Annotated in this window: 53 protein-coding genes and 1 other RNA gene (1 of these 54 running past the window's edge); 21 read left to right on the forward strand and 33 right to left on the reverse strand. The window is 32.8% G+C overall.

All coding sequences use genetic code 11. The annotated features are described in order from the left end of the window. Positions 1-279: 279 nt before the first annotated feature. On the reverse strand, positions 280-2,493 hold the full coding sequence (locus Q1B37_RS22480) for an ATP-binding protein (protein WP_299600076.1): 2,214 nt from the start codon (positions 2,491-2,493) through the stop codon (positions 280-282). 197 nt (positions 2,494-2,690) lie between these two features. On the opposite strand from Q1B37_RS22480, the gene Q1B37_RS22485 reads away from it, so the two are divergent. Then, positions 2,691-3,317, forward strand: coding sequence for a hemolysin III family protein (locus Q1B37_RS22485; protein WP_299902803.1), 627 nt, complete (start codon positions 2,691-2,693; stop codon positions 3,315-3,317). A gap of 212 nt (positions 3,318-3,529) precedes the next feature. Next, a complete protein-coding gene (locus Q1B37_RS22490) occupies positions 3,530-6,760 on the forward strand; it encodes a T9SS type A sorting domain-containing protein (protein ID WP_299902806.1) in 3,231 nt (1,076 codons plus the stop codon). 77 nt (positions 6,761-6,837) lie between these two features. Here Q1B37_RS22490 and Q1B37_RS22495 read toward each other — a convergent pair whose 3' ends face one another. The 4 genes from Q1B37_RS22495 to Q1B37_RS22510 form a co-directional block, all read right to left on the reverse strand. Then, positions 6,838-7,638, reverse strand: coding sequence for a hypothetical protein (locus tag Q1B37_RS22495; RefSeq protein ID WP_299902809.1), 801 nt, complete (start codon positions 7,636-7,638; stop codon positions 6,838-6,840). 124 nt (positions 7,639-7,762) lie between these two features. Continuing rightward, entirely contained in the window at positions 7,763-8,191 is a 429-nt protein-coding gene (locus tag Q1B37_RS22500) for a DUF4268 domain-containing protein (protein WP_299902812.1), read from the reverse strand. A gap of 1 nt (position 8,192) precedes the next feature. After that, on the reverse strand, positions 8,193-8,870 hold the full coding sequence (locus Q1B37_RS22505; protein ID WP_366944342.1) for a ZIP family metal transporter: 678 nt from the start codon (positions 8,868-8,870) through the stop codon (positions 8,193-8,195). Then, the gene (locus Q1B37_RS22510; protein ID WP_299600084.1) at positions 8,870-9,601 is read right to left on the reverse strand and encodes a class I SAM-dependent methyltransferase; all 732 of its coding nucleotides are present in this window, start codon (positions 9,599-9,601) and stop codon (positions 8,870-8,872) included. The genes Q1B37_RS22505 and Q1B37_RS22510 overlap by 1 nt, the downstream gene beginning before the upstream one ends. A gap of 71 nt (positions 9,602-9,672) precedes the next feature. Here Q1B37_RS22510 and Q1B37_RS22515 point away from each other — a divergent pair, with 71 nt between their 5' ends. Further along, positions 9,673-10,812: a class I SAM-dependent RNA methyltransferase gene (locus Q1B37_RS22515; RefSeq protein WP_299902942.1), complete on the forward strand. Its 1,140-nt coding sequence runs from the start codon at positions 9,673-9,675 to the stop codon at positions 10,810-10,812. Between the two features lie 12 nt (positions 10,813-10,824). On the opposite strand, the gene Q1B37_RS22520 is transcribed toward Q1B37_RS22515, so the two are convergent. Genes Q1B37_RS22520 through rlmD form a run of 3 tightly spaced genes read right to left on the reverse strand, consistent with a single transcriptional unit; the run spans position 10,825 to position 13,440 of the window. Then, entirely contained in the window at positions 10,825-11,541 is a 717-nt protein-coding gene (locus Q1B37_RS22520) for a DUF6048 family protein (protein ID WP_299902815.1), read from the reverse strand. Beyond that, positions 11,516-12,028, reverse strand: coding sequence for a DUF6452 family protein (locus tag Q1B37_RS22525; RefSeq protein WP_299902816.1), 513 nt, complete (start codon positions 12,026-12,028; stop codon positions 11,516-11,518). Before Q1B37_RS22525 ends, Q1B37_RS22520 begins: the two co-directional genes overlap by 26 nt. A 2-nt stretch (positions 12,029-12,030) precedes the next feature. Next, positions 12,031-13,440 carry a 23S rRNA (uracil(1939)-C(5))-methyltransferase RlmD gene (gene rlmD, locus Q1B37_RS22530; protein WP_299902817.1) on the reverse strand — a complete coding sequence of 470 codons (1,410 nt, stop codon included), beginning with the start codon at positions 13,438-13,440 and terminating at the stop codon, positions 12,031-12,033. Positions 13,441-13,555: 115 nt separating this feature from the next. Between rlmD and Q1B37_RS22535 the strand changes: the two genes are divergently transcribed. The 3 genes from Q1B37_RS22535 (at position 13,556) to rocD (ending at position 16,011) form a co-directional block, all read left to right on the forward strand. Further along, entirely contained in the window at positions 13,556-14,119 is a 564-nt protein-coding gene (locus tag Q1B37_RS22535) for an RNA polymerase sigma factor (RefSeq protein ID WP_299902818.1), read from the forward strand. After that, positions 14,109-14,489, forward strand: a complete 381-nt coding sequence (locus tag Q1B37_RS22540) for a DUF6768 family protein (protein WP_299902819.1) — start codon at positions 14,109-14,111, stop codon at positions 14,487-14,489. The genes Q1B37_RS22535 and Q1B37_RS22540 overlap by 11 nt, the downstream gene beginning before the upstream one ends. Before the next feature lie 244 nt (positions 14,490-14,733). Beyond that, entirely contained in the window at positions 14,734-16,011 is a 1,278-nt protein-coding gene (gene rocD, locus Q1B37_RS22545; RefSeq protein WP_299902823.1) for an ornithine--oxo-acid transaminase, read from the forward strand. Positions 16,012-16,071: 60 nt separating this feature from the next. Here rocD and Q1B37_RS22550 read toward each other — a convergent pair whose 3' ends face one another. Continuing rightward, positions 16,072-16,458, reverse strand: coding sequence for a DUF2752 domain-containing protein (locus tag Q1B37_RS22550; protein WP_299902826.1), 387 nt, complete (start codon positions 16,456-16,458; stop codon positions 16,072-16,074). Positions 16,459-16,489: 31 nt separating this feature from the next. After that, positions 16,490-16,765 carry a CD225/dispanin family protein gene (locus tag Q1B37_RS22555; RefSeq protein ID WP_299600099.1) on the reverse strand — a complete coding sequence of 92 codons (276 nt, stop codon included), beginning with the start codon at positions 16,763-16,765 and terminating at the stop codon, positions 16,490-16,492. A 150-nt stretch (positions 16,766-16,915) separates the two neighbouring features. Between Q1B37_RS22555 and Q1B37_RS22560 the strand changes: the two genes are divergently transcribed. Next, positions 16,916-17,137, forward strand: coding sequence for a hypothetical protein (locus Q1B37_RS22560; RefSeq protein WP_299902829.1), 222 nt, complete (start codon positions 16,916-16,918; stop codon positions 17,135-17,137). A 6-nt stretch (positions 17,138-17,143) separates the two neighbouring features. After that, positions 17,144-17,695, forward strand: coding sequence for a DNA mismatch repair protein MutS (locus Q1B37_RS22565; protein WP_299902832.1), 552 nt, complete (start codon positions 17,144-17,146; stop codon positions 17,693-17,695). A 3-nt stretch (positions 17,696-17,698) separates the two neighbouring features. On the opposite strand, the gene Q1B37_RS22570 is transcribed toward Q1B37_RS22565, so the two are convergent. Continuing rightward, the gene (locus tag Q1B37_RS22570) at positions 17,699-18,247 is read right to left on the reverse strand and encodes a hypothetical protein (RefSeq protein ID WP_299902834.1); all 549 of its coding nucleotides are present in this window, start codon (positions 18,245-18,247) and stop codon (positions 17,699-17,701) included. A 4-nt stretch (positions 18,248-18,251) separates the two neighbouring features. Continuing rightward, positions 18,252-19,403, reverse strand: a complete 1,152-nt coding sequence (locus tag Q1B37_RS22575) for a hypothetical protein (protein ID WP_299902835.1) — start codon at positions 19,401-19,403, stop codon at positions 18,252-18,254. A gap of 284 nt (positions 19,404-19,687) precedes the next feature. Between Q1B37_RS22575 and Q1B37_RS22580 the strand changes: the two genes are divergently transcribed. After that, positions 19,688-20,836 carry a cysteine desulfurase family protein gene (locus tag Q1B37_RS22580; RefSeq protein WP_299902836.1) on the forward strand — a complete coding sequence of 383 codons (1,149 nt, stop codon included), beginning with the start codon at positions 19,688-19,690 and terminating at the stop codon, positions 20,834-20,836. Here Q1B37_RS22580 and Q1B37_RS22585 read toward each other — a convergent pair. Beyond that, positions 20,833-23,295, reverse strand: coding sequence for a carboxypeptidase-like regulatory domain-containing protein (locus Q1B37_RS22585; protein WP_299902839.1), 2,463 nt, complete (start codon positions 23,293-23,295; stop codon positions 20,833-20,835). The two genes, Q1B37_RS22580 and Q1B37_RS22585, sit on opposite strands and share 4 nt — an antisense overlap. Before the next feature lie 13 nt (positions 23,296-23,308). After that, positions 23,309-24,997 carry a M23 family metallopeptidase gene (locus Q1B37_RS22590; RefSeq protein ID WP_299902842.1) on the reverse strand — a complete coding sequence of 563 codons (1,689 nt, stop codon included), beginning with the start codon at positions 24,995-24,997 and terminating at the stop codon, positions 23,309-23,311. Positions 24,998-25,177: 180 nt separating this feature from the next. On the opposite strand from Q1B37_RS22590, the gene Q1B37_RS22595 reads away from it, so the two are divergent. The 4 genes from Q1B37_RS22595 to rny all read left to right on the forward strand — a co-directional run bounded on the left by Q1B37_RS22595 (position 25,178) and on the right by rny (position 27,566). Next, entirely contained in the window at positions 25,178-25,468 is a 291-nt protein-coding gene (locus tag Q1B37_RS22595) for a hypothetical protein (protein ID WP_299600116.1), read from the forward strand. A gap of 10 nt (positions 25,469-25,478) precedes the next feature. Continuing rightward, complete coding sequence (locus tag Q1B37_RS22600; protein ID WP_299600118.1) at positions 25,479-25,769, forward strand: cell division protein ZapA; 291 nt, start codon at positions 25,479-25,481, stop codon at positions 25,767-25,769. Positions 25,770-25,824: 55 nt separating this feature from the next. Beyond that, positions 25,825-25,945: non-coding RNA, 6S RNA (gene ssrS / locus Q1B37_RS22605), on the forward strand. 55 nt (positions 25,946-26,000) lie between these two features. Further along, complete coding sequence (rny, locus tag Q1B37_RS22610) at positions 26,001-27,566, forward strand: ribonuclease Y (RefSeq protein WP_299600120.1); 1,566 nt, start codon at positions 26,001-26,003, stop codon at positions 27,564-27,566. Positions 27,567-27,595: 29 nt separating this feature from the next. Here rny and Q1B37_RS22615 read toward each other — a convergent pair whose 3' ends face one another. The 5 genes from Q1B37_RS22615 to Q1B37_RS22635 all read right to left on the reverse strand — a co-directional run bounded on the left by Q1B37_RS22615 (position 27,596) and on the right by Q1B37_RS22635 (position 32,243). After that, the gene (locus tag Q1B37_RS22615; protein ID WP_299600122.1) at positions 27,596-28,015 is read right to left on the reverse strand and encodes a hypothetical protein; all 420 of its coding nucleotides are present in this window, start codon (positions 28,013-28,015) and stop codon (positions 27,596-27,598) included. Between the two features lie 50 nt (positions 28,016-28,065). Next, positions 28,066-28,437: an STAS/SEC14 domain-containing protein gene (locus tag Q1B37_RS22620; RefSeq protein ID WP_299600124.1), complete on the reverse strand. Its 372-nt coding sequence runs from the start codon at positions 28,435-28,437 to the stop codon at positions 28,066-28,068. A gap of 110 nt (positions 28,438-28,547) precedes the next feature. After that, a complete protein-coding gene (locus tag Q1B37_RS22625) occupies positions 28,548-28,934 on the reverse strand; it encodes a hypothetical protein (RefSeq protein WP_299902850.1) in 387 nt (128 codons plus the stop codon). Between the two features lie 132 nt (positions 28,935-29,066). Next, the gene (locus tag Q1B37_RS22630; protein WP_299902853.1) at positions 29,067-29,441 is read right to left on the reverse strand and encodes a hypothetical protein; all 375 of its coding nucleotides are present in this window, start codon (positions 29,439-29,441) and stop codon (positions 29,067-29,069) included. A 243-nt stretch (positions 29,442-29,684) separates the two neighbouring features. Further along, positions 29,685-32,243 carry an ATP-dependent Clp protease ATP-binding subunit gene (locus Q1B37_RS22635; RefSeq protein WP_299600130.1) on the reverse strand — a complete coding sequence of 853 codons (2,559 nt, stop codon included), beginning with the start codon at positions 32,241-32,243 and terminating at the stop codon, positions 29,685-29,687. A 383-nt stretch (positions 32,244-32,626) separates the two neighbouring features. On the opposite strand from Q1B37_RS22635, the gene gyrA reads away from it, so the two are divergent. Both gyrA and Q1B37_RS22645 read left to right on the forward strand, forming a co-directional pair. Further along, a complete protein-coding gene (gene gyrA / locus Q1B37_RS22640; RefSeq protein ID WP_299600132.1) occupies positions 32,627-35,173 on the forward strand; it encodes a DNA gyrase subunit A in 2,547 nt (848 codons plus the stop codon). A 26-nt stretch (positions 35,174-35,199) separates the two neighbouring features. After that, entirely contained in the window at positions 35,200-36,474 is a 1,275-nt protein-coding gene (locus Q1B37_RS22645; RefSeq protein WP_299902856.1) for a tetratricopeptide repeat protein, read from the forward strand. 62 nt (positions 36,475-36,536) lie between these two features. On the opposite strand, the gene Q1B37_RS22650 is transcribed toward Q1B37_RS22645, so the two are convergent. The 3 genes from Q1B37_RS22650 to Q1B37_RS22660 all read right to left on the reverse strand — a co-directional run bounded on the left by Q1B37_RS22650 (position 36,537) and on the right by Q1B37_RS22660 (position 40,971). Next, positions 36,537-36,947, reverse strand: coding sequence for a glyoxalase (locus Q1B37_RS22650; RefSeq protein WP_299600138.1), 411 nt, complete (start codon positions 36,945-36,947; stop codon positions 36,537-36,539). A 143-nt stretch (positions 36,948-37,090) separates the two neighbouring features. After that, positions 37,091-40,159: a hypothetical protein gene (locus Q1B37_RS22655; RefSeq protein WP_299902859.1), complete on the reverse strand. Its 3,069-nt coding sequence runs from the start codon at positions 40,157-40,159 to the stop codon at positions 37,091-37,093. Positions 40,160-40,233: 74 nt separating this feature from the next. Further along, entirely contained in the window at positions 40,234-40,971 is a 738-nt protein-coding gene (locus Q1B37_RS22660; RefSeq protein ID WP_299600144.1) for an outer membrane lipoprotein-sorting protein, read from the reverse strand. Between the two features lie 90 nt (positions 40,972-41,061). On the opposite strand from Q1B37_RS22660, the gene Q1B37_RS22665 reads away from it, so the two are divergent. The 6 genes from Q1B37_RS22665 to Q1B37_RS22690 all read left to right on the forward strand — a co-directional run bounded on the left by Q1B37_RS22665 (position 41,062) and on the right by Q1B37_RS22690 (position 48,328). Further along, positions 41,062-41,952 (forward strand): DUF72 domain-containing protein, encoded by an 891-nt coding sequence (locus Q1B37_RS22665; RefSeq protein WP_299902862.1) that lies wholly within the window; start codon positions 41,062-41,064, stop codon positions 41,950-41,952. Positions 41,953-42,155: 203 nt separating this feature from the next. After that, entirely contained in the window at positions 42,156-42,551 is a 396-nt protein-coding gene (locus Q1B37_RS22670) for a hypothetical protein (protein WP_299902865.1), read from the forward strand. Between the two features lie 82 nt (positions 42,552-42,633). Further along, the gene (locus Q1B37_RS22675; protein WP_299902868.1) at positions 42,634-43,743 is read left to right on the forward strand and encodes a DEAD/DEAH box helicase; all 1,110 of its coding nucleotides are present in this window, start codon (positions 42,634-42,636) and stop codon (positions 43,741-43,743) included. A gap of 222 nt (positions 43,744-43,965) precedes the next feature. Further along, positions 43,966-46,443, forward strand: coding sequence for an ATP-dependent Clp protease ATP-binding subunit (locus tag Q1B37_RS22680; protein ID WP_299902870.1), 2,478 nt, complete (start codon positions 43,966-43,968; stop codon positions 46,441-46,443). A gap of 61 nt (positions 46,444-46,504) precedes the next feature. Next, complete coding sequence (locus tag Q1B37_RS22685) at positions 46,505-46,954, forward strand: hypothetical protein (RefSeq protein WP_299600158.1); 450 nt, start codon at positions 46,505-46,507, stop codon at positions 46,952-46,954. 21 nt (positions 46,955-46,975) lie between these two features. Next, positions 46,976-48,328, forward strand: a complete 1,353-nt coding sequence (locus Q1B37_RS22690; protein ID WP_299600160.1) for a DUF5458 family protein — start codon at positions 46,976-46,978, stop codon at positions 48,326-48,328. Between the two features lie 47 nt (positions 48,329-48,375). Here the strand turns inward: Q1B37_RS22690 and Q1B37_RS22695 are convergent, their stop codons facing one another. The 11 genes from Q1B37_RS22695 to Q1B37_RS22745 form a co-directional block, all read right to left on the reverse strand. Beyond that, positions 48,376-48,768: a response regulator gene (locus tag Q1B37_RS22695; protein WP_299600163.1), complete on the reverse strand. Its 393-nt coding sequence runs from the start codon at positions 48,766-48,768 to the stop codon at positions 48,376-48,378. Then, positions 48,765-50,969: an ATP-binding protein gene (locus Q1B37_RS22700; protein WP_299902872.1), complete on the reverse strand. Its 2,205-nt coding sequence runs from the start codon at positions 50,967-50,969 to the stop codon at positions 48,765-48,767. The genes Q1B37_RS22695 and Q1B37_RS22700 overlap by 4 nt, the downstream gene beginning before the upstream one ends. A gap of 232 nt (positions 50,970-51,201) precedes the next feature. Next, entirely contained in the window at positions 51,202-51,600 is a 399-nt protein-coding gene (locus tag Q1B37_RS22705; RefSeq protein WP_299902875.1) for a DUF3592 domain-containing protein, read from the reverse strand. Positions 51,601-51,725: 125 nt separating this feature from the next. Then, on the reverse strand, positions 51,726-52,175 hold the full coding sequence (locus Q1B37_RS22710) for a hypothetical protein (RefSeq protein ID WP_299902877.1): 450 nt from the start codon (positions 52,173-52,175) through the stop codon (positions 51,726-51,728). A 17-nt stretch (positions 52,176-52,192) separates the two neighbouring features. Next, positions 52,193-52,354, reverse strand: a complete 162-nt coding sequence (locus tag Q1B37_RS22715) for an RHS repeat-associated core domain-containing protein (protein ID WP_299902879.1) — start codon at positions 52,352-52,354, stop codon at positions 52,193-52,195. Between the two features lie 58 nt (positions 52,355-52,412). After that, positions 52,413-52,826 (reverse strand): RHS repeat domain-containing protein, encoded by a 414-nt coding sequence (locus Q1B37_RS22720; RefSeq protein ID WP_299902881.1) that lies wholly within the window; start codon positions 52,824-52,826, stop codon positions 52,413-52,415. A 193-nt stretch (positions 52,827-53,019) separates the two neighbouring features. Next, entirely contained in the window at positions 53,020-53,358 is a 339-nt protein-coding gene (locus tag Q1B37_RS22725) for a hypothetical protein (protein ID WP_299902883.1), read from the reverse strand. A 14-nt stretch (positions 53,359-53,372) separates the two neighbouring features. Then, positions 53,373-53,939 (reverse strand): RHS repeat-associated core domain-containing protein, encoded by a 567-nt coding sequence (locus tag Q1B37_RS22730; RefSeq protein WP_299902885.1) that lies wholly within the window; start codon positions 53,937-53,939, stop codon positions 53,373-53,375. Positions 53,940-54,018: 79 nt separating this feature from the next. Beyond that, positions 54,019-54,165 (reverse strand): RHS domain-containing protein, encoded by a 147-nt coding sequence (locus Q1B37_RS22735; RefSeq protein ID WP_299902887.1) that lies wholly within the window; start codon positions 54,163-54,165, stop codon positions 54,019-54,021. A 221-nt stretch (positions 54,166-54,386) separates the two neighbouring features. Continuing rightward, the gene (locus tag Q1B37_RS22740; RefSeq protein ID WP_299902890.1) at positions 54,387-54,746 is read right to left on the reverse strand and encodes an Imm10 family immunity protein; all 360 of its coding nucleotides are present in this window, start codon (positions 54,744-54,746) and stop codon (positions 54,387-54,389) included. Further along, positions 54,747-57,671, reverse strand: the 3' portion of a protein-coding gene (locus Q1B37_RS22745) for an RHS repeat-associated core domain-containing protein (RefSeq protein WP_299902892.1). It continues 1,257 nt past the right edge of the window; the window shows 2,925 of its 4,182 coding nt (coding positions 1,258-4,182); its start codon lies beyond the right edge, outside the window — the gene reads right to left on this strand; the stop codon is at positions 54,747-54,749. It abuts the gene before it with no gap.

Raw genomic sequence — 57,671 nt, forward strand, 5'->3', positions numbered from 1 at the left:
CCAGGAAGAATGGGTCTACATTGAGAAGCAACACTACAACTATGACCAGTAGCACCACTTCCATTGGATGGACAACTCGATGGATAACCACCTTTTATATAGGATCGCTCTTCTTTGTGTAATTGATTAATACTTTCGATGATTGTTGATTGGTATGAGGTAGGTGTTATAAATTGCTATATCTCAAAAATAAAAGCCCAAATTAAAAATGAAATTTGGACTTTTAAAAGAGAATATTAACCAGTAGCTAATATCTTTAATGCGGTAAGTAATATAAATCTAGGAGGCCTTAGAAATTTCTCCATTTAGATTTGTTTCAATTTTGTTAAAGAATTCTTCGTTCTTATAGGGTTTTCTTAAGAAATCATTGAAACCTGAGTTCGGGTCTAAAATTGCTTGTACAGTGTCTTGTGTGTCAGATGCTGTTAATGCTATGATAGGAACTGTGGGGTTAAATGTTCTAATTATTTTAGTTGCTTCCATACCTCCCATATTTGGCATATTCAGATCCATAAGAATTAGATCGTAATGATTTTCCTTAACCATTTGCGTAGCTATTAGACCATCATCAGCGATTTCTGAAGGATAACCTTTGGTTTTTAGAACATTTTTAGTTACAATTTGATTTATTTTATTGTCTTCAACAATAAGTATTTTATAGTCTTCTTTATTTAAAAGAGGAATACATTCTTTTTGTTTGTTAATAGGACTACTATTTTCTTTAGTTGTATCAATCTCAAAATCTACCGTAAAATAGAATGTTGTTCCTTTACCTGGGGTACTGTTGATTTTTATATCGCCTCCATGAAGATTTACTAAATTTTTTACAATATGTAAACCTAAACCTGTTCCTGTGGTGTGATCTTTGGCATCCGCTTGAGAGAATTTTTCAAATATTATTTCTTGTTTGTCTAATGGAATACCTCTTCCATCATCTTTTATTTCAAATGTGATTTCTACTTTGTTGTTTTTTACAATTGGATTAATAAAATTCAGCCATATGTTTCCATTTTTGGTAAATTTATTCGCGTTACTAATAAGATTAATAAAAATTTGAGATAATCTTACTTGGTCTCCAATCAAGTGATGTGGAATTTTTTCATCAAAATTTAAGTGTAATGTATTTCCATTTTTGTCTGCTTGATATTCGAATGAGTTTTTGATATCATCTGCCAATCCTTTTATATTGTAACTAGTTTTATCTAATGTAATCTCGTAAGATTCCATTTTTGTTACTTGTAATACATCATTAATAAGGTTTAGTAGATGATCCGCAGAGAATTTCATTAGTTTTATAAATTTATGATTTTCTTCATCTTTAATTCTTTCCATAAGGATAGAAGATAAACCAACTACTCCATATAACGGAGTTCTAAGCTCATGACTTACAGTAGAAATGAACTTTGTTTTAACAGCAGCTAATCTGTCGGACTTTTCTTTGGAAATTTTAAGTTCTTTATTCCTAATGGCTAAAGATTCACCTAGAATTTTTGTTTTTCTATGATTATAAATAAAGAAACAAAACAGAATCAAACATAATACTAATAAGGATAATGTGAAAATTGAAATTTTTTGTGACTGTTTTGCTTTTTCTGTTTGTATAGTATTATTCTTATTACTAACAACTAGTTTTTCTTTAAACTCGTTATTTTCTAATTTTTCTATTTCTAGTGCAGTTTCATGATGTGTTGTGTATTTTTTTAAAATGGCATAGGCTCTATCTTGCCTTCCTAGTTTAACAAGCAAATCTTCATACTTTTTGTAAACAGTCATAGCTTGTCTGAACATTTTGTTTTTTTCTGCAATTGAGGCAGCCATTTCGAAATACCGAATAGCATTGCTATAGTTTTTGTGAATCACAAAGTATTCTCCAAACCTAGTATAAGTGTTTAATAGATTAACTGGGTATTGTGAATTGTTTCTGAAATATTTTTGACATTTCTCTAATAAAGAATATGCTTTTCTATAATTTCTTGTTTTTAAATAAATGTTTGCCAAATTAAGTTCCACTACATGCAAGGAATGCATGTCTAAATCTTCAGAATATTTGTAGATTTCTTTAATTCTTTTTAAAGCTCTTCCAGGTTTATTAAAGCCTTCTAGATATACTAATGCAAGATTGTTGTTTACATCTATGGTAAGTTCAGAATTATCCTTTAGTTCTTTTATAAATAATTCAGCAACTTTATATTCTTTTAGGGCTTTTTTGTATTCTTTGTTTGAATAATAGATATTACCTAGTAAATTGTATGCATACCCCTTAATATAATATTCCTGTTGACTATTGAATTTAGAAGAAACATCAATAATCCTTTCAATTATCATAACACCATTAGCTCTTCCAATGGAGTTTAAATGTTCTTCGGTATCTGTAATTGTACAGGTAAGTTCCGAAAATGACATTTCTTCATATTGATTTGCGTATATGGTAGAATGAAATAGATTAATACATACGAAACATATAAAATACTGGGCTATTTTAGTACTTTTCATTGTTTATGACAGATTTTAGGGCAATCAAATATAGTTAAAAAAAACAAAATAACGGTTTAAATACTTATTAAATACGGTTAAAGTGTAATTTTTTACGTTTCATGATAATTAAAATAAGTTTATTCTTACATTGTTAATTGATATTTACAAGTAATATATTTGAGTAAGTACAAATCACTTTTTTATTTTTGTGTTTAATGAAACAACAATCTGATTTAGAAGAAAAGTGGAATTGGTTAAGTCATGGTTTAGGATTTATCATGTCAATATTAGGTCTATTTGTATTGATATTTTATGATAATGGCAAAACACCTTTCAGCAAATTTTCAATTTGCATATATGGAGTATCTTTAATTGTTTTATATTTTTCTTCTGCACTATATCATTATATAAGAGATCTTAATTTAAAGAATAAATTAAGAATCATGGATCATGTAGGGATATATATATTAATTGCAGGAACTTATACTCCTGTAACCCTAATAGCTTTAGTACATAGTAAGGGATGGTTGCTTTTTATTTTAGTTTGGTCGTTAGCACTCTTGGGTTCTATTTTGAAGTTGTTTTTCACTGGTAAATACGAAGTTGTTTCGGTTCTTCTTTATTTATTAATGGGATGGTTAATCGTGATAGATTTTTCACAACTTACAGAAATAGTTGGTAAAAATGCAATCATGTATTTGATTTATGGAGGTTTAGCTTATACTGTTGGGATTATTTTTTATGCGGTTAAAAAACTAAATTTTAATCATGTGATTTGGCATTTTTTTGTTCTGGCAGGAAGTGTTTTTCACTTCATATTTATCTGGAAATTTGTCATATGAAAATAAAGTAACCAGACCAAAATCATAGATTAATGATAGCTATAGTTATAGATCTTATTATACTAACTAATATTAAAATAGGAGAATTTAACAAGATTTGATCGATGTCATTTTTTATCACATCAAAAAAATAAATAAATGGAGGTAACATTTTTACTTTTTATGATACTTAGTATATACGTTGTTTTTATTTTTAAAATTACTAACAGAATATGAAATTAAATTACTCAGTCTTATTTATAATTTTATCAGTAGGCTTTTCTTTTGGTCAGACGCCGTCAAATGATGATATTCAAAATGCTACAATAATAGATGGTTTACCTTTTGTGGACCAATTTGTACGTACAGATTTAGCAACAACTAGCTCTGGTGGTGGAATGAATAATTGTGACTTCAGTAATGTGTTGACTAGAGTGTATTATAAATATTTACCAGCTTCCAATGAATCTATTATGATTGGAATAACAGATAATGGTATAAACTCCATCGTTTTAGCATATGAGTCAGATACCACGGATGCAACTTCTGATTCTGATTTAACTTTGGTAACTGGTTTAGATTGTGCCGCAGGAAATTCTATAGAGTTGGAATTGATTGCTGGCAAAACTTATTACTTTGTGATATCCAATCCTAATTCTGCTACTCATATTATTGCGATTTCTAACACAGAAAATGATATTATAAATATCCCAGATTCAAATTTAAAAAGTGCTTTGATTAATGGAGATATAATAGAACTTGATCAAGATCCAAATAGTTCTCATTTTATTGGTGGAATCGATGAGATTATAGATGCGGATCTTAATAATGATGGTGAAATTCAAGAAAGTGAAGCTTTATTCGTTACTTATTTAGACGTTTCAAGTGAATTTTCAGCCCCAGAGAACGAAAAAATAAGTGATCTTACTGGAATTGAGTATTTTACAAATTTGGAATATTTAGATGTAAGTAATAATAATATAAGCAATTTGGGGATATTAGATGGTTCTAGTTTGAGAACATTGATTTGCTATTCTAATGTACTAACAAATATTAATGTATCTGGGTTTTCTAATCTAGAAAACTTTCTTTGTGGAGGAAATCAGCTTACTACCATAGATGTTTCTCAAAATCTTATGTTGAGAGAATTAGAAGTAGGAAGCAATCAATTACTTGATATTGATGTTACTCAGAATACTCTTCTTACGAGTTTACGTTTTGGCGATGATAATATAGCTCAAATTGATGTAACACAAAATCCCGAACTACTATTTTTAGAATGTGTTAGTAGTAAATTAACTCATATTGATGTAACACAAAATACTAAGTTAAATCACCTTTGGCTTTCTAGGAATCAAATATCAGATATCGATATTTCGAAAAATACAGCTTTAGAAATACTTTGGATATCGAGGAATGATTTAAACCATATAGATTTATCAAATAATTTGGAACTAAAACAATTATCAATTTGGGAAAATAATTTGACAGAGATAGATATAAGTAATAATATTCTTTTAGAAAGATTATTTATTAGTTCCAATGACTTATCTAATATTAGTGTTTCCAATAACACCAAACTAAGAGAGTTCGATTGTGCTAATATGCAACTATCAGAATTAGATGTTACCCAAAATGCCGACTTGGAATCTTTAAATTGTAGTAACAATCAATTAACTTTATTAGATGTATCTCAAAATCTAAAGTTGAATGATTTTGTCTGTCATACAAATCAGTTAACATCGTTAGATGTTACTCAGAATTTAGATTTACAAACTTTAAGATTAGGTACTAATCCTATTCAAGAAATCGATGTTTCTCAAAACCAGTTGTTGTCTAATTTTAATTCTTTCGGAACCTCAATTATTAACTTGGATCTATCTAATAATCCTAATTTATCTATAGTTAGTGTAGGTAATAATTACAATTTACAAAGTGTAAATCTGAAAAATGGGAATAATCAAAATATTACTTCTGAAAATTTTTATGCTCTGGATTCTCCCAACTTACAGACTATATGCGTAGATGACTTGGATTATGCAGTGAATAACTTTACCAATAAGGAACCATTAACCTTTTTTGTAGATAACTGTTCACAAAATAGTATTAACTATAATGTAATCGAAGGTGATATAGTTTTCGATGAGTTTCTTGATGGGTGTGATCCTACTGATCTTTTTACACCTAATATTAAGGTTACAACCTCTGATGGAACAAATGAGTTTTCCACGTTTACGAATAATAAAGGTTTCTATAGATTATTTTTAGGTGATAATACCTACGATACTTCAGTATCTATGCTCCCAGATTTTGTTGAGGCCTCTCCCATAACCAAGAATACGATCTTCTCGGGATTTGGAAATACAGAGGTAATAGACTTTTGTCTTGTATCTAACACTAGTAATATCAGTGATGTGGAGATCCTAGTATTTCCAATTGCAGAAGCCAGACCCGGTTTTGATGCTGAATACCAAGTTGTGTATCAAAATAAAGGAATTACTACTTTGGACGGAACTATAACTTTTCAATTTGACGCTGGTAAGCAATCTTTTATAAGTTCTATTCCTACTGAAACTGATGTGTTTTCTAATTCTATTACTTTTGATTACGCAAATCTAAAACCATTTGAAATTAGAACTGTTGATATTAAGATGTCTACGTTTGCTCCTCCTTCGGTTAATGATGGAGATGTTTTGACTTTTACTTCCTCAATTACCACTAATCAGGTAGATCAAATACCAGACGATAATTTTTATACCATAGAACAAACAGTGGTTAATTCTTATGATCCTAATGATAAACTAGTATTGCAGGGTGCTGAGATTTTTGTAGAGCAAGCATCTGATTATTTGGATTATGTAATTCGTTTTCAAAATACAGGTACTGCCAGTGCAATTAATGTTAGAATTACGGATAGATTAAATGAAAATCTTGATTGGAGTACGATTCAGCCATTATCTGCGAGCCATAATTATAGAACACAGATTACTAATGGCGATTTTGTAGAGTTTATTTTTGATGATATTAATCTCCCTGCCGAACAAGATGATTTAAATGGGAGCAATGGTTTCGTGGCGTTTAGAATAAAACCTAAAGATGGTATTGCCGTTGGAGATATTATAACTGGAAACGCTAATATTTATTTCGATTTTAATGTGCCTATTATTACTAATGTTGTAAGCACAGAAGTAATTGAGCTTTTAGATATCGAAGAATTTACAGAAGAGACTTCATTCTTTACTATACACCCTAACCCTGTGGTAGATTATATTCATATCGAAAGTAAAAGTTTGATTACATCGGTTGTAGTTTTTGATATTAATGGTAGAATACTAAAAAATATTAAATCAAATAACCAAAGTGCTAAATTACAACTCAATATTAATGATCTGGACAAAGGTGTTTATTTTTTCCAAATTGAATCTTCTTCAAAAAAGAAAGTATTTAAGATTAGTAAAAACTAGCTATTGAATTAGTATAATATAAAAGGAGTACTTCAAAGAGTACTCCTTTTTTTATTCTACATTTAAAGAGATCGGATTTATCCTCTACACCCTCGTATTACACCAAATACATAATCATCGGCTGCTTCATTAAACTCATCACCACAATTACGATCACTGCTTCCGCCACTTGCATTATTCACATTACTACATTGATCATGATCCATACAATCTTTTGTCCAGGCACTAGGAATCCACCATCTTCCGCAATCAGCACCACATCTTCCCATACAACCATAATTCCTTTTTGGTTTACTTCCAACTTTTACACGATCTCTATGATTACCGCTAGAATCATCATATTCTGCTGTTACGTATGTGTTTTTTCGTATACATGTAATTCCTTCATTTCTACTTTTTAGATTCATAGAATTTGATGGTGATTGAATACTCCTTTTTGCATAGATGTACCCAACAGGTGATTTACCCCAATATTCCATTAATGTTAGCAAAGTATATTCTGCCATTGAGATTTCTCCCTTTTTAGAATCTAGTAGGTAGTCTGAGATGATTTTTCCTGTATTAAGTAATGCTTCTTTTTGAGGTTCAGAAAAATTATTGTCATGTCCATCAATGCTCATTTTTTCTTTACTAAAATCAATGAGAGCATCAATGTTCCGTTTATCAATAGATATTGATACTTTAAATTCGAGCTCAGATATTGCTTTTACAGAATACTCGATAGTACTATTATTAGTGTCTAATTTACCAGATAGCATATCTTCATTTTGTATTTCTATACCGATTTCTTGAGCTTCTGGAGAGCTATTTTCTTTAGTACATTGAAGACATAAAAATGCACATAGCATAATTGCTATGGAGTTAACATAGTTTTTCATAATTATTGAGTTTGTGTTTTAGTTACTCCTAAGATAAGAAAAACTACTAAAAATGAGAATTTATTAAAATTTTAGCACTAAAATTAAAAAATTGTTATAAAAAATATTTAAAAATATCATAATGTTAATCTTGGATAATTTCCTTGTATTCTAAAAAGAAGTTTTCAAGTTTGTTCATGTAGGTATTTAGAAACTTCATTGTTGTTTCCCATGTTTTTTTGTTATGAATACTTACACCTGGTAACTCGATATATATTTTAGAAATTACTTTACCGTTTTCTAGAATATATTGTTCATCAAAGATAATGTTGCTTATATATTCTTCTTTAAGAATATTCTTCAGGCTTAAAAATTTATCATAATAATATGCTCGAATAAGATCATCATGTGGTTCAATATCAATAGATACTTGAGCAATTTTGGTAGTAAATGTAAACTTAAGTGTTACATCTTTAATTTTGGTGTTATACAACAACCATTTTCTTGGATACTCAATCCCAAAATTGGTCCAAAATTCCTGTCTTATTTTTTTCGATTCCTCTTTGCTAAACATACTATATAATATAAGCACATGCTGTGGCCGCTAGAATAACCATCAATTTAGTAATATTAAATTTATGGCCTTCGTTGCTTTCAAATAATATGGTTGTAGATACATGCAAAAAAATACCAATTACAAGAGCTGTGATTTCCTTATAATATTTTTGTACCGCTTCAAAATGTTCTGAAATCAATGTTCCCAAAGGAGTCATTAAAGCAAAAATGAAAAGTAAACCAAGTATGGTAGTTCTTTTTATTTGAGTATTAATTAAAAATGTTGTTAGAATCATAGCAATAGGAATTTTATGAACTATAATTCCCACAAGTATTCCTTCTGTATGATGAATAGGAAAACCTTCTAAAAGCGCATGAATACCTAAACTTATAAATAACAATTTAGGGATTCTTGTTGTCTTTTTCTGAAGGTGAATATGTCCGTGTTCTGCACCTTTCGAAAAATACTCTAATATCTTTTGCAGAAGAATTCCAATCATAATCCAAACACCTGTTTGTTTGGCGTGCTGATGATCTTCGAAAACTTCGGGTAATAAATTGAATATAGTAATTGCTAATAAAAAAGCACCACTAAATGCTAAAAGTAATTTTAGGTTTTTCTGATTGCTAGGCTTAAATATATATACAATTAAAGATCCTACAAAAACTGCTAATATGGAAAAAATGTGGTGATACACTATTTAAAAATAAGAATGAGTCTAGAAGAATTGGTTTTGTGAAATTTTTGGAGTTGGTAATTTCCAAAAATGTCAATTAAATCTGCTTTAGCTTCGTTAAAGTATGCTTTAAAATCTTCTAATGTTATTGCTTTTACTTTCTCTGTAAAGAAATAGTCTTCATTATTGTCTTCGAATCTAATTTCTTTATGGATGTATCCTTCTTTTACATATCTTTTTATGTGAAAGGTAATTCCTGATACTTCCTTAGTTTCTTCTGGTACAAGATGATCAATAACATAATCTACATTCATAAAATCAATTACTCCAAATCCAGTTTCGTTTAAATTTGATTTTATAGCTTTAATTGTGCTTAGGTTGCATTCTTCTTTTTCAAAATATCCAAAACTCGTAAATAGATTAAAAACTCCAGAAAACTTTTCATGATAAGGTTTAGACATATCATGTACTCTAAATCTCAGTGTTTCGTTTTCAAATTGAGAAGCATATTTTATGCTATTTTTCGATAAATCCACTCCTGTAACATCAAAACCCAATTGATTAAGATAGATACTATGTCTTCCTTTTCCACAAGCAAGATCAAGTAATTTTTCTCCAGGTTCTAGATTTAAATAATTACTTAAGTTGTCCATGAATTGCTGCGCTTCTTCATGACCTCTATCTTTATATAATATATGATAATATGGTGTATCAAACCAAGATGCATACCACATTGTAGAATCTTTTAGCATAGGGCGCAAAATTAATGTATTTTTGCCGTTTAATAATAGCGAATTAGAAGATAGTGAGCAATTCATTTAAAATGGTGGCCAAAACCTTCTTTGGTTTTGAAGAAATATTAGCACAAGAGCTTAGGGATTTAGGTGCCCTAAAAGTGCAAGTAGGGAATAGGATGGTTAGTTTTTATGGAGATAAAGGATTTATGTATAAGGCTAACCTTTGTACGAGAACTGCATTAAAGATTTTAAAACCAATTGGCACGAAAAAAATTCGGAACGAGAGAGATTTGTATAATTTTATACAATCTATTCGTTGGGAAGAGTATTTGAATGAAAATGAAAGCTTTGCAATTTATACTACAGTGAATTCAACGATTTTTCGGCATTCGCAATTTGTTTCCCTAAAGTCGAAAGATGCAATTGTAGATAAATTTAGAAAGGAAAAAGGCAAACGACCTAATGTAAATACAGATTATCCAGATTTAACTATCAATATACACATACAGCAGGATTTATGTACTGTGTCATTGGACAGTTCTGGAGGGTCATTACACCATAGAGGATATAGAACGGCAACAAATATAGCGCCTATTAATGAGGTTTTGGCAGCAGGTTTGTTATTGCTATCTGGATGGGATGGAAGATCTGATTTTCTAGATCCTATGTGTGGTAGTGGGACACTCGCTATAGAAGCTGCTATGATAGCCTGTAATATTCCTGCTAATCTAAATCGTAAAGAGTTTGCTTTCGAAAAGTGGTTGGATTGGGATATGGATTTGTTTGAAAAAATAGAAGCTGCTTGCTTGAATAAGACTAGAGAATTTCAATATAAAATTGTTGGTTTTGATAAAGCACCTTCTGCAATAAGAAAAGCGAAAAAAAATGTAGAAAATGCTAATCTTTCCGATTTTGTTACTATCGAACATCAAAACTTTTTTGAAAGTTCTAAAGAAGTAGAAGGTAAATTACATATGGTGTTTAATCCACCTTATGGCGAGCGTTTAGAACTTAATGAAGAAGAATTTTATGGTAAAATAGGAGATACATTAAAACAAGAATATCCAAATACCAACGCTTGGTTTATTACTTCTAATCTCGAAGCTCTAAAATATGTGGGGCTTCGACCTTCTAGAAAAATAAAGGTATTTAATGGTAAACTAGAATCTCGATTGGTGAAATACGAAATGTACTCAGGAAGTAAAAAAGCAAAATTCCAAAAATAGATTTAAACTAGATTATCTTTTCTTTTTATAAAAAGGGATTAAGTAACTAATTGTATAGGTGTATCCAACATTAAATTCACTGAAATCATTAGTTCTTCCAAATCCAGGGATGAATAAATTTTCAAATCCTGTAGGATCTTGTTCATTAACAATTCTTCTTAAAGATACATTCGCACCTAAATAGATATTTTTAAATAATTCAACCTTAAGCCCTAAAACTAATTCTATCCAGCTTGCTGTTAAGCCCGTTGATTCTCTTCCTTCATTTCTGAAGTTTTCTAGATTATCAGGAGTATCAAAAAAATCCGTACCAGTAAATATATTATAGTCATTTAAAGTTTGGTCAAATGTAGAAAACCCATATCTAAGTCCAGCATAAATACTATTCTGCATTCCATACCAATTCTTATAAGTATTATAGTCAATTCCTAATCTCACATAGCTTCCGGATCCTTCCACATTTATATTAGTTTCGTCTCTCAGTAGAGATTCATTACCTATTTCTGCAGCTATATAATAGTTTTTATATACTCTATAATCGGCATTGATTTCAAATCCTGAATAATCATCGTTTACAGCGGTTCTTATAAATCGTGCAATATCTACACCAACTCTTAAACCATATTTTTCTGATGGAGGTAAAGTATCTCTTGCAGTAAGATTAGGCTCTTCTTGACAGTGGATAATACCTGAAATTAGGATGCTAGTGAAAAATAAGTATATGCGCATTTGTTTCATCGATAACATCGGGTTCTTCTATTATTATATCTTTAATCCAATTCTGATCACCTTCTTGTGTTAAGGTTTCTCCAAGTCCGTTATATACTACTCTAAAACCACAAGCACTACTTACGTACTCTTCAACTGGTGTATATTGAAAACTAACTACATCCGTATTTGGATCATCTCCACCATCTTCAGTATCAGAATTAATAGTAAATTCAAAGTTGGTTAGAAGAGTGCTTGTACGTAATGGTATCAATATAGAGTCTTGATTCGTTTCATAGAATTCAGTTCTATCAAAACCCTCTGCTTTTACCTGAAGTTCATCTGGGCGCTTAATATCGGTTGGAGTATCAAAATCCATAAACTTGATTATCAAGAATGGAGTAGTAGGAGTGTCCTCTGCGCAGATATCATCACGTTCGCAACTAGAACAGAGATACATAGCGCTAAGACAGCAAGTGATTATAGTAAGAGTTTTATATAATTTCATTTCTATCTTTTTTCTAATAAAACCACATTTTCCACATGATGTGTTTGTGGAAACATATCTACAGGTTGTACTTTGGTGACCTTATACATGCTATCTAATAACGACAAATCTCTTGCCTGTGTTGCACTATTGCAGCTTACATATACAATTTTGTTTGGTGATATATTGAGTAATTGTCCTACGACATCCTTGTGCATCCCATCTCTAGGAGGATCAGTGATCACAACTTCCGGTTGTCCATGTGCTGCAATAAACTGAGCTGTAAATACCTTTTTCATATCCCCTACATAAAACTCTACATTGTCTATTCCATTATGTTTTGCATTTGCTTTAGCATCTTCGATTGCTTCAGGCACCGCTTCTACACCAATAACTTTTTTCGCTTTTTTCGCAACAAACTGAGCTATAGTTCCTGTACCTGTATATAAATCGTAAACTAATTCTTCTCCGCTCAGACCTGCGAAATCTCGGGTGATTTTATAGAGTTCATAGGCTTGTTTGGAATTCGTTTGATAAAATGATTTCGCATTTATTTTAAAACGAAGTCCTTCCATCTCTTCTTCAATATGATCTTTTCCATGATAACAAATCACTTCCTGATCATAAATTGTATCATTACCTTTAGAATTGATTACATATTGTAGGGATGTGATTTCTGGAAATTCTGAAATAATGTAATCTAATAATAAAGTTCTCTTTTCAACATCCTCATAAAAAAATTGAATCAATACCATTATTTCACCAGTTGAAACAATACGCATCATTAAAGTTCTCAAAAAACCTTTCTGATTTCTGGCATTATAAAATGCAAGGTCATTTTGCGTAGCAAAATCTTTAATCTTATTTCTTATAGCGTTACTAGGGTCTTCTTGTAGGTGACATTTATCTATGTCTAAGATTTTGTCCCACATTCCAGGAATATGAAACCCTAATGCGTTCCTATTTTCAATTTCTGTATCACTTTGTATTTCTTCTAGTGTTAACCATCTGCTGTCACTAAAGGAGAATTCCATTTTATTTCTATAAAAAAATTGATCTTCAGACCCTAAAATAGGCGTAACCTCAGGTAGTTGAATTTTTCCTAATCTTGTTAGGTTGTTAACCACTTCCTGTTCTTTATAGGCTAATTGATGTTCGTATGCCATGAATTGCCATTTACATCCACCGCAAGTTCCAAAATGTTTACAATCAGGAGTAACCCTTTTTTCAGATTTTTTATGAAAAACTGTAGCAGATCCTTCATAATAAGCTTTTCGTTTTTTAATAGTCTGAATATCGACTATATCTCCAGGAACTGCATTGTTTAAAAATATAATCTTCCCGTCTGGAGCTTTGGCGATGCTTTTTCCTTTAGCACCAGCATCGATCACTTCTATGTTTTCAAAAACCTTCTTTCTATTCTTTCTGGCCATAGCGCAAAAATAAGAATAGAAACCATATACTTATTAAATATTCAACATATCTTATAAAAAGATTGAAAAAAATGAACCTAAAATTTATTTCTACGTCTATAGTATAAAGGTTACCATGAAAGATGCTGATAAAATATTTGATTCCTTATTGGTTTTGAGATGCCAATCGGGAGATAAGAAGGCGGCTACAATTCTTGTAAAAAGGTGGCATAAAAAGTTGTGTAAGCAAGCAAATTGGTATGTAAAAGATATGCATATTTCTAAAGACATTACCCAAGATTGTTGGAATACGATTTTTTTAAAAATATCAGATCTTAAGAATACCAATAGTTTTGGTAGCTGGGCATTGTCTATAGTAAATAGGAAATCTATTGATTGGCTTCGTAAAAATAAGAAAGAGAAAGAAGTATTAGATTCCTATTTGAAAGAAATAAATCCTCCAATTTTAGAATATGAGATAATTGATGAATCTGAAAATAGGAAGCAATTATTGAAAAAGGCAATTAGAAAATTATCTATCGAGCAACAGATGATTTTAAATCTTTTTTACAAAGAAGAGTATAGTATAAAGGAGATAAGTACGATTGTAGGGGTCTCTTTAGGAACTGTAAAATCCCGCTTGTTCACTGCAAGAGAAAAATTAAAATCAATTTTAAAAACCAAAAATAATGAATACTGATATGGAAGATATTGATAAATTAATAAAAGAAACACTAACTGAAGAAGAAGCTAAATTCTATGATGATTTAGACGAACAAACTATTTTTGAAATGATAGGGGGATTATATAAGACCAAAAATAGGTGGATCATAGTCATTATGAATATCGTTAACTTAATTGCATTTGGTCTATTTATTTATTGTATTGTAAAGTTTTTAGAAACAGAAAATACTAACGAGCTTATAAAATGGAGTGTAGCTGGTTTGTTGAGTATTATGGTTGCATCAATGCTTAAAATATATTCTTGGTTACAAATAGACAAGAATGCCTTGATTAGAGAAATTAAAAGATTAGAACTACAGATTTCTTCTTTAGCTAGTAAGAAATGAATAGTCTTTCTGAAAAAGATGATGTTAAAGAATAATCATGGAAATCGTCTATTATTTTGAATAATTAAAAATTGTATGCTGTAGAGACATGAAAATTAAATAATCCATAAAGATTTAGTAATTTGCGCTTTTCTTAGGGATGATTTCTCTCCCACGCTGAATTTTCGTTCCGATAACTATCGGAATTTGCGAAAGGATAAAGGTACAGAAGGAATGGTTATTTTATCAATTTAAATTATTAAAAATGGCTGTTTTAGAAAAATTAACTTCTCAACAAGCAATCGATTTAGAAAACAAGTATGGAGCTCATAATTACCATCCTTTACCAGTGGTATTAAGTAAAGGTGAAGGGGTATATGTATGGGATGTTGAAGGAAAGAAATATTATGATTTTTTAAGTGCGTATTCTGCAGTAAATCAAGGACATTGTCACCCAAAAATTGTGGGTGCAATGATGGAACAAGCACAAACACTTACACTTACATCAAGAGCATTTTATAATGATAAATTAGGTGCATATGAAAAATTTGCATCAGAGTTTTTTGGTTTTGACAAGCTGTTACCTATGAATACAGGTGCTGAAGCTGTCGAAACTGCTCTAAAGATATGTAGGAAGTGGGCTTATGAGAAAAAAGGTATTCATGAGAATGAAGCACAAATAATAGTTTGTGAGAATAATTTTCACGGTAGAACTACTACCATCATATCATTTTCTAATGATCCGGTAGCAAGAAAAAATTTCGGACCTTATACATCAGGTTTTATAAAGATAGCGTATGATAATCTGAAGCAATTAGAAGAAGCTTTGGAGGCTAATAAAAATGTAGCTGGTTTTTTAGTAGAACCTATACAAGGAGAAGCAGGAGTTTACGTACCGTCAGAAGATTATTTAGCTAAAGCTAAAGCGTTATGTGAAAAACACAATGTTTTGTTTATAGCAGATGAAGTACAGACGGGTATCGCAAGAACAGGAAGGTTATTGGCAACGTGCGGTAATTGTTCTTGTAGTGATAAAAATTGTTCAGGTACTCCAAATGTAAAACCAGATATTTTGATTTTAGGGAAAGCTCTTAGTGGTGGAGCGTATCCTGTTTCAGGTGTACTGGCTAACGATGCTATTATGGAGGTTATACGACCAGGTAATCACGGTAGTACGTTTGGTGGTAATCCTGTGGCTGCAGCAGTAGCTATAGCGGCTTTAGAAGTGGTTAGAGATGAGAAACTCGCGGAGAATGCGTTTGAATTAGGGGAATTATTCAGGGCTGAAATGAACGAGTATATCAAAACGTCAAATATAGTTACCCTAGTTAGAGGTAAAGGATTGTTAAATGCGATCGTAATTAACGATCATGAGGAAAGTGAGACAGCATGGAATATTTGTGTGGCCCTTAAAGAAAATGGTTTATTGGCAAAACCAACTCATGGTAATATTATTCGTTTTGCACCACCATTAGTAATGAATAAAGAGCAATTGCTGGAGTGTGTAGGTATCATTAAAAATACACTTAAAGAGTTTGAATAGAAATACCTTTTTTACTAGAATGTAAATTATAAAAGAGTGGGGCGATTGTTCCGCTCTTTTTTATGGAGCCAAATAACAAAACGGAGGAGTAGCTATGTTTCTTAAGATCCAATAAAAGATAATGATTAAAAATATGGCAATTGTAAAATACTTATTGTAAGTCCAATCTGTGACCGTTTTATTAAAAAACGTTTTAGCAATATACTTATATCCCTTAATGCCCAATACAACTGTTAAGATTACAAAAAGAAGGTTGTGTTGTAATGCTTGTAAAATGCGACCATGCAATAAATCGTGTACTGCACGTTGACTTCCACAGCCAGGACAATGATACCCTGTAAGAGAGTGAAAAATACAACTAGGAAAAAAACCATCACCAGTTTGAGATTCTGGATCATGTAAGTAGTAGTACTGAACTAAAAAAAATATAGGTACTAGTGCTAACAAGTACCCATATTTTAGAATTTTATTTGGTAATTTAAAATGCACTTTGACTCATTCCAGAAAAGATTGCTATTCCAAAAAAGATAAAGTATAGCACCCAGCCAATAAGACTTACTCCGATACCTATCAGACCCCATAGTTTTGCATTTTTTGAGGCAGTGACGGCTCCTTCGTAGTCTCCAGCATCATATTTTGTATTTACTTGAGTTGAATAAATAATACTTACAATACCTGTGATCATGCAACATAAAATTGTAGAAATGATTGCCAACGCTAGGTGATTGTTAGGTCTTGGTTGATTAGCTTCCATATATATAAACTTAATTAATAATTAGTATTTATTGAAACGACAAACGTTAGAATATAGGGGTGTTAATTATTTCAGACCTACAATATACACAATTTGAGTATTCTATAAATTAATGTGTATAAAAAATCTAATATTTGATACTTTTGCGATATGGATAAAACAAAACTCAAGAGAATTTTTAGTATTGTGTTGATTCTTGCAGGAGCTATTCTTTTAATTTTAGAATTAGCCTCTCCTGCAAAGAACTATTATTTGCAAGCTATAGGGATTGTATGTTTAATGACTGGTTTGTTTATTGTGAACACTTCTGTTTCTAGCAAGTCTCAAGAAATAGATCCTGCATTATCCAAAGTATCGGAGGAAGAAGAATAAAATACTATGATAAAAGTTGGTGATTTTGTATCAGTTTTAGATGAGCCTATTAGTGGTAAGGTTATTTCAATTAATGGAGATGAGATTACTATAGCTTCTAATGATGGGTTTAATATGCATTTTATGAAAAATGAGCTGGTAAGGGAGGAATCTGGTAATTCTTTAGTACCGTCTTATGAGGAGGTTCAAAAAAATCTTCAACATAAAGAAGTTTATAGAAAAAAGCCTAAAAGACCAATGGCAAAACCTAAAGAAAAAAATGTTCCAGCAATGGAAGTCGATTTGCATATTCATAAATTGGTGAAATCAACTAAGGGAATGTCTAATCATGATATGGTTACCTTGCAATTAGATACAGCGAAACGACAATTGGATTTTGCCATTAGCAAACGTATCCCAAATGTAATATTTATTCATGGAGTAGGACAAGGAGTATTAAAAGAAGAGCTACGTTATTTGTTTGGGCGATATGATAATCTTAGAATTTCCGACGCAGATTATAAAAAATATGGTTTAGGTGCGATGGAAGTTTATATTGTTCAAAATCCTAAAAAATAGTGTTTAGTTGGTCACAGTTACAGTGTCAGTTCCTAATACTAAAAGTTCTCTGCGAATTCCAATGCCATTGCCTTCTAAAGTAACGTCGTTTAAAGTAACTGTTCTTTCGTATGTGGTTTCTGTAGCAGTTGTGTTTTGAAGAACATAGCTAATATCTACAGTCCCATTAGAACTAACTAATTCTTGAGTAACATTAACATTACTTATTGGTACACTATTGCAAAAATAATCATCACCATTAATTGAAGTGTCGAACTCTCTATATAATAGTTGATTTGTAGTTGTGTTTAAAGTTATAACTACGGGCTCATCTACAGAAACATCTGCAACGGTTGCAGGTTCGATTTCGAAACTAGAATCTGTGAAATTTACAGATAGAGATCTGTTTGTGTCCTGATCTATTACGAAAAAAACAAATGTATTATCATTTTCATTTGAGCAATTTTGGAGCTCGTCATCACTAAAAATGTCTAAAGGAATTTCAAGAATGTCTCCTTCACTACAACTTGCAAAAAAAAGTACTAAAATAATTATATAAATTTTTTTAATCATGGTGCTAGTCATTTTTTGGAGTAGTAATCGATACTGTTTCATCTCTGAAACCAAAAGAAAAATTATCATCAGTAAATTGATCATTTTCCTCATTAAGAATCAAATTGGTAATGGTAACAGTAGTTCTAAAAACTGTGATTACCGTATTGTCTAATACAGGTAGATTCTCATCGTTTACGTTTACCTGACCAATAACTGGATCACTAGTATTATCATCCAGATAATCAGGAAAACCATCGCCATCTGTATCTTGGGCGTTAACAGGGTTGCCATCATTATCAGGATTGGCATTTTCATCAATAGTATTTATTCCATCTCCATCATCATCTTCATCCAAGTAATTCGGTAATCCATCACCATCCGTATCATCGTTCCTCGGATCTCCGTCTCCATTTACGTCTTCGTTTATCGTGTAAATTCCATCTCCATCATCATCAATATCTTTAAAATTAGGGACTCCATCTCCATCGCTATCTTCAAATAATTCAGTACTATTAGGGTCTGTATTACGAAATTCTACACTGGTTAGTACATTATCATTGTCATCATCTTGATCTCTAAAGTCTGGAATTTGATCTTCATCAGAATTATAACCTGCTTCAATACCCAATGAATCTGCAGTAGCATCTTCATTCCCAATTGCCGGGTCGCTCATGTCATCATCTAAGTAATTTGGTACTCCATCTCCATCAGGATCCGCTTCTGGATCAATTTCATTAGGACTTTCTAGAGTTGATTCTACTCCATCATTATCATCTTCGCTAACAATAACATTAGTTATAACAGCTTGTCCACCGATTCCGATAAGTTCATCGGTAACGCCAATACTACTATCAGGGATATTGCTACAATAGTAATCTGCAGTAATGGCAGAGTTAAATTGTCTGTAAATAAGATTATTATCTGGATCAGTGTTTAGGTCGATGATAATATCGTTTTCCGTTTCTGATGTTTGAGAATAAGTATCGTTTATAAACCGGTAAGCAATCGCCTCATTAACAGAAGTGTTTATTTTAAAAAAAACGAATTCATCAGTTATTGAACCTTCACAAAGTTGTAGATCAACATCGTCAAATTCAAAACTAGTGACAATGATATCACCATCATCACAGGAAAGTATGATTAAAAAGATAAAAGTGGACAGAATTTTTTTCACTTAAAATATTTTGATTAATAACCCTATAAAACGTCCTTAATACCAAATGTAATTATAGAACCTGCTTTAAAGACGATTAAAATAGTCAGATGTTCACAATTTTGGTAATTTTTTACAAATCTGAACAAAAATAAAGGAATTGAAAGATTATAACGTGCAGTGTGGAAAATAATTTTATTTGAATTAGATTTGCGCTACTAAAAATAAGAATATGATAATATGTTTTTCTTATTTCTGTGGTTATCATATTTTTCTAAGAGTCATTAACTAAATTTTTGAATTTAATGCAAAAGGTTTATTTCGATAGTGCTGCTACGACACAATTACGCCCCGAAGTAATTGAGAAAATGACTACTGTGCTAAGAGAAGATTATGGAAATCCTTCTTCGACACATGGATTTGGTAGATCTGCAAAGAATCATATTGAGCAAGCTAGAAAAAATATTGCTAAATATCTTGGTGTAAAAGCTTCTGAAATTATTTTTACCTCTGGAGGTACAGAAGCTGATAATCTAGCATTAAATAGTGCAGTTAGAGATTTAGGTGTTCGAAGGATTATCACTTCTAAGATAGAACATCATGCAGTCCTGCATACGGTGCAAGAAATTCAATTGCATACAGATATTGATGTTTGTTATGTAGATATAGAATCAAATGGAGTTGTTGATTATAAACATTTAGAGAAACTTTTGGAAGATTCTAGCGCTAAAACCTTGGTGAGTTTAATGCATGTAAATAACGAGGTGGGGACTATTTTGGATATTGAAAGGGTAGGTGCATTGTGTAAATCTCACGAAGCGCTTTTTCATAGTGATATGGTGCAATCTATTGGTCATTTAGATGTAAACCTAAATCAATTAGAAGTAGATTTTACTGCAGTAAGTGCTCATAAATTTCACGGTCCTAAAGGCGTAGGTTTTGCATACATAAAAAAGAACTCAGGACTTAAACCATTGATCTATGGAGGGGAGCAGGAGCGAGGATATAGAGGAGGAACAGAAGGTGTTCACAATATTGTTGGAATGGATGAAGCATTAAGGTTAGCTTATGAGCATATGGATGAAGAGAAGCTGTATGTTTCGAATCTAAAACAATACTTTGTTGATCAATTGAAGACGCAAATAGCTGGTGTAAAGTTTAATGCGAATTGCTGCGATTTGGAACATAGTACATATACCTTGATTAACGTCTGCCTACCAATTTCACAGGAAAAAGCTGGAATTTTATTGTTTCAGTTGGATATTAAAGGAATCGCTTGTTCTAAAGGAAGCGCTTGTCAAAGTGGAAGTGGTAAAGGATCTCATGTTTTGGCAGAGATTTTATCTGACGAAGACATGCAAAAGCCTTCTGTTAGGTTTTCTTTTTCCAAGTATAATACAAAAGAAGAAGTCGATTACGTAATTGAGGTCTTAAAAGAGTTTGTAGAAAACTAAAATCTCATTCCTAAACGCACATTAAAAACTCGTTGTGTTAAAAAGTTTGGAATCGAAAATTGTCTCTGAGAAGCTGCATCCCTAACAAATGTATTTGTTATTGAATTTAGGTTGTCAAAAAGGTTGAAAATTTCGAATCCAATACTCAAATCTTTAAAGTTGTTGAAAAAGCTACCTTCTTTTCTTCTAATTTTATTATCCACTACAATATAAGAAATACCTAAATCCGCTCTTCTATAATCTCTTAAACGTGTTTGGAAATCATAAGGATCTGCGTTGGTGGGAGAACCACCTGGCACTCCAGTTTGATAAACAAGGTTAAGATACATTTTCAGATTTGGAATGGTTGGGACATAATCCTGAAATAATGCTCCAATCTTAATCCTTTGATCTGTTGGTCTAGCTATATAACCTCTATTGTCTAAGTTTTCCTCAGTTTTTAATAAACCTAGGCTAAACCAACTTTCTGTTCCAGGAACAAATTCTCCGTTTAGTCTTAGATCAAAACCAGCTGCATAAGCTTCAGCATTATTATTTGCTCTATATCTAATACGAACGTTTTCTATAGTATAAGAATTAACGTCGGTTAATTTCTTATAGTAGAGTTCTGTTGTAAGCTTAAAAGGTCGTTTCCATAAATTAAAACTGTAATCATTTCCTGCAACTATATGAATCGATTGCTGAGCCTTTACATCAGGTTGTACAGTTCCTTGCAGATCTCTTAATTCTCTATAAAACGGAGGTTGATGATACCATCCTCCAGAAAGACGAAATACCATGTCTGATTTCCAATCAGGTTTGATAGCAACTTGTGCTCGAGGACTAAAAACTGTTTGAGAAGAATTACTTATTCCTTCTCCTGATACATTCCAATTATGAGCTCTAACTCCTACATTTGCCCAAACTTCGTGATCCTTAATATTTGTACGTAAACTATATTGAGCATATCCAGAAAAACGATCAATGTTTACCATATTAGTTGCTCGTACACTGTTAAAAGGTACAATTGGACTTGCATTTGGATTATAAGGTTGATCATTTACAAAAGTTCCTGGTGGACGGATTGAAAACCCTGCGGAATCTATCACTTCAAATTCTTGAATTCTATCTCGAATATCTTCAGAGGTATATTTTACACCCCAATCAAATTGATGCTCATCAGCTATGTAAGTACCTTTGTGTTCTATATTAAAGATAAGCGCATCCAGATCATTTCTAGCATGCGTTAGCTGTGATCCAACACCTTGATTAAATTCGGCTTCTCCCAGATCTTCACCTCCAATATCAGTATTTACTGTGCCAAGAAAATAAGCAGCAAATATGTCGAAATACTCTTGTTCTTGTGTATGGTATGCTGATCCTATTAATTTAAGGGTCAAATTCTCATTCGCTTGGTAGGTTCCTTTTAAAGCTCCAAAATATGTTTGATAACGATCTCTTTCTTGTCCGTCATAAAAAACAGTTAATGCAATTGGATCGGTGATAGGCCCAAAGTTGGTTCTCCTGGTAAGTGGTTCGTAGTCATATCTATTGATAGCGATGTTTCCAAGGAATCCAAGTTCAAATTTCTTCGAAAAGTTATAAGAAAGATACGTTTGTACATCTGCAAATCTAGGTCTGAAATTGGTTTCGGTTTGCCTAGCATCAACAAGCAAACTATTATCTCTATACCTAACACCAACTACACCAGCAAATTTCTTGTCTTTTGTAATACCTCCAGCAGATATACTTCCTCCAAGTAGGCTCAAATCAGCAGATAAATCAAAGCGTGTAGGTCTTCTATAAGTAATATCTAATACTGATGATAATTTATCACCATATTTTGATTGGAAGCCACCAGCAGAAAAATCTACATTTCTTACTAGATCGGTATTTACAAAGCTTAGCCCTTCTTGTTGTCCAGATCTAATTAGAAACGGTCTATATACTTCAATTTCATTAACGTACACTAGGTTTTCGTCAAAATTACCTCCTCGTACGGCATATTGCGTACTTAATTCATTATTGGAGCTTACTCCGGGTAAAGTTTTAAGTAATCCTTCCACACCCGCATTGGCCGAAGGGGTAATCCGAATGGTTTCGGGATCCAAAGTTGTGATTCCTTCAACGGCTTTTCGTTCTCTTCCGGTAATAATTACTTCACTTATCTGTTCAAATTCCGTCTTTAATACTGGATTTAATTCGTATTCCTGATTTTCTTGTAAGTTAATTGTAAAGGTGATGTCCTTTAGTCCAACATGGCTAATTTTAATGGTAATGTCTTTATTGGCAGGGATGCTTAATACATAAACACCATTTTCATCCGTTTTAGTGCCAGAGGTTTCATAAGATACATTTGCGTTAGCAACAGGCCTGTTGGATTCGTCTAGAACCACACCTTTTACAACTGCTTCTTGAGCAATAATCGAGTGACTTAAAATAACAAGAAGAAAAACAAAAAGAACGGGTAGATTTTTCAAAGAGTATGTGTATTTACGGTTTTCTAAAGAATGTTGTTTCAAAAGTAGTACTATTTCCTACTTTATCTAACACGATAAGTTTGAATTTATTTTCTGTTTCTGAAATTATTTTATCATTAAAATCATAAACAAGCATTCCAGTTTTATAGTCATACTCCATTAATACGAATTTTCCATTGATCGTAGCACGATAACTTTTAATTCCAGAATCTGTATCGTCAATTTTAATTTTTAAGAAATTGGCTTTTGACATCCATTTCTTACTAGAAACGTTAATAGGTACGATAGTTGGTTTTTCGTTATCTGTGAATAAAGAATAACTTCCTAAAGTTCTTGTTCTGGTAGAAAAACGATTCCCTTTCTTATTCGTTTTTACGTGATAATGTTTATCGTTATAACCAAGTCGTCCTATGTATAATTTTTTCTTATCTGTTTCGCTATAATTAGCTACATCAAAAACAACGGTCATGTTTTTATGCAACGGAATTTCGTCTTCATGAATTTTAATGGTATCACCATTTGTAGCAATATCTAGGTAAGCATTTTCATAAAGACTTCCTTTAGGTATGTATAAATCAAATATTCCTGAATTATAAGTAAAGTTTTCTGAAGGTTGTATGAAATAGGGTGTTTTGACAATTTCTTTTTTAGTGATTTTTTCAATGTTTTTTCCTTGAATAGGAATACTTATTTCTGTAGTATTATTATTAAAATCTTTTACAAAAACTTTTGCAGTATAAGATAAGCTATCTTCGATGTTGAAAATACCTTTGTCAACTGTATTTTTATAGATGCTGAGAGGATTATTTTTTTCAATAAACAACTTGGTAATTCTACTCCGGTTTTTCTTGTAATGAGCATAATCGATCAATCTATTTATATAACGTGTTTCGGAAAATGAAAATCGTTTCATCTCCATAGAAAAATTTTCCTGACCATTGATTTCGGTAGTGATTTTGTAAACACCATTTTTATTAGCAGCAAGATTTTGTTGGTCGATAGTAGATACTCCAATGCCAATTTTCCCGATAGCGGTAACACCTTCAGCTTTGAAATTTCCGTTGTCTAATGGAATCAATCTAAGTTTCGAAGGATTTTGGTTTCCGTTAATATGTGATTTTTCTTCTAAACTGTACAGCCATACGCTGTTAATTATAGGTTTTTTGGTATCCTTTACTTGGATACCAAAAGTAAGGGGGTTCATTGGTCTTGCCTTGGCATCCCTTATTTCAAAATGAAGATGCGGACCGCCACTTCCTCCCGTATTTCCGCTATACGCAATTATTTTTCCTTTGGTTACCGACAAGGCGCCAGCTTTAGGAAAAAGCTCAATTTCATAGGATTCTTTTGCGTATTGTCGTTTCTTTATGTATGCTTCTATTTCTGGTGCGAATTTCTGAAGATGGGCATATACCGTTGTGTATCCATTCGGATGCGAAATATAGATAGCCTTTCCATATCCAAAATGAGAGATTTTTATTCTGCTTACATTACCGCTAGCAGCTGCATATACAGGTAAACCTTCTTCTCCGTTAGTTTTTAAATCTAAACCAGAATGAAAATGATTAGATCTTAATTCTCCGTATGTTCCAGATACTGCCAGAGGGATATCCAAAGGATTTGAAAAATAATCAGTAGGAACGTTCTTTTGACCATACCCAATAATAGTAAAACTGAGTAATAATAATGTAAAAACTCGCATAGAAGGTAAATGTAAATATTTAGAGGTTAAAATTAAAGTGATGGTCGATGAAAAACTAAAAGTCTATAAATTAATTACTTGATTGGTTAGATCTTTTAGCTTTAAAATTAGTTTAAAAACTATTGGGTTTTTTCAATTGGTATGTTAACTTTGTGTAACGAAGTATTGCGTAAAATTATAATGAGTAATTTGATTGAAATTGTTGATTCTCTTGAGAATAGGATTAGTAAACTGCTCCATAAATATGATTTGATGAAGCAGCAAAATGCCGATCTTAAGGAAAAAATAAAGAATTTAGAATCTAATTCTGAAATTCAAAACGATCAATTAAAGCAATGGGAAGAAAAATTCAGTGCACTCAAAAATGCAAACGCAATGCTCGGCAGTGACGAATATAAAAGGGAAACCAAGCTCAAAATAAATGCCTTAATAAGAGAGATAGATGTCTGTATAGCACAGCTGTCGGAGTGATAAAAAAAACATGGCAGACAAATTAAAAATCAAATTATCAGTTGCGGATAGAGTATATCCATTAACGATCAAGCCAGATCAAGAAGAAGGCTTGCGTAAGGCTGCTAAGAAGATTGAAGCCATGATTAAGCAATTTGAGCAAAGTTATGCTGTTAGAGATAAGCAAGATGTATTGGCAATGTGTGCTTTACAGTTTGCTGCACAAGTAGAACAAAAGGTTATAGATAAAGATAGTGATGAAATAAATGTAACAGGAAGGCTTAATGCCTTAAATGATTTGTTGCAAGATCATCTATCATAAACGTTCATTAAAATAAATAAGGTTACTGCCTGCACTAGTTGTTATTTTTTGATAAACTCAACAAGAATTATTTTAAAAAGGGTGAGTTTAAGTTGTAAAAGCAAGCCGTGCTGATTTTTTCAGTTTCACGGATCCTTGACCAGCTTGTTAGCCCTAAACCTGTTTTTACAGAGTTTATACAAAACCCAAGCTAGTGCAGGCTTTTTTTATATATAAACACTAACTAGAATTATGGATAACATTATATTTTTGATTATTGCTGCGGTTGCAGGTTTAGTGATAGGTTTTATTATCGCTAAAGTATTGGAGCGCAACAAAGCCTCAGAAATTGTCAAAAACGCAAAAAAGACTTCGCAGAGTATTATAAGAGATGCTAAAAGCGAAGGAGAAACAATTAAGAAAGATAAAATTCTTCAGGCAAAGGAGAAGTTTATAGAGCTTAAATCGGAGCATGAAAAAGTAATTTTATCTCGAGATAAGAAGATGGCAGAAGCCGAAAAAAGGACAAGAGATAAAGAATCACAGGTTTCTAATGAACTTTCAAAAGGCAAGAAGTTAAACGCAGAATTAGAGCAGAAGATTAAAGATTATAATCATAGGAATGACTATCTTGAGAAGAAGCAAGGAGAATTAAAAAAGCTTCATAAGAGTCAGGTACAGCAATTAGAAGTAATATCAGGGCTGTCTGCTGATGAAGCAAAAGATCAGCTTATAGAATCGTTAAAAGAACAAGCCAAAACAGATTCTATGGCATTAATTCAAGATACGATAGAAGAGGCTAAGCTTACTGCACAACAAGAAGCTAAGAAAGTTATTATTAATACGATCCAAAGAATCGGTACAGAAGAAGCTATTGAAAATTGTGTATCTGTATTTAATATTGAAAGTGATGATGTAAAAGGACGTATTATTGGACGTGAAGGTCGAAATATTAGAGCTATTGAGGCAGCTACGGGTGTAGAAATTATTGTAGACGATACACCGGAAGCGATTATTTTATCATGTTTTGATTCTGTGCGAAGAGAAGTTGCTAGACTTTCTTTACATAAATTAGTTACGGATGGTAGAATACATCCTGCTAGAATTGAAGAAATAGTAAAAAAGACAAGAAAGCAGATCGATGAAGAAATTATCGAAGTAGGTAAGAGAACCGTTATCGATCTTGGTATTCATGGATTGCATCCTGAGCTTATAAAAACTGTGGGGAGAATGAAATACCGCTCCTCGTATGGCCAGAATTTACTGCAACACTCTAGAGAAGTGGCTAAGCTTTGTGGTGTGATGGCTGCGGAGTTAGGGCTTAATCCTAAATTAGCAAAGCGAGCTGGTTTGTTGCATGACATAGGTAAAGTGCCAGATACAGAAACAGAAGTACCTCATGCTATCTTAGGAATGCAATGGGCAGAGAAGTATGGGGAAAAACCTGATGTATGCAATGCGATAGGTGCTCACCATGATGAAATCGAAATGACAGCATTGATATCACCAATTGTTCAGGTGTGTGATGCTATTAGTGGTGCTAGGCCAGGTGCACGTAGACAGGTGTTAGATTCCTATATCCAACGATTAAAAGATCTGGAAGACATCGCATTTGGATTTAGTGGAGTTAAGAAAGCTTATGCGATACAAGCTGGTCGAGAATTGCGTGTAATTGTTGAAAGCGAAAAAGTAAATGACGAAAGGGCTGCTAGTCTGTCATTTGAAATTTCTCAGAAAATACAAACGGATATGACCTATCCAGGACAAGTTAAAATTACAGTGATAAGAGAAACCAGGGCTGTAAATATAGCAAAGTAAAAAAACACAAAACTTTTATAAAAAGGGCGTCATTTGATGCTCTTTTTTTGTTTTTCCTTTGGAGTTATTGTTTTATAAGGATGTTTTTTTATCAATTGATCTTTCCAAGTTAAAGCTGATTCCAAATCATCAAATCTCTTAAATTCTTTTTTAAAGAACTTCTTTTCGTATTTGGTTAGGGTTTTTTGAATTGGATCATTTGATACCACTGCAAACCCTAAAAGAGAAGGAATTTTTGCGGTTTTGATATATACAATTGGATCTACCGAATACGAATTGATTCTATTTGTTATATAGACAAAAGGGGTGTTTTTAAAATGCTTCTCAGCTATTCTTATTAGGATAGCGTTATTTTCGACCGAAACCACAATCCCTTCGTGCATTGTGGCTAATACATAATCATCATGTATTTCTAAGTCGCAAAAATCTAATTCGTAAGATCTAATCATGTGGGGAGTTTTCTCAATGTTGTATAAAATAAATGAATTATTTTATTAATTCATAAACTATTTAATATTTTGTTTTTCCATTTTAAAGCTTCTTTTAGGTTATTGAAGTATGCTATTTCTTTATTAAAAAATTTACTTTCCAGCTCTGTCAGTTTTTTTTGCCTATGGTTTTTTGACACGATTGCAATACCTTTTAAGGTGTCAATTTTTGTAGTTTCATGATAGACAGTAGGGTCTACTGCATAATTGTTTATCCTGTTGGAAATGTAAATAAATGGTTTGTTGTTAAAATATTTTATAACAAATTCTAATAGTAGATTGTTGTGTTCAGGCATGACCAAAAAGCCTTCTGAAATTGTATTTTTAAGATAATCTTGGTGTATTTCTACTTTAGCGAAACCTAAATCATAGTATTTTGTCATATTTCATTTCAAAACTATTATTTAAGTATGGTTAATTTAGTATAATTTACAACAAAACTATTACTTATGAAAATTTGAAATTTTCTTTGTTTTGAAATTTTGGGGAATTTTCAAACTAATGAATTGGAGTAATCTTGTAGTAATTCATCCTTCCATATTAAAGCTGATTCCATATCATCAAACCTTTTTAATTCTTTACTAAAAAAAGCTTGCTCAAGTTTGATTTGTTTTTCTTGTAAAGGATCTTTAGATACCACAGCAAATCCCAATAAGTTGCAGATCTTTGTAGTTTCTAAATATATGGTAGGATCTACAGCATAAGAATTAATACGATGAGTAATATATAAAAATGGTTTGTTTTTAAAATGCTTTTCTACCATTTCTAGTAAAACATTGTTGTGTTTTGGGGTTATGGTTATTCCTTCATTTATAATAGATTTGATATAATCATCATAAATTTCGATAAGCCCAAAATTTAGTTGATAAGTGTTAATCATTAGGGGTATTTTAGGTGGAGCAAATATATAGTTTAGGATTTAAAAACTATAGTTTTTTAAATAAAATTTTGGGATTTTTCCCTTGTTTGTATTCTTTGTTTATGAGTCACTTTTACGGTAGTTTCAAATGCTTTAATCTTGTTTTTTAAGAAGTTCCTCTTTCCAGATTAATGCAGATTCCATATCATGAAAGTGTTTAAGTTCTTTATTAAAGAATGTTTTTTCTATTTGTGTTTGGTTTATTTGAAGCGGGCTATCGGAAACTACTGCAAGGCCAACTAGTGTTTTGATTTTTGCTGTTTCAAAATATACGGTCGGATTGATAGCGTAGGAGTGTATTCTATGAGAAATATATACAAAAGGTTTGTTTTGGAAATGATTTTCGACCATTTCTAAAAGTGTATTATTGTCTTCAGGGGATACTGTGATTCCTTCGTTGATGACTACTCTCATGTAGTTATCATATATCTCTGCCAGACCAAAATCTGTTTTATAAAAGGTAATCATTAGTTTTTGTTTGTTTCAAGTAAAGATATGTTTTTAAAGTATGAAAAAGTAAGTTTTTTCCGTAATTCGAAAAGTGTTCCTAAATTTTAAGAAGTGTTTAGGTTGCTAGAAATGCTAGCCTGAAGTGAATTGTAAGTTTTGGCGATGATCAACCAAGAAAAAAGACCTCTTGATTAAAAGAGGTCTTTTTATAGTATAATTTATAATATTTCAGTTCTTTCCTTTTTCTAGATAGAAATGGTTTTAAGATTCGGTAGATTCTTCGGTTTTATCGATTCTTATGGTTAATTCATTAGAATCATCGTCTAAATCCATAAAGATACTGTCTCCTTCCTGTAGTTGTGCATTGATAATTTCTTCAGCCAATGCATCTTCAATGTATTTTTGGATAGCTCTTTTTAATGGTCTCGCACCATATTGCTTATCAAAACCTTTTTCGGTGATATAATCCTTAGCTTTTTCGCTTAGAGATAAATCATATCCTAATCCTTTAATTCTTCCATATAGTTTCTGTAATTCTATATCGATGATTTTATGGATATCTTCTCTTTCAAGAGCATTGAATACGATTACATCGTCAACTCTATTTAAGAATTCTGGTGCAAAAGCTTTTTTCAAAGCATTTTCAATAACTCCTTTAGCATAACTATCAGATTGCGTTTTCTTAGCTGTAGTTCCAAAACCAACACCTTGTCCAAAATCTTTAAGTTTACGAGCTCCGATATTTGAGGTCATGATAATGATCGCATTTCTAAAATCAATTTTGCGTCCAAGACTATCAGTTAAATATCCATCATCAAGAACTTGCAACATCATATTGAAAACATCAGGATGCGCTTTCTCGATTTCATCAAGTAATACAACTGCATAAGGTTTTCTTCTCACTTTTTCTGTAAGTTGTCCACCTTCTTCGTATCCTACATATCCTGGAGGAGCACCAATAAGCCTGGAAACTGCGAATTTCTCCATGTATTCACTCATGTCTATTCTGATTAGTGTGTCTTCACTATCAAAAAGCTCTTTGGCTAATACTTTTGCTAATTGTGTTTTTCCTACTCCTGTTTGACCTAAGAAAATAAATGAACCTATTGGTTTGTTAGGGTCTTTTAAGCCAGCACGATTACGCTGGATAGCTTTTACAACTTTAGAAACTGCTTCGTCTTGACCAATTACTTTACCTTTTATTAGATTTGGTAATTCAGCAAGTTTGTTGCTTTCGGTTTGCGCTATTCTATTTACAGGAATTCCGGTCATCATGGAAACTACATCTGCTACATTTTCTTCATCTACAGTTTCTTTATGAAGTTTGGAGTCTTTTTCCCATTGCTCCTGCGCTTGTGCTAATTCTTTTTCGAGATTTTTTTCATCATCCCTTAGCTTAGCAGCTTCTTCATATTTTTGTTTTTTGACAACGCTATTCTTAAGCTCTCTAACCTCTTCCAGCTTTTTTTCTAGATCTAAAATCTTTTTAGGAACATCGATATTAGTAATATGAACTCGAGAACCAGCCTCATCTAAAGCATCAATTGCTTTGTCTGGTAGGAAGCGATCAGTCATATATCTATTCGTAAGTTTTACGCAAGCTTCAATAGCACTGTCCGTATAACTTACATTATGATGCTCTTCATATTTTTCCTTAATGTTATTAAGTATTTCTATGGTTTCCTCAATGTTAGTAGGTTCAACTATAACTTTTTGGAAACGTCTTTCTAAGGCACCATCTTTTTCGATGTATTGTCTATACTCATCTAAGGTTGTTGCACCAATACATTGTATTTCTCCTCTTGCTAGAGCAGGTTTGAACATATTGGACGCGTCAAGGCTTCCAGTAGCGCCTCCTGCACCAACGATCGTATGAATTTCATCTATGAAAAGAATAATATCATCATTCTTCTCTAATTCATTCATAACAGCTTTCATACGTTCTTCAAACTGTCCTCTATACTTGGTGCCAGCAACTAAACTGGCTAAATCTAGAGTAACAACACGCTTATCGAAAAGGATTCGAGAAACTTTTCTCTTAACTATTCGTAGCGCCAGTCCCTCAGCTATAGCTGATTTTCCAACACCAGGTTCTCCAATAAGAAGAGGGTTGTTTTTCTTTCTTCTACTGAGTATTTGAGAAACTCTTTCAATTTCCTTCGTTCTACCAACAACAGGATCTAATTTTCCTTCTTCTGCCATAGCAGTAAGGTCTCTTCCAAAATTATCTAATACAGGTGTCTTAGATTTTTTATTGGTTTTAGCACCACCAGTTGGTGAATTAAAAGGATTTTCTTTTGAAGCATCTCCCGCCATATCATCATCATCATCAGAAAATGATTCAGCTTTTGGACCTTCTGTGTATTCGTCTTCGTTAGCAATCATAAATTTAAATTGATCTTTAACATTATCATAATCTACTTTAAGTTTGTTAAGTAACTTAGTAGTAGGGTCGTTTTCGTTTCTTAATATACATAATAACAAGTGAGCGGTATTAATCGATGAGCTTTGGAATAACTTTGCTTCCAAAAAAGTTGTTTTTAAAGCTCTTTCGGCTTGTCTTGTTAAATGTAAGTTCTTTTTTTCGTTAGTAGCAATTGCTACATTGGGGTTTGCGGGGCTTAGAATTTCAACTTTTCTTCTCAAATTCGTTAAATCTATATCTAACGCATCAAGTATACTAATTGCTTTTCCACTTCCATCTCGCAACAGTCCTAACATAAGATGTTCCGTGCCAATAAAGTCATGCCCTAATCTTAAGGCTTCTTCTTTACTGTAAGCGATAACATCTTTTACTCTTGGTGAAAAATTATCATCCATATAATTAGCTTCTTTCTTTTTCTCTGTGTTCTTTATTACTAAATATAGTAATTTTTAAAATTACTTTGTCAAAAACTATTCCTTTTAACCATACTTTACAAATAAGCTGACATAATATCCAACTTGTGTCATACTTTTTTCAAAAAAAGATATTTAAATATGTCAAGTTTTAGAAAATGACAAAAAACTTTTTTGTTTTCCGAGTAAATAGACGAAAAAAGGATTAATAATCAAAATGTATATATATTGACTTATTAACCATTTGGGTCGTTTAAGTTGTTAATAAATTACGTATATTACAAAGACTATATGCTGTTAAAACCGTCTTAATTTACTTAAATTAGCGCGTTTAATAAAATCAATTTTAGAATAAAATAATTTTTATGGCAGAAGGAGAAAAGCTAATACCTATCAACATAGAAGATGAGATGAAGTCTGCTTACATTGATTATTCAATGTCTGTGATCGTATCACGAGCACTTCCGGATGTTAGAGATGGACTCAAGCCTGTACACAGGAGAGTTCTCTACGGTATGTATGAGTTAGGTGTAAGAGCAAATAGTGCTCATAAAAAGTCAGCCAGAATAGTAGGGGAAGTACTAGGTAAATATCACCCACATGGTGATACTTCGGTATATGACACAATGGTTCGTATGGCTCAGGAATGGAGTTTACGATACATGTTAGTAGATGGTCAAGGTAACTTTGGATCCGTCGATGGAGATAGCCCAGCAGCAATGCGATATACAGAGGCTAGAATGCGAAAGATTTCTGAAGATATGCTTGCAGATATCGAAAAGGAAACAGTAGATCATACGTTCAACTTCGATGATACTTTGCAAGAACCAACTGTATTACCAAGTAGAGTTCCTGGATTATTAATTAACGGGGCTTCGGGTATTGCAGTAGGTATGGCAACTAATATGCCTCCTCATAACCTAAGCGAGGTTGTAGACGGAACAATCGCTTATATCGATAATAACGATATTGAGATTGATGAACTCATACAACATATAAAAGCACCAGATTTTCCTACCGGTGGAATTATATATGGTTATGATGGAGTAAGAGAGGCTTTTAAAACTGGTAGAGGTAGAATCGTAATGCGAGCCAAAGCAAGTTTTGAAGAGGTAAATGGAAGAGAATGTATTATTGTGTCTGAAATACCTTATCAGGTAAATAAGGCAGACATGATTAAGAAAACAGCAGACCTTATCAACGATAAGAAAATTGATGGAATTTCCTCTATTAGAGATGAATCTGATAGAAAAGGGATGCGAATTGTATACATCCTTAAAAGAGATGCGATTCCTAATATTGTATTGAATCTTCTATATAAGTATACTGCCTTACAATCTTCATTTAGTGTAAATAATATTGCACTAGTTCAGGGAAGACCTCAGTTGTTGAATGTAAAAGATATGATTCATTATTTCGTAGAACACAGACACGATGTGGTTGTGCGAAGAACAAAATATGAATTAAGAAAGGCAGAAGAGAGAGCTCATATACTAGAAGGATTAATAATTGCTTCAGATAATATCGATGAGGTAATTAAATTAATTAGGGCATCTTCAAATGCAGACGAAGCGAGAGAGAAGTTGATTAAACGATTCAAGCTTACTGAAATTCAGGCGAAAGCGATTGTTGAAATGCGTTTACGTCAACTGACAGGATTAGAGCAAGACAAGCTGCGCGCGGAGTATGAGGAATTAATGAAGACTATCGAAGATCTTAAAGATATTCTTGATAAGAAAGAACGTCGAATGGATATCATCAAAGAAGAACTTCTCGAAGTGAAAGAAAAGTATGGTGATGATCGTCGTTCTCAAATAGAATACGCTGGAGGAGATCTTAGTATTGAAGATATGATTCCTAATGAGAAAGTGGTAATTACAATTTCTCATGCAGGATATATAAAAAGAACGTCTCTTACTGAATATAAGAAACAAAATAGAGGAGGAGTAGGTCAAAAAGGTAGTACTACGCGTAATGAAGATTTCTTAGAGCATCTTTTTGTGGGTACGAATCACCAATATATGTTATTCTTTACCCAAAAAGGAAAATGTTTTTGGATGCGTGTTTACGAAATACCAGAAGGAAGTAAAACTTCTAAAGGTAGAGCCATACAAAATCTTATCAATATTGAAAATGATGATAAGGTTAAAGCCTTTATTTGTACTCAGGATCTTAAAGATGAGGAGTATATCAATTCCCATTATGTCATCATGGCTACTAAAAAAGGTCAAGTTAAAAAGACCTTGTTAGAGCAATATTCTAGGCCAAGAACTAATGGTATTAATGCGATTACGATTAAGGACGATGACGAATTACTTGAAGCGAAATTAACAAATGGTAAAAGCCAGGTAATGCTTGCTGTAAAATCTGGTAAAGCTATACGTTTCGAAGAAGAGAAAACTAGACCTATGGGTAGAGGTGCTTCTGGAGTTAGAGGAATTCGCTTGGCGGATGATAATGACGAAGTAATTGGTATGGTAGCTGTAAATGATATGGAAAGTAATATTCTTGTTGTTTCTGAAAACGGTTACGGAAAGCGTTCTAGTTTAGAAGATTATAGAATTACGAATAGAGGAGGAAAAGGGGTTAAAACAATATCCGTTACTGATAAAACTGGAAAACTAGTTGCTATTAAAAATGTAACAGACGCTGACGACCTCATGATTATCAATAAATCAGGAATTGCTATAAGACTTTCTGTAGAAGATCTGAGAGTTATGGGAAGAGCTACTCAAGGGGTTCGATTAATAAATCTGAAGGGGAAAGATTCTATTGCTGCAGTAGCAAAAGTTATGCAAGAAGAAGAGGATGTTGATAATATAGATGAGAATATTGAAGAAATTGATATATCTTTGCAAAATGGAAATGATGCCAATGATGGCACAGCAATTGATGAAACAAAAGAAGAATAACAAAGAATCCCATAAAAAAACGAGTAATGAGAACTAAATTTATCTTGGCACTTTTTTTAACAGTTAGTGCACTAGGATTTTCACAAAAGAAAGCTTTAAATGCTGCAAAGAAGGCACTAAAGTCTGGTGACTTAGAAGTTGCCAATGAGGCACTTAAAGCAGCAGAAGGGCAAATAGAAACTGCAGAAGATAAGCTTAAAGCGCAATATTATTTATTAAAAGGACAAGCTACTGCAGCTTCTCCAGATAAGTCTCTAACTAAATTTGAAGAAGCAGCTAATGCTTATACTAAAGTGGTAGAGATTGAAGAAGCTTCAGGAGGAAAGAAATTTTCAGCTCAAGCGAATACTGCATTGCAAACCTTACGCCAATCTCTAGTAGAGCAGGCAGTAGCAGACCAGAATGCAGGAGATAATTTAGCCGCTGCAGAAAAGCTATACTTAGGGTATAAGACTCAGAAAAAAGATACAGCATATCTTTACTTTGCGGCTTCTAATGCTGTAAATGGAAAGGATTATGACAATGCTTTAAAATACTATAACGAGTTGATTGAGGTTGGTTATAAAGGTATTGAGAACAAATACACAGCAGTGAATAAAGAAACTGGTGAGGTAGATCCTTTTGAATCTAAAGAGTTAAGAGATTTTTCTGTAAAAGCTGGTACACATATTAAGCCAGAAGTAACAAAGACGAAGTCGAGACAAGCAGAGATTACTAAAAACATTGCACTTATCTACATTACACAAGGTAAAGATGAGGAAGCAATAAAAGCTATGGAAGCTGCAAAAGCTCAGAATCCTAATGATCCTGCTTTAATGCAAGAAGAAGCGAACATGTTCTATAAGTTAGGTAATTTAGAAAAGTATCAGGAGTTAATGCAAGCAATTGTTGCTAATGATCCTGAAAATCCAAACCTTTTATATAACTTAGGAGTTAGTGCTTCTCGTTTAGGAGATAATGAGCAAGCAATTAAGTACTACGAAAAGGCATTGGAGATTAAGCCTGATTATAGTTCTGCGCAAATTAATATTGCCGCGATTATATTAAGTGGAGAAACTGCATTAAATGAAGAAATGAATAGTCTTGGTGGTTCTGCAGCAGATTATAAAAGATTTGATGTTCTTAAGAAACAAAAACAAGATTTATATAGAAAAGCTGTTCCTTATTTAGAAGGAGCTCTACAATCTAAGCCTGATAATGTAGAAGCGGTTAGAACGCTAATGCAAATCTTCTACCAATTAGATGATCCTAAGGCAGAGGATATGAAAAATAAGTTAAAAGCTTTAGAGGGAGGCAACTAAATTCTTCTAGTTATTATAGATAAAAAAAAGAGCGAATCAATTAGATTCGCTCTTTTTTTTTATTAATGTACCGCTAGAGGTTTTTCTAGTAACTGAAGATTACTTTGCAATCTTTCTCTAACAATATTCATCATTCTTTTATTCAATGCGGATGAATTTTTAATGTAAATCAAATATTCATCGACAGTAAATTGACCAATGATCATTCCTTTAAGGCTATTTCTGAATTTCATATCTTTTTGAACTGCATTTTCAATGTAAAGCAGTCTTTTTTCAACAGATAATTCATAAAAAGTGTTTTTTCTTTTTTTGATATAATTTCTAAACACTTCAATTAATAATTCATTTTGTAATTTAATAATGGGCCGAATAGTCTTGTTCTGAAATTGTTCGTCTTCTGACATATTTTCAGTCACTCTGGCATTTAAAATTTGAGGCCTAATCGCCAGTAAATTTGATTCCCTGTTTTCCATAATAAAGAGCGTTTACTAAAAATACTGAATAGTTTTATCCAAAATTAAGAAGTATATGTAGAGTTTTAAACCATTTATGAACATTTATAAATAAGAAAGAGCTCCATAATGGAGCTCTCTTATAATTCGATAGATAAATGATGTTATTTGCTAATGAATTCTTTTTTAGTTTTCATTTCAACTGGCTTAATACTATTTTTTTCTAAATACTTATTGAATTTAGCCAATTGTTTGCTTTCTATTTTTTGATAGGTTGCTTTAGCATCATTTAATTTTTTTTCTAATACACCTTTATTCTCAATTTGAGATGAAGAAGGCTTTTCATACAAATTTGCAACTTCACTATATAATAGTGCGAGCTTTTCTCTTAATTGAGGTTCAGCTTCAGCAACGTAATTATCACCAGTTGTTACTACCAGAGATTCTTTAAGAGTAGTTAACTCTTTGATTAAAGCATCGGAAACTTTAGTTGATTTAGGATCATCTTTTTTAACCTTTTCAGCTTTGTTGATTGTCTGATTAATCTGATATACTAAGTATGCAAGTTCTTCCATATCATTGTAAAGTTCCTTTGTAGTTTTAGCCTGAGCAGCACGATCGGTATCACTTACTTCAGAATTTGGATCATTTTTAACTGTTATAGAACTTTCATAGGAGTTTTTACCTTTTTTAAGTACTATCTTGTAAGTTCCTGCAGAAGCTCTTGGGGCAGTAAATCCCCCAGCAGTATAAGATTTACCCGCTGCTACCTTCGGAGCTTTAGTTCTGTAGTTCCAATTTACAATGTTAATTCCTTTAGATTTACCAGGCACAAGGGAAACGATTTCATTCCCTTGATTATCCTGGATAGACAAGGTCATTTTTCCAAACGTGTGTCTTTTCTTTAAATAATATATAATCTGTCCAGCTGAAGATGGATTGCTTCCCACAAATTGTAGTTCTGTACTTCCACCACCAAAACCACCTTCTTCTTTTATAATACCTGGTTTTGTAGTAAAGAAATGTACATCTTTTTTAAGAACCTCCTGATTAATCTGCCTTAATGGTGAGATGTCATCAATAATAATAACACCTCTTCCATGAGTCCCTAATACTAGATCATTTGTTTTTTTCTGTAAATCTATAAAATGAACTGCAGTTGCAGGCATATTATTAGTAAATCGAGACCAATTCTTTCCCCCATCTATTGTTATAAATAATCCAAATTCGGTACCTAAATAAAGAAGATCTTCATTTTCATAGTCTTCTTGTATATTTCTTGCAAAGCCTATAATGTCATCAGTAACTAATGATTTCCAAGTCTTGCCAAAATCTGATGTTTTGTAAACATAAGGTTTCATATCGTTTTGAGCGTGACCATCAAAAACAGCATAAGCAGTTCCTTTAGCATGACTACTAGCTTCTATATGGTATACCCAAGTATTCTTTGGTACTCCTTGCAGGTTAGGAGTTGTATTGGTCCAAGTCTTTCCGCCATCTTGTGTAACTTGCACATTACCATCATCGGTTCCTACCCAGATAATTTTTTCATCCAACGGAGATTCTGCGATGGTAAATATTGTCGTATGAGTTTCTGCACCAGATTTATCGGTAGAAATACCACCTGATTCTTTATCTTGTTTAGTCGGGTCGTTAGTAGTAAGATCAGGAGAAATGATTTTCCAATTATCTCCCATATCCTCACTTATATGTAAAAATTGACTACCTATGTATAATCTATCCGGTTGGTGATCACTAATCGCGATAGGAGCATTCCAATTAAATCGCAAGTCAGCTTTTCCTTTCACTTCTAGTGGTTTTACATTTTTAGTGCTGTTTTTATCGATATCATATCTCCAAACGTTCTGAGCGCCTTGCATTTCTGAATAGATGATTTTTTTAGTTGGATGTCTTAAAACTCTAAAACCGTCTCCAACTCCAACACGTTTCCAATCACGAGCTTCTATACCACCAGGAGAAGATGAAGGCCCATACCAGGAACCATTATCTTGTAATCCTCCATAAATATTATAGGGTTCTTCATTATCAACACTGATTTGATAAAATTGTGATAGCGGTAAGTTGTCTACTATATCTAAAGTAGCGCCACCATCCCAACTTCTATAAACACCCCCATCAGTTCCTACATACATTCGATCTGAATTGTTGATATCAAAAGTAATATCATGAATATCAGAATGCATATTACCAAGATTTTTAAAGGTTTTTCCTCCATCTCTGGATATAGAACCTGATAATCCACCTTTAACTACAATATCTGGATTCTTCGGGTCAACCACAATTCTAGCGAAGTAAAAAGGTCTTACTACTAGTCCAAAATCTCCATTAAGCAGCTTCCAACTAGCTCCAGCATCATCAGAACGATATAAACCCTTATCTTCTTTACTTTCTACTACAGCGTATACAATTTTTGGATTAGACGGAGCTACTGCAATAGCAAATCTTCCTAAATCTCCTTTAGGGAAACCATTATGGATTTTATTCCAAGTTTTCCCTGCGTCAGTAGATTTATAAAGAGCACTATTAGGCCCACCAGAATTAAAATTCCAGGCAGTTCTTCTAAATTCCCACATAGATGCATATAATGTATTTGGATCTTTTGGATCCATAATTACTTCATTGGCACCAGTTCTTTCATTAACATAAAGGATTTTATTCCATGTTTTTCCTCCATCGGTTGTTTTATAAACACCTCGGTCTTCACTATCTCCCCATAACGCACCAATAACACCCACATATATTTCATTAGAGTTTTTTGGATTGATTTGAATACTACTAATTCTTTCAGAATTTTCAAGTCCCATTTTTTTCCAATTGGCACCTCCATCAGTTGTTTTGTAGATACCGTCTCCAATTGAAACACTGTTTCTCGTCCATATTTCTCCTGTTCCTACCCAAACGGTATTATCAGGATCATTGGGATCTATCGATACAACACCTATAGATTGTGCATAATCATCGAACATAGGTGCAAAACTGGCACCTCCATTAGATGATTTCCAAACTCCACCACCAGCAGTACCCGCATAGATGATTCTATCATTGGTAGGGTGGTTTTCTAAATCAATGATTCTACCACTCATAAGCGCAGGACCAATATGGCGCGCTTCTAACTTACCAAAAAGTTCTTTGCCTTTTAGAACTATATCTTGAGCTTGAATTCCAAAAGAAAATAGAATACTAAGCCCAGTAATTATAAATTTTTTATTCATAATTTTCTTGATTGATTTGTGTTTAAATGAAAAAAATCCCCAAACAAATGGGGATTGTATTCTTTTTGTATGAATTACTTTTTCTCAGGAAAAGCAAATTTAGCAGTATCAATTTCAGGATTTAACTTGATCTCCTTGAAACTCATTGTAGTAAAGTCACTTCCAACAGTGAACGGAAAGTACATTCCGTTTACTTCCTGGTAGTCACTAATAGATGTTTTAACTGTTTGACCTTTCATAGGACCCGCATTAACCTGTGTTTCCATGATAATAGGAACAAAATTTTCAGTATCAAAATAATAGTGAACAATATTTGGAGTAGATTGTCCATCTACAACGATTGGATCTTTAGTCATCTTGATTTTAAAAGTTTCTGTACCATCAATAGTCTCTTTTCCAACTAATTCAACGGTATATCCTTTTTCTTTATAGTTTACAAATGGATCGGGAAAATCTTTTGTTTGTTTTTTCATATTCTCCGTTGCTTCATTATCACTTTTTTCAGCTTCCATCGTCATTTGATTTCTTTGCCACGAAGTAGTTCCGTCAAAAGCAGACCATATCATACGATTACCTTGTAATTCAATGGTTACCAATTGTTTTCCATCTTTTGTAGAAACTTGCTCAAATGGGATTTCCATACCTTGCATTTTCATAACGCCAACCATTTCCACTCCTTCTAATTTTTCCCAATTTTCTTTTCCACCCGTATTTTCAAGATAATTTGAAACAATTTCCTCAGCAGTTTGCGCATTTGCTGGAGCAATAATTGCAATAATTAAAGCTACGATTAGTGATTTTAAAGTATTCATTGTTAAATTTTTATTATTGTTACTGTAAAGTTAGACATTCGAAACCTATTTTTGTTACACTTATTTACAAGATATTTTAAAAAAATAATTATGAAGTTTGGTAAAGTAGAGCATCCTGAGCAAATCAATTTTATGTTACCCAAAGATCACAAGGATACCAAAACAGTTTTGGAAAAAGGAATATCCAAAGAAATTTCTATTTATGTGGGATGTGCCAAATGGAATAAACAAGATTTAAAAGGCTTCTACCCGAGAGGAACCAAAGATGAATTACAGTATTATTCTAGACAATTTAATTCCATTGAGTTGAATGCTACTTTCTATAGAATTTTTCCTGAAGATCAGTTTAAAAAATGGTATGATAAAACACCGGAGAATTTTAAATTCTTTCCTAAATTAGTTCAAAATATATCTCATCTTAAAAGGCTAAACGATGATGTACAACCTTATGTAGATCAATATTTGGCGAGTGCAATTCATTTAAAAGAAAAGTTAGGAACTATTTTTCTACAAATGCATAGTAATTTTGCACCTAAATATTTCGATAGAGTAGTGAGTTTTGTAGAGCGATGGCCGAAAGAATTACGTTTGGCTATCGAATTTAGGCATACCGATTGGTTTAATGATGATTCGGTAGTAAATGAATTATATCAACTTTTAGAAGATAATAACATAGCAAACATCATTACCGATTCTGCAGGTAGAAGAGATTTACTACATATGAGACTTACAAATAAAGAGGCTTTCATTCGCTATGTAGGAGCTAATCATGAGACAGACTACGGAAGATTAGATGTTTGGGTAGAAAGACTAAAATCCTGGAAGGAACAAGGTATAGAAGATATTCATTTTTTTGTGCATCAAAATGTGGAAAAAGAATCTCCATTACTCTCTAAGTACTTTATTGAACTTTTAAATAAAGAATTGGGAAGCCAACTGACCTTGCCGAATCACTCCTCTGAGGGAGCTACTTTATTCTAGTTCTTATTAAAATTACGGTTTTCACTTTCTTGTGTTGATAAAAAGTTGTAGAAAATAGTGTTAAAGTTTTAAGAATTTTTGCACTTAATCTTGTTTTTGTGTATTTTGCCGATGTTTTTAAGGATTGTTGTTAAGATTTTCCGACAAAATACTAAGGTAATGCTTTAATTTGAACTTGTATTAACGAACCAAAATCTCCCCCTATGACTAAACTATTACGCTTCACTTTATTATTTGTTTTTGTATTTACAACTAATCATATCTTTTCTCAAGAAGATCTTTTAAAAGAAAGAAATAGTACTTTTACAACTCATTCGACTGATTTAAATGAATTCGTTTTAGTGCCATTTACTAATTTTTCACAGAAAGAAGTTTTTTCCTACAAAGAGTGTGGTGGAGTACACAGTCATGGACACCATGAACATCATGAAGGTGATTTACATTTAAATAGTTTCACATTAATAGATATTATTTCTTCAGATGAAGGAGCGGACTTTAACTGTTCTGGTGGTTTCTGTATGGACGAGTCACATTTCCATAAAAGAGGACTTACGCTTAAGAAACAATTATTCGATTACTTTATGAGTATTTCTTGTTAGTATACTTTTCTTACTAAAAGGTATTTTCTCAATTTTATTGGGCAATGAATATATTCATCTATTTTTGTAGTCAAAAAGTAGCATGAAGTTTTCCGAGTTAGGTGTTCCTAAAAATTTGAATAAAGGTCTAAAAGAGATGGGAATTATTATTCCCACTAAAATTCAGGAACAAGCGATACCTGTATTGATTAACGAAGATGTTGATTTTATCGGTAAGGCTCAAACAGGAACTGGAAAAACAGCGGCCTTTGGTATCCCATTATTGGCAGCAATTAATCCTAACAAAAAAGAAGTTCAAGCTCTTATTCTAGCTCCTACCAGAGAATTAGGCCAGCAAATAGCTAAGCAGTTATTTAAATTCACTAAGTATACAGAAAAAATCTATACCGAATCTGTGTATGGGGGAGAACGTATAGAAATACAGATATCCAGATTAAAAAGACCCACTCATATTATTGTAGCTACTCCTGGTAGATTAATAGATCTTATGGAGCGTAAAGCGGTTGATATTTCTAAAATTAAGACAGTCATTTTAGACGAGGCAGACGAAATGCTTAGTATGGGCTTTAAAAAAGATCTTACAACAATTCTAAGTAAAACCAAAGGACGAAGAAATGTTTGGCTTTTTTCTGCAACTATGCCCGCCGCACTTAACGAAATTATCAATTCGTATGTAAGCAGAGATGCTATTAGAGTTTCGGTGGATAAACAGGATGCAGTAAATAAAGGTATCGATCATCACTTTGTTGTAGGAGAAGAAATAAATAAACTGGACACTTTAACGTATTTTTTGAAGTCTCATAAAAAACAACGAGGTATTATTTTTACCAAAACAAAAGCCGCAGCACGTAAGCTATCAAAACAATTAATCGCAAAGAACTATGAAGTTGGTTTGTTAGAAGGTGACATGACACAAAAAGAGCGAGATAAGGTAATGAGAGCTTTTAAAAAAGGTACTATAGAATTATTAGTATCTACTGATGTGGCTGCAAGAGGAATTGATGTGGCAAATCTAGCTTTTGTAGTGCATTATCAATTGCCAGATCAAATAGAGTATTATACACACCGAAGTGGAAGAACTGCCAGAGCTGGTAAAACTGGCTTATCATTAGCATTAATAGTAAAACAAGAAATCAAAGCTATAAGGGAACTTGAGAAAAAACTAGGGATTAGATTTACTCAAATTCGTTAAATTATCTTATAAAATACCTGAAAACAGGGGGCAATACTTACCCAAAAACGAGGTAAATATTTCTTATTCTATGTATTACTTTTGACTTGTATTGTAAATAATCGGTTAATTTTGAACAAAATATTAACTGGTATTACGTAAATACGGTAATTTAGAGCCAGCAATGAGATAATTTTTTGCTAATTATTAGGTTATTTATTTACTTTACGAAAAACCAACTTCATGCAAATATTAGACTACAAATTGTCATCAAAAGTTGATAACGCAATTCACATAGCGCAATCGATCGCTAAAGAATATCATAATGATGAATATAATGCTGCTCATTTATTAAAAGCACTTTTACATAAAGATGTAGGTTTAAAAGATTTTTTTAATCAAATCGATGGTGATATTTATTATTATGAAGAATGGTCAGAGGTCAGGATAGAAGCACTTCCAAGAGTAGTAAATGTGCCCGATACAATACAGGGCGATAAATCGATAGAAGCAGTTTTTAATGAAGCGGATACATTAAAGCTTAAGTTAGGAACTGATGAGATAACTCCACATGCAGTTTTGATCGCTTTATGTACTCCAGGAGTAGGGTTCTCATATGAGCAATTAAAAACGTTACCATTGAAAGCAGATGAAGTATTGATCGCTGCAAGTCAAGGTAAATCTACTTCAGGAAATAAGGTTGTTAAAAATGGATTAGAAAGTTCTGGTGGGAAAAAAGTTGACGCTGGAATATTAGATGAATATTGTATTGATAAAACTTTTGCTGCTAAAAATAAACAATTAGACGATGTGTTTGGTCGAGATGCAGAAGTGAAAATGATTACTGAAATCCTTGGAAGACATTCAAAACCTAATGTATTAATTACGGGGGAACCAGGAGTTGGTAAGACCGTTCTTTTAGATGGTTTTTCGGAAGCTGTTATTAATGGTAATGTTCCAGAAGGATTAAAAGAGGCTCAGATATACGAATTGGATTTTATAAATCTAGTTTCTGGTGCTAGTTATAAAAGTGAAGTAGAAGATCGATTTAAAAAGATTTTAGCAGCACTGAAGGAGTTTGATAAGCCAGTTTTGTTAATTGATGAACTCAATAATTTAACAGATAAAAATAGCGGTAATCAAGGTTTAGTAAATATCTTAAAGTCTGAATTGGCTAAAGGAGAAGTTACCTTTATTGCTACAGCAACGAATGATGCTTTTAGAAAGCATATAGAAACGGATGAAGGGCTCGCCAGAAGATTTGAAATTGTGGCGTTAGATGAACCTTCAGAGCAAGATGCATTAACTATGATTTCTAATACTATTGATAAATATAAAAAGCATCATGGATTAGATATTATTGACGAGACTATTGCAGAAGCTATTAGACTTTCTAAAAGATTTAATAAAGATAGAAGTTTACCTGATGCTGCAATAGATCTTATTGATAGGACTATGTCTGCCTCAAGATATATGATAGAGACTACAGCAAATAATGTAGAATCTTTATTAAAGGAAGTTAAGGAGATAGGAGAGAACAAGACAGAAGAATCCGATAAGGTAAATTCTATAAGTTGGATGTATAATAATCTCAAAAGTAAGTTCAGTTACCTTTTGTTTACCGAATTAGGAGAGGAAGAGATGATACTAGGCGAAGAAACTTTTGAGAATTATAAGGCGAAAGTAGTTTCTATTTTGGATCGCTTTTTTAATAAAGCTTCCGAAGAAAAAACCTTTATAGATAAGAATGATGTTTCTGCTACTATTGCTAATAAAACAGGTATTCCAGTAGGGAAACTTCAGGCAGATGAAAAGGAACGTTTATTGAATATGGAAGATCACCTGAAGAAAAGGGTGATTGGACAAGATCATGCTATTAAAACAATTTCTGAAGCGGTACTGGAGTCAAGATCAGGTTTAAGCAAACCAGGACTTCCTATAGGCTCTTTCTTTTTTACAGGGCCAACAGGTACAGGTAAGACGGAATTAGCCAAATCCCTAGCGGAGTTCTTATTTCAGACAGAGGATGCTATTATTAGATTCGATATGTCAGAATTTAAAGAAGAACATTCTGCAGCACTGTTATATGGAGCACCTCCAGGATATGTTGGATACGAAGAAGGAGGTTTATTAGTAAATAAGATCAGACAAAAACCATATTCGATAGTATTGTTTGATGAGATAGAAAAAGCACATCCTTCTGTATTTGATATTTTTCTTCAGATTTTGGATGAAGGTAAGTTAAATGACAGGCTAGGTAAAACTGGAGATTTTTCTAATGCTGTGATCCTTTTTACTTCTAATATAGGAAGTGAACATGTGGTTAAATCTTTCACGGATGGAGAAATTCCTGCGTCTTCTGATTTATTAGAAATAATGTCGAGACATTTTAGACCTGAATTTTTAGGAAGGTTAACCGAAATAGTTCCTTTTGCACCTATTACTAAGGAGAATGTAGTGAAGATCTTTAATATTCAATTAAAGGATCTACACAAAGCATTGAATAAGCAAGAAGTTACTTTGGAGCTTACAGAGGCAGCTCAGGAATTTTTAGCATATAAGGGATTTACCCCCAAGTATGGAGCAAGACCATTGCGTGGGGTGATTAGAAATGACTTAAGAGGCCCTTTGTCTAAAATGTTGATTACAGGGAAGATAGGTAAGGGAAGCAACGTTAAGTTAGATATAAAAGACGAAAAAATGCAGTGGACATACGAATAAAAATCGTATCCTGCGATAAAATTAGTATATTTATAATTCACAATCATTATTCAGAGAAAGTATGAGCAATAACACATATGGATTAGGAGGAACAGAGGTAAAAACAGATGCCAGTGAAGCGATATTGGAAATTGGACAGAATAAAACGCTTCTTGTTCAGAAATTAACTCAGGATCAGCCAATAAAACCACAGATAGTAAGTGGATTAACTTCTATAGATCACGTATTTGAAAATTATAAGCCCGAGGTAGAGGTAGAATTTGAAGATGCTGATGGTGTTGAAAGTAAAGAAATGCTGAAATTCAATAACTTAGGAGATTTCGGTAAAAAAGGAATAACCAATCAAAGTAAATTTCTTAATGACTTAGATACAGAAAAAGATCAGTATCTAAAGGTTGTAAAACAACTAAAATCAAATAAGATCTTAAAAACAGCATTGGCAGATCCAGATGCAAAAGCAGCTTTAATTAGATCGATACAATCATTATTAGCAGAGTTACAACAAGATTAAAAAGGATAAACAAATCATTTTATGGCAGCAGGAAAACAAGCTCAAGAGAGTGTTAAAATAGAAAATCCAGCAAAGGAATTAAAAATAAATGAAGAGAAATTAGCTAGATATGGTGGTTTTGATCTTTTAGAGTCATGTATAGATGACGTTCAGAATATGAACCCAGATCGTAAGGCACGTAAAAAGATTTTTCTTACTGAGTCTACAAAAAAATTAGAAAGAGCCAAATTAGAAAAAACCTTAGAAATTTGGAGAGATGTTCTTTCTTCTTCGGATGATTTATCAGAAATGGTAGAAGAATCAGAAAAGCGTTCTGAAATTGCTGGTAAATCTTTAGAAAGAAATTTAGGAGCTGCTTTAGAGCAGACAAGAGATTTAGAACAATCGTACAGATCAGTTGCTTTATTCTTTAAGAATACAGAATCGCAGAAAGTAAAAAATATCAATATAATGAATGCTGAGCTTGAGCAGCTGAAAGATCTGGATAATACTAGATTTATTGATGCAGTTCAGGAAGAGCTAGTTCAAGGGTATGACCGTTTAGATCTTAGAGATAATTATGGTATTCTAGTGATACCAGGTTATTTAGGCTCTAATAAGGTTGTAGAGAAATGGGCTAAAATTGCTCATGAGAATAAGGTAATGATGATTACGGACTTTGAGCATCTTGATGAGCCAGATGATGTAATGGAAATGTTTGAAGCTGCGAATCTTACAGGTGGAGATAAGTACAGATCTAATGTAATGATGACCTGTAACTGGTTAGTAGGACGTGGAAAGCACGATGAGGTAGGAGAGGAAGATGATCTTTTTGTGCCACCATCTAGTGCATTAGCAGGTCAAGTATATAGAACATTAATGTCTCAGGTGGCTGCTGGTAAGAAACATGGTGGAATTAACGAGGTAGATGGTGTTCGTTTTGACCTTAAGAAGAGTGAGATTGCACAGTTAGAAAAGCTTGGATTAGTGCCTATGGTAAATGAGTATGGAAAAGTAATGGCTTTTTCTGCTAAAACTTTATTTAATGGAGATAATCTAGGATTACAAACATATTCTGTAGTTAGGGTGTTTGATTATGTGACCAAAGTTTTAATGGACTTCTTAAACAGAAGAGCTTTTGAAAACTTTAATGCTAGAACTCGTAAAGAACTTATGGGACAAATAGTAAAGTTTTTGGATGGTATTACTGGTCCAGACAAGTTAATTGAAGACTTTTCTATTAAGCGTTTCGAACAAGATCCGAATCAGAAAGATAGAGTATATCTGGATATTCATATGAAACCTTATTTCCCAGCTAAGAACTTTATGATCAAAATGGATGGTCAAAAAGGTGATGATGGAACGGAATGGGATGCTGATTATGAGCAGCAGTAAATAGAAAATACTACGAAATCATATTTCTTAAAAAGCGAATATTATTATTAATGTTCGCTTTTTTTATTATTCATTCTTGACTGTACTTTGGCAATAGCCGATAATAACTTTTCGAAGTTTACAGGTTTCGAAAAATATTTGTCAAATCCAAGCTTTAAGAATTTTTGGGCATCACCAGGCATAGCATACGCAGTAACAGCATATATTGGTGTGTTTTTAAGTAACTCTAGTTTTTTGAATCGTTTTAATAACTCACACCCATCCATTTGATTGAGTCCTAAATTTATATCTACCAGGATTAAATCTAGCGAGGATTTCTTAACAATTTCTAGGGCAGATGGCCCATTTTCGGCTATAACCACATTAGATGCATTTTTGGTAAGCATCTTATTCATAACCATTGCGTTAATTTTATTATCCTCTACGTAAAGTATATTCATATGTTTTTCGGAATTGTAATCACAAACTTAGTTCCTTCATTTAATTTACTAGTTACTTTAATTTTTCCTCCCAAGATTTCAATATATCTTTTAGATAAACTTAAACCTATACCTGTACCCTCATATTTTCGACTTAAACCAATGCTCTCTTGTATAAAGGGATCAAATATCTTTTTTAGATTGTCTTTCCCTATTCCTATCCCAGAATCTTTAATAGATATTTTTACTGTCGACTTTTCATCCTTCACCTTTACCATCACTTTACCCGTATCTGTATATTTTATAGAATTGTGAATGATATTGTTTAGTGCTGTGCTAAAAATATCCTCATCTATATTAGCAGAAGGACAACGTTCATCGAGTTTTAAAATATAGTCTAAATTTTTAGAATTCGCAAAATGGCGATATTCTCTAAATGAAGTTTCTACTGTATAGTTCATATCTACTTCCACATAATTCAGATTTTTTTGTATGGTTTCGATTTCGCTATAATGAGATAGATTATTGATGGTAGCAAGCAAACGTTCTTTACTTTCATCCAAAAACGCACTTAGTTTTTTGCGATCACCAGGGTTTTCTTCCTCTAGTAATAGCATATTACATATGGTCATAATACCATTTAGTGGTGTGCGAATTTCATGACTAAAATTCGAAAGAATGTTTGATTTTAGATTACTTAGTTCCTGTTCTTTTAGATGCGCTTCCTTAATGGCGAGTTCTGCAGTTTTTTGTTCTGTGATATCATGAAAACTAACTAAAACAGCGTTAATGCTATTGTTTTCATCTTTTATTGGAGTGTATTTCGATTCTAACCATTGTACGGCTCCTTTGCGAGTTGTTCTTTCTATCTCCTTTTTAGCAGTATTACCTTTTAAGGCTTCATTAAACTCATTGGCAAAAGTACTTTTAAAATTTACAGGCATCACATCTATAAAGCGGCATGTGGTAGTGGTGGGATCGACATTAAAATCTCTTTTGATAATGTTGATAGAGTCTTCATCTGCCATTAAAATTTCGCCACTTGTGTTAAGTAAAATGGTATAAGAAAAACCATTATTTACCATTGCGGCCAATCTACTTTTATCTTCGATGATGGTGCGTTCATTTATTTTTTTCTGGTGTACATCAATCAGATTTCCAATCATTCGAATAGTCGCTCCCTCGTTATTTTTTTTGCGATAACCATATACTTCATAATGTCTGTACTGACCATCGAGATGTTTCAGACGATAATGGTTAAAATAATGATATCCTGTTTTTTGAAGATTAGCTTTATGCCTTTCCATCGCTTCCTTAGCATCTTCAGGATGAATCATTTTTCTAAAGGCTGCTTCTGGAACAAAATCGGTGTCTATAGGTAACCCTAGCATTCTGCGGAAATCCTTACTATAAAAAACCATGTTGGTTTTTATTTCATGATCAAATAATCCGGATCGTATTCCTTTAAGAGCTAGTTTCTTAGTTTCCTCGTTGTATTTGAGTTGCTCTATATAATTTTGTTGTTCGGTAATATCCGAGAAGCACCCATTGACGAATATGACTTTATCTTTGTGCTTTATGGCTTCACCTATAACTCTGATCCACTTTTTATTTCCTTTCTTAGTAATTATCTGATCTACATAATCATAAGAAATTCCATGATCGATGAGATTATCCCAATAGTTTTTTATACGTTCTCTAGAGGCTTCGGGATAGTAATGAAGTGCTTCTAACATATTTAGAGAAGTACCAACTTCCAAGTCGTGTAAGTGATAACATTCATCGGAAAAATATACATTATCATTTATAGGATCGTAATGCCAAGCTCCAGTTTTGGTTAAACTGGATAAACTTTTAAGAAGCCTGTGTTCTTCATGCTCTTGGGTTACATCAATACCAAATGCATATATTCTATCTTCACTATAGATCAAATCGAACTTAATATATAGAATAGCATCTGAAGCTAATGTGGCAAAACCAAAAGTTTTGCTTATTTGTTCTTTGTTTTGATAGAGTAAGGAAATTGTATCTCTAAATACAGACTCTTCATCATCTAAAAGAAAATTATAGATGGATTGCCCTTTGATTTCAGCCTTAGGAAGTTTAAAAAGTATTTCACATCTTTTATTCACCTCACAAACGTTTCCTTTTTGATCAAAAATCATAAGAAACAAAAGTGTTTTTTCAGTGAAAAAACTAAATTCGTTTGTGTTTAATGTCATAAGTAGTAGATGGTAGTTCTTTTTTTTAAAGTTACAAAATTGATTGAGATAAAGAAATTTTCTTCAAAATAAATAAAACGCAAGAATGACACGGATTTATTTAATAAAAACTAATATTTCCCCATTTTTGATTAATAAAGTATCAGCTTGAATTTTCTTTACATTCTTATATAGAAGTGGTTAAGATGCTTTTTGTATTAAGTGCTTAATAAAAATATATTATAAAAAAAGCTTATTTAGGTCGTTTTATGAAACGATATACAAGTATGATGATCCCAAAACCTATAAGGATGTATAACCCATATGATTGCCAGAACGAACCACTTTTGGTAGTTAATAAAAGTGGAGTTTCCTTATTGTAGAGTACAGTTATTCGATCCCCTTCACTATCTAAGGGACCAATAAACGGGATATGCATTAGTTTTACGGTACTAGTTAGGCTGTCACCTTCTTTGGTTTGATATGATACTTTGGCGGTAGCGGAAGATCTTCGCGATCTTACTTTAAAATTAATTTCTTTAATGATTGCTTCTGTTTCTATGTACTCTGGTTCGGTAGCTTCTTGAGCAATCAGCGTAATTGGCAGAAATAGTATAAGGAAGAATAAATGGTAGATTTTAAGATGTTTCATGATTGGTGTATTAATGCTTCTAAGATAGTATATCGAATCAAGATTAGAAAATGAAATATCTTTTAAAAAGAAGGTGATGATGTGATAATTAGGTTCTCTCTAAAGAGAAAAAGAGATTGAGACATTTACTGATGTAACACTTCAATATTTTCTATTTCGAATGCATCGTTTAATTGAATATAAATCGTCGAATTAGGGAAATTATTATTTGCAGAGAAGAGTAAAACAAAATCTTCTGTATAAAAATTAATCTGATCTATTTTTAATTCATTTTGCAATGAGTTGGAGTCTTTTTCTGTTGGAGTATATTCGGATTGACTATATGAAGATTTGGTAATCTGATCGGCTATTTCTTTTTTTAGGATTTCTAAACGTTCTAAATTTAAACGAGATATTCTATCGCAAGAAACGTTAGCAAGAGATCGAAAATCCTTAATATTCGACGTTTCTTTTTCGATATCTAGAGTTACTTTTACCCTATTACTATTTTCTAATATTAGCGCATATCCTTCTAATATAGCATCATTTATATTTGGAGATTCTATAAATTCAAATGCATCGTAGTCTGAAGACATAAATTACAGTGATTTTATTATATATACACTCCTTCATCAGGTGAATAATATCTAAATCTATTATAATAAAGTTCCGTTTCGGAGTCTTCATACTGTCCTTGATATCTAAATGGACAATCATTCAATGAACCTTTTACAAGTTTACGAAAAAATCCAGCGCGGCAGTCTGGCGCGATCACTAAAAAGGTCTACCAGACCTTTTCTTTACGCTCTACCCTCATAAATATCATACTCTACTTACCAGGTTTTTTCGCCTTTGTTATTGTACATTTCTACGGGAGTTCCCAGATAGTCTGTAATGATAGAGTTGGAATCCTCTGCCGTAATTTTAGCAGCAGTTTTAAATGTGCCTTCATCGAATACCCAAGTAATCAGATTTTCAATAGGTTCGGGTGTGCTTTCTGTCAGCATTCCAAATTCATCTACCACCAATTCAGGTCTGTCTTTGAGATCATAGCTCCATTCGTGTAATGGGACGTTGCCGTCCCACACCCATCGGGTGATGGAACCTCTCAGCCTACCTGTGGTAGACATCTCTCCTTGAGAAGGAGAGAAGCCTTTTTTGAAATTTATTTTTGCCGTTCTACGTCCTAGTGCGTCGTATTCGAATTGGGTAGTGTTATTTTTAGGGTCGGTTACGGATCGTAGCATTCCGTTTCCGTACCATTAGTCGTAGTTTCCTTTGTTGGTAACCTTAGTAATTAGGTTTCTTTCTTTAATGTAATCGATGCTACCTTAGAGATTATAAAACACAACAAGCGTATAAGTAAAAGCCACAACATTTCTGCTTTGGCTTTACTATTTTAGTATGCTCTCAACTTAAAGTTAGAATACTTTATAATGTTTAGATATTTTTAGCTTTACTATTTTCAAACCTTGCTAATAATGTTTCTTTCCATTCCTCACTAGGACAATCTTTTATTAGGGTTTCATATTTATCTAAATCAATATTACCAAACAATGATTCTATCAATTGTAGAAGAGTCCAATGTAAATCATAGAAGGCATTTTCAGGAAATAGTTTAATTAGAATTTCTCCTTCTTCAAATGATACAGGTTTTTCTATAGATTCCAATAAATCATCATATTTATCGATTAAATCATCGATTGAATCATCATCGTCTAAATCTTCATTTGGCATTCGCCCTAATTTATTTAATTTAATTACTTCTTCTCTGATCATGGTTATATTAGATTTTATTTACAGCTCGCTTTTACATCACTAAGAGATAGTTCTCCTTTTTTAAGCAAGCCTTTATTTTCATAACTTTCGATTATTTGCTCTATAGAATCATCATATTTAGCACCACCTATATTTCGTAAATCAACAAGATCATCTTTTAAAACATCTTTAAAAGCTCTATGCCTATCTACTTTTGCAGTAGCTCTACCTTTTGACTTATATGTACGTGTTTGCGCGTGTTCAGATTTCGGCATTACAACAGCTACGCCTTCTTTTCTTGGAAGATGTCCTAATTTGTCTTGTGGGATGTGATGGTATTCTAAATCGTCACCAACTTCACCTAGTTTAGACAAGTCTCCATAGTCACCAACTTGCCCAATCGTAACAGCTAATCCAAATACGTCAACAAAATAGTTGTTATTTGTAGTATAAGAATACAAACGATCTCCTCCTGTTAACCCAATTGGATCCTGTGATATATACACTCCTTCGTCAGGCGCATAGTATCTAAATCGATTATAATACAATCCAGTTTCTATATCCTCATACTGTCCTTGATATCTAAATGGACAATCTTCCAAAGAACCTTTTACAAGTTTACGAAAAAATCCAGCGCGGCAGTCTGGCGCGATCGCTAAAAAGGTCTACCAGACCTTTTCTTTACGCTCTGCCCTCATAAATATCATACTCTACTTGCCAGGTTTTTTCGCCGTTACTATTGTACATTTCTACGGGTGTTCCCAGATAGTCTGTAATGATAGAGTAGGAGTCATCTTCCGTAATTTTGGCAGCAGCGTCACTATACAATAAAATTGGGATTGGTCTTAATGCTCTACAATTATTTGTTAGTTGTCTCTATGCTGCATTTGGTTTTTTCTTATTAATACAGAAAGGGCATTCTATAGAGTACGCAGTAATACCATTGATAATAATGTTTGCTATTTCTATAAATCTGTTTCATCAAAGTACTAAGCTATATCAATAAAAAGTCACTCCCTAAAAAAGAAAGTGACTCTATTTTATTAAAATCAAGATACGATTAATCGAGAATCAAAAATATTTTTCATCATTTCAATAAACTCTTTACGATTAAATTCCATATCGTTAAATAGTAATGAAAATTTAGTTCCCTTAACTTCAAATTGCAATTCATCCTTATTAAATGTGAGTAAATTACAACAGTTATAACAGGATTCCCCATTACATTCTATATAAGGTTCGCTTAATTCTGATTCTTCTTCAAGTTCATCTGGATCATATGTTTTTTGAAAGATCAAATAATTTGAAGGATTACTGTCCTTTGAATCAGCTAATGAGACCATATAATACATATCTTCTTTGTTATCGGTAATAGATATGTTTTTAACTTTAAAGTTTATTTCGAACATTTAATTACAACCTTTAGGGTGAAATTTAGGGTTTTTACTTGTTGAATCGATTGTCTTTTTACCATCTTGGAATTGAACATGTTGTGCTTTTCCTGTATCATCTGTCCATTTGTAATCAACAGTTGCACCAACACCACTTGCACCTCTCATTTTACCTTTACAAGAATTACAAGGAGGATATTGTCCTATGATTTCCATTCTTTGTCCAGGTTGTAAAGGTAATTTTTTAACCGCTCTTGCTTCTGTATGTGTTGCTAAGGTACTTTGTGGAAATCCTAAAGCTTTTTCAGCAGCAGTCATATTACCACTTTGGAATGCTTCGGTATGAATAAGGTTTCCAGAATTATCAAATACATTTACAGTCGCATTGTGAGTTCCTTTTCCTGATCCAAACGCCATAAGACCATTAGGATCGACCCAAAAATTAGAATCGTGTACATAAGCGTAAAGATTATCACTACCAGCTAGCCTTATTGGATCCTGCGATATATAAACTCCTTCATCTGGTGAATAATATCTAAATCGATTATAATATAGACCAGTTTCTATATCTTCATACTGACCCTGATATCTAAATGGACAATCATTCAATGAACCTTTTACAAGTTTACGTACTTTTCCATAAATATCATACTCTACTTGCCAGGTTTTTTCGCCTCTGCTATTGTACATTTCTACGGGAGTTCCCAGATAATCTGTAATGATAGAGTAGGAGTCTTCTGCTGTAATTTTAGCAGCAGGCTTAAATGTACCTTCATCAAAAACCCAGGTAATCAGGTTTTCTATAGGTTCGGGTTTACTTTCTGCCAGCATTCCAAATTCATCTACCACCAATTCAGGTCTGTCATTGAGATCATAACTCCATTCGTGTAGTGGGACGTTGCCGTCCCATACAAAGCGGGTGATGGAACCTCTCTGTCTACCTGTGGTAGACATCTCTCCTTGAGAAGGAGAGAAGCCTTTTTGGAAATTTATTTTTGCAGTTCTACGACCTAAAGCATCGTATTCGAATTGCGTAGTGTTGTTTTTAGGGTCGGTCACGGATCGTAGCATCCCGTTTCCGTACCAATCATAGTCCCAGTTTCCTTTGTTGGTGATCTTAGTGATTAGATTTCCCTCAGCATCATACCTAAATGTATTTCCATCTGCTTCTAAAAGTTGTCCACCAGTTCCATATTTTCGATCACCTTTGCCTTCCGTTCTGTATAAATTACCCACCTCATCTGGTAATTTGTAATCAAACTGCTTGTTTTCATATCGAGCACTAGCCAGATTATTAAATTCGTCATAACTATAGGCTACCGTTCCACGAGTTAATTCGTCGACCATTTTGGTCAATCGATCATTTACATTCCAAGTATAGGTACGATGACGCATTTCTCGATTACCAGCCGTTACTTTGTGTTGTATCGGTCTACCCGCATGATCATATTCTATATGATTGGTAATACCACCAGGAAGTATGCGTTCTACTTCCATACCCAAACTGTTGTGCTCAAATTGTGCGGTCCAAGAACCTCTCTGTCCACTTTGGGTGGACATCTCTCCTTCGGAAGGAGAGAAGCTTTTAAAAGAAACAGCAGCATTCATTTCTTCAATCAAGCCAAGTTTATTTCTAGTTAGGGCAATATTAGCACCTAGACTACTGGTAATGTTTGTACGATTGCTTAGTGCATCGTATTCACTTTCTACAATATGACCGTCTTGCTTTTCGGCAATGATTCGTCCCGCAGAATCTCTGATGAGTTGTACATGGCTATGTTCGTTGATAGCTTCTGTTAAATTACCATTGAGATCATAACTATAGGTTTCCCAAGTACCATCACTATGTTCTGCTCTTGTAATTCGCCCGTTATAATCATATTCGTACTCTGTATATTTATCATCTGGTCGATTTACTCTTAATACTTTTCCTGCGCGATCACGATCATATTTTCTGGTCAATCCATCAAAACCAATTTCTCTAATGATTTCTCCCTTTTCATTTCTAGAAAAACGATAGTATTCATTATGCTCGTTGGTAATAGTGTTTAACTGTTCTTCGGTATCGTACTTAAAAAATACTTTCCTGCCATTTTCTTCTCGCATTTTAAGGCTTCCCATTGGCGTATAGTCAAAATTAACTTCACGTTTCTTTTGATCAATGGTTTGTATTACCTCATCATAAGCGTTGTATTTTAGTTTTACGAGATTGGTATCTGCTTGTCGTATTTGGTAAATACGATCTAATTCATCGTAGAAGAATTGCTGCTGGTGATCTTCAGAATTTTTAGTGTGTAAACATCTTCCCCAAGCATCATATTCCCAATGAGATTCTGCTCCATTTGGTAATGTTAACTTGTGTAAGTTATGATCTTTGTCATACGCAAGTTTAGTCCGATTACCAGCATTGTCTCTTACTTCATCGATCAGTCCTTGCTCATTATATTCAAAGGAAGTAACACCTCCATCCAATCCAATCACAGCATGTAGACGATCATTTTCAAAAGTTTTTACTACGGATCCACCAGCAGGATCTTTGGTAAGCACCAATCTATCTTTTTCGTCATATACAAATCCAATAACAGAACCATCTGGCTGATGTAATCCAGTAAGATTTCCGCGTTCGTCATAACTATATCCTGTAATGTTTCCTTCTTCATCGATATCCCGATACGGTTCCATATATGGAGTATATTCATGAAAAATATGATCTCCCATTGGATCGGTTACTTGTGTACAAAGATTTAGATTGTTGAAATAATAAATACTTTCTTGTTCTAAAGAATTGGTAACAATATTGTATCCTTTATGATATTCGATACTACCAGATAGAATACCACCATCTCCCCAAGTTCTGATACATTTAGCTCCCGTGGTTTTTCCATCATATTCCCAATAGAACGCTTGACCATTACGGTCTGTTTTCTTAACCATTAGATGATT

It is taken from the genome of uncultured Aquimarina sp. (assembly GCF_947492965.1).
Lineage (GTDB): Bacteria > Bacteroidota > Bacteroidia > Flavobacteriales > Flavobacteriaceae > Aquimarina.

Excerpts from the sequence above, each read along its gene's own strand:
- Q1B37_RS22670 (WP_299902865.1), top strand. The coding sequence starts at position 42,156 with ATGACTAAACTATTACGCTTCACTTTATTATTTGTTTTTGTATTTACA.
- Q1B37_RS22595 (WP_299600116.1), top strand. The coding sequence starts at position 25,178 with ATGAGTAATTTGATTGAAATTGTTGATTCTCTTGAGAATAGGATTAGT.
- Q1B37_RS22630 (WP_299902853.1), bottom strand. The coding sequence starts at position 29,441 with ATGATTACCTTTTATAAAACAGATTTTGGTCTGGCAGAGATATATGAT.
- Q1B37_RS22620 (WP_299600124.1), bottom strand. The coding sequence starts at position 28,437 with ATGACAAAATACTATGATTTAGGTTTCGCTAAAGTAGAAATACACCAA.
- Q1B37_RS22485 (WP_299902803.1), top strand. The coding sequence starts at position 2,691 with ATGAAACAACAATCTGATTTAGAAGAAAAGTGGAATTGGTTAAGTCAT.
- Q1B37_RS22535 (WP_299902818.1), top strand. The coding sequence starts at position 13,556 with ATGAAAGATGCTGATAAAATATTTGATTCCTTATTGGTTTTGAGATGC.
- rocD (WP_299902823.1), top strand. The coding sequence starts at position 14,734 with ATGGCTGTTTTAGAAAAATTAACTTCTCAACAAGCAATCGATTTAGAA.
- Q1B37_RS22625 (WP_299902850.1), bottom strand. The coding sequence starts at position 28,934 with ATGATTAACACTTATCAACTAAATTTTGGGCTTATCGAAATTTATGAT.
- Q1B37_RS22615 (WP_299600122.1), bottom strand. The coding sequence starts at position 28,015 with ATGATTAGATCTTACGAATTAGATTTTTGCGACTTAGAAATACATGAT.
- Q1B37_RS22650 (WP_299600138.1), bottom strand. The coding sequence starts at position 36,947 with ATGGAAAACAGGGAATCAAATTTACTGGCGATTAGGCCTCAAATTTTA.
- Q1B37_RS22700 (WP_299902872.1), bottom strand. The coding sequence starts at position 50,969 with ATGACATTAAACACAAACGAATTTAGTTTTTTCACTGAAAAAACACTT.
- Q1B37_RS22540 (WP_299902819.1), top strand. The coding sequence starts at position 14,109 with ATGAATACTGATATGGAAGATATTGATAAATTAATAAAAGAAACACTA.
- Q1B37_RS22555 (WP_299600099.1), bottom strand. The coding sequence starts at position 16,765 with ATGGAAGCTAATCAACCAAGACCTAACAATCACCTAGCGTTGGCAATC.
- Q1B37_RS22710 (WP_299902877.1), bottom strand. The coding sequence starts at position 52,175 with ATGTCTTCAGACTACGATGCATTTGAATTTATAGAATCTCCAAATATA.
- Q1B37_RS22685 (WP_299600158.1), top strand. The coding sequence starts at position 46,505 with ATGAGCAATAACACATATGGATTAGGAGGAACAGAGGTAAAAACAGAT.
- rlmD (WP_299902817.1), bottom strand. The coding sequence starts at position 13,440 with ATGGCCAGAAAGAATAGAAAGAAGGTTTTTGAAAACATAGAAGTGATC.
- Q1B37_RS22705 (WP_299902875.1), bottom strand. The coding sequence starts at position 51,600 with ATGAAACATCTTAAAATCTACCATTTATTCTTCCTTATACTATTTCTG.
- Q1B37_RS22740 (WP_299902890.1), bottom strand. The coding sequence starts at position 54,746 with ATGTTCGAAATAAACTTTAAAGTTAAAAACATATCTATTACCGATAAC.
- Q1B37_RS22645 (WP_299902856.1), top strand. The coding sequence starts at position 35,200 with ATGAGAACTAAATTTATCTTGGCACTTTTTTTAACAGTTAGTGCACTA.
- Q1B37_RS22590 (WP_299902842.1), bottom strand. The coding sequence starts at position 24,997 with ATGCGAGTTTTTACATTATTATTACTCAGTTTTACTATTATTGGGTAT.
- Q1B37_RS22560 (WP_299902829.1), top strand. The coding sequence starts at position 16,916 with ATGGATAAAACAAAACTCAAGAGAATTTTTAGTATTGTGTTGATTCTT.
- Q1B37_RS22490 (WP_299902806.1), top strand. The coding sequence starts at position 3,530 with ATGAAATTAAATTACTCAGTCTTATTTATAATTTTATCAGTAGGCTTT.
- Q1B37_RS22570 (WP_299902834.1), bottom strand. The coding sequence starts at position 18,247 with ATGATTAAAAAAATTTATATAATTATTTTAGTACTTTTTTTTGCAAGT.
- Q1B37_RS22480 (WP_299600076.1), bottom strand. The coding sequence starts at position 2,493 with ATGAAAAGTACTAAAATAGCCCAGTATTTTATATGTTTCGTATGTATT.
- Q1B37_RS22660 (WP_299600144.1), bottom strand. The coding sequence starts at position 40,971 with ATGAATACTTTAAAATCACTAATCGTAGCTTTAATTATTGCAATTATT.
- Q1B37_RS22525 (WP_299902816.1), bottom strand. The coding sequence starts at position 12,028 with ATGAAATTATATAAAACTCTTACTATAATCACTTGCTGTCTTAGCGCT.
- Q1B37_RS22515 (WP_299902942.1), top strand. The coding sequence starts at position 9,673 with ATGGTGGCCAAAACCTTCTTTGGTTTTGAAGAAATATTAGCACAAGAG.
- Q1B37_RS22510 (WP_299600084.1), bottom strand. The coding sequence starts at position 9,601 with ATGCTAAAAGATTCTACAATGTGGTATGCATCTTGGTTTGATACACCA.
- Q1B37_RS22500 (WP_299902812.1), bottom strand. The coding sequence starts at position 8,191 with ATGTTTAGCAAAGAGGAATCGAAAAAAATAAGACAGGAATTTTGGACC.
- Q1B37_RS22695 (WP_299600163.1), bottom strand. The coding sequence starts at position 48,768 with ATGAATATACTTTACGTAGAGGATAATAAAATTAACGCAATGGTTATG.
- Q1B37_RS22565 (WP_299902832.1), top strand. The coding sequence starts at position 17,144 with ATGATAAAAGTTGGTGATTTTGTATCAGTTTTAGATGAGCCTATTAGT.
- rny (WP_299600120.1), top strand. The coding sequence starts at position 26,001 with ATGGATAACATTATATTTTTGATTATTGCTGCGGTTGCAGGTTTAGTG.
- Q1B37_RS22690 (WP_299600160.1), top strand. The coding sequence starts at position 46,976 with ATGGCAGCAGGAAAACAAGCTCAAGAGAGTGTTAAAATAGAAAATCCA.
- gyrA (WP_299600132.1), top strand. The coding sequence starts at position 32,627 with ATGGCAGAAGGAGAAAAGCTAATACCTATCAACATAGAAGATGAGATG.
- Q1B37_RS22675 (WP_299902868.1), top strand. The coding sequence starts at position 42,634 with ATGAAGTTTTCCGAGTTAGGTGTTCCTAAAAATTTGAATAAAGGTCTA.
- Q1B37_RS22600 (WP_299600118.1), top strand. The coding sequence starts at position 25,479 with ATGGCAGACAAATTAAAAATCAAATTATCAGTTGCGGATAGAGTATAT.
- Q1B37_RS22520 (WP_299902815.1), bottom strand. The coding sequence starts at position 11,541 with ATGCGCATATACTTATTTTTCACTAGCATCCTAATTTCAGGTATTATC.
- Q1B37_RS22580 (WP_299902836.1), top strand. The coding sequence starts at position 19,688 with ATGCAAAAGGTTTATTTCGATAGTGCTGCTACGACACAATTACGCCCC.
- Q1B37_RS22720 (WP_299902881.1), bottom strand. The coding sequence starts at position 52,826 with ATGCTACGATCCGTAACCGACCCTAAAAATAACACTACCCAATTCGAA.
- Q1B37_RS22635 (WP_299600130.1), bottom strand. The coding sequence starts at position 32,243 with ATGGATGATAATTTTTCACCAAGAGTAAAAGATGTTATCGCTTACAGT.
- Q1B37_RS22680 (WP_299902870.1), top strand. The coding sequence starts at position 43,966 with ATGCAAATATTAGACTACAAATTGTCATCAAAAGTTGATAACGCAATT.
- Q1B37_RS22655 (WP_299902859.1), bottom strand. The coding sequence starts at position 40,159 with ATGAATAAAAAATTTATAATTACTGGGCTTAGTATTCTATTTTCTTTT.
- Q1B37_RS22665 (WP_299902862.1), top strand. The coding sequence starts at position 41,062 with ATGAAGTTTGGTAAAGTAGAGCATCCTGAGCAAATCAATTTTATGTTA.
- Q1B37_RS22495 (WP_299902809.1), bottom strand. The coding sequence starts at position 7,638 with ATGAAAAACTATGTTAACTCCATAGCAATTATGCTATGTGCATTTTTA.
- Q1B37_RS22725 (WP_299902883.1), bottom strand. The coding sequence starts at position 53,358 with ATGATCAGAGAAGAAGTAATTAAATTAAATAAATTAGGGCGAATGCCA.